This is a genomic window from Stenotrophomonas sp. LMG 10879 (assembly GCF_002750935.1).
GTDB classification, from domain to species: Bacteria; Pseudomonadota; Gammaproteobacteria; order Xanthomonadales; family Xanthomonadaceae; genus Stenotrophomonas; species Stenotrophomonas lactitubi_B.
In genome coordinates this window covers 1-56206 of sequence record NZ_PEJT01000016.1, presented here as the reverse complement: position 1 = coordinate 56206, position 56206 = coordinate 1, and the positions used below count along the sequence as shown (strand labels likewise).

Sequence of the window (56206 nt, the reverse complement as noted above, 5' to 3'; positions counted from 1 at the left end):
GCAGACGCGGCTCGTGCCGTCATTGCGTGTGTTCCGCCCGCCACGGATCGTAACTGCCGAACCACCACAGGTAGCCTTCCGGGTCGGCGCAGGCATAGCCACGTCCACCGTAGGCCTGGTCGGCAATGTCGATGACGATGCGTGCACCGGCGGCCTTGGCCCGCGCGTAGTGGGCGTCGGCGTCGGTGACGATCACGCAGGCGCTCTGGGTCTGCCGGCCACCGACGTCATCGGGCATCACTGCCAGCTTGGCCCATTCGCCGCTGTTGCTGGCAGATCCGAGCATGATCATGCCCTGGCCGAACACCAGCTGTGCGTGGTGCACCGTATCGCCGTCGGCGTACACGGCCTGCGCGTGGAAGCCGAACGCGCGCTGCAGCCAGTCGATGGCGGCCAGCGCGTCGCGGTAGCGCAGGCACGGAATGATGGTGGAGCCGTTGCTGCTCTGGCCGTTCGCACCCATGACACCCCTCCTATGGCACAGGGCAGGCTGCACCCGGGACCGTTACCATCGCGCGAAACCCCGGTGACGGCCTGCACATGGCCGCTACCCCTGTTCGGAGATGGTGCTGGATGAAAACCTGGATCGGAGGAGCCGTGCTGCTTGCGTGCACGACCATGGCCAATGCGGCGACGCCGCAGCAGCTGCAGGAGCTGGATGCGACCGTCGAGCGCGTGCGCGCGCAGTTCGACGTGCCCGGTATCGCCGTGGCCGTGGTCAAGGACGGGCAGGTGGTACTGGAACGTGGCTGGGGCGTGCGTGAACTGGGCAAGCCGGCGCCGGTCGAGGCCGACACCCTGTTCGCCATCGCCTCCAACACCAAGGCCTTTACTGCCACCTCGCTGAATCTGCTGGCCGAGGACGGCAAGCTGAAGATGGACGACAAGGTGATCGATCACCTGCCATCGTTCCGCATGTCCGATCCGTTCGTGACCGGGCAGATGACGATCCGCGACCTGCTGTCGCACCGCAGTGGCCTGAGTCTGGGCGCGGGCGACCTGCTGTTCTGGCCGACCACCTCCTACAGCAATGCCGAAGTCGTGCAGCGCCTTGGCCAGGTGCCGCTGAAAGGTGGTTTCCGCGAGCGCTATGCCTACGACAACATCCTGTATGCGGTCGCCCAGCAGGTGGTCGAGCACGTGTCGGGCATGAGCTACCAGCAGTTCCTGCAGACGCGCATCTTCGACAAGGTCGGCATGGCCGGCACGCGCTACAACGCCGATCACCTCAAGGCCGGCGACAAGGCTGCGACCGGTCACGCCAAGTACGATTTCAAGGACCTGCGTACCGTTGCACCGTTGACCTGGTCGAACAACGCCGGTGCCGGTGGCATCTATTCCAGTGCCCACGACATGGCGCGCTGGATGCAGGTGCAGCTGGCTGAAGGCAAGCTGGCCGATGGCACGCCGCTGTTCACAGCCAAGAGCCAGCAGCAGATGTGGCAGATGATCACGCCGCAGACGATTCCGGCGCCGAGCGTACCGGAGCTGGCGCCGGCGCGGGCCAACTTTGCCGGCTATGGCGAGGGCTGGAGCCTGAGCGACTATCGCGGCAAGAAGCTGGTCTGGCACACCGGTGGCTGGCCGGGCATGGTTTCGCGGCTGACGCTGGTGCCGGGCGAGAAGCTGGGCGTGGTGGTGCTGACCAACCAGGAAGTGGGTGCGGCATTCAATGCGATCACGCTGAGCGTGCTTGATGCCTACCTGGGCGGTGAAAAGCACGACTGGGTGGATGCCTATGCCAAGGGCGTGGCCAAGGGCCAGGACAAGGCCGACGAAGCGTGGGCCAAGCACCAGGCGGAGCGTGACAAGGGCAGCAGGCCGTCATTGCCGCTGGCCGGGTATGCGGCCACCTACCGCGACCGCTGGTATGGCGACATGGTCATCCGTGCGGAAGGCAAGGACCTGCGGCTGCGCTTCGCAAAGACGGCACAGCTCAGCGGCCGCCTGGAACACTGGCAGCACGACACCTTCATCGTGCGCTGGGATGATCGCTCGCTCAATGCCGATGCGTTCGTGAATTTCAGCCTGGACCCGGATGGAAACGTGCGCGAGGTGCGCATGCAGCCGATCTCCGACCTGACCGATTTCAGCTTCGACTTCCAGGATCTGCTGTTCACCCCGGTGAAATAACACCGCCGGGCATTGCGCGGCGCTACCGTTTGGCGGAGCGGATTGGTAGCGCCGGACCACGTCCGGCGAGCGCGTAGCGCGGTTGCAGGGGAGCCGCCGGGTATGGCCCGGCGCTACCCGGAACCGGTGGTGTTCGTCGGCCGGCGTACACACGCGGCGTGGGATACTCCGCCGGCTATCGATGGCGAGGGAATGCGATGTTCCGTTGGTTTGAATCCCTGATTCCGGTGTTTCCGCCCATTGACGGGCGCATGCCGCCGCGCACGGTGGTGCCGTTCTACCTGCACTACCTGCGACCGGTGTGGCCGGTGCTGCTGGCCACCCTGATCGCCGGCCTGCTGCTGGCGCTGGTGGAAGTGGCGATGTTCGATTTCCTCGGCCGCATCGTCGACATGGTTGCCGAGCAGCCGGGCGCGGGTTTCTTCCAGCGCCACGCCGATACCTTGGGCTGGATGCTGTTCATCACGGTCATCGCGCGCCCGATCCTGGTCGGCCTGCACAACCTGCTGGTCAACCAGGCCATCGTGCCGGGCCTGAGCAATCGCTCGCGCTGGCTGATGCACAACTACGTGGTGCGGCAGAGCCTGAGTTTCTTCCAGAACGACTTCGCCGGCAGCATGGCCAACCGGGTGATGCAGACCGGTACCTCGCTGCGCGAGTCGGCGGTGCAGATGGTCGATTCGCTGTGGTACATCGTGGTCTACACCGGCACCGCGCTGTACCTGTTCGCACAGGCCGACTGGCGGCTGATGGTGCCGCTGATCCTGTGGCTGCTGGCCTACGTGGTGATCATGATCTACTTCGTGCCGCGCGCGAAGGAACGCGCCTGGATCGCATCGGAGGCGCGCTCCAAGGCGATGGGACGCATCGTCGACGGCTACACCAACATTCCCACGCTGAAGCTGTTCGCCCATGGCGGCCGCGAGCAGGCCTATGTCGCCGATTCGATCCAGGAACTGGCGGTCAAGCACCGCGCGCAGACCCGGATCACCACTGGCATGGACCTGACCATCGCCATCGTCAACGGGTTCCTCATCGCCGGAACCTGTGGTCTTGCGCTGTGGCTGTGGAACGGCGGACACATCACTGTCGGCGCGATCACCCTGGCGACCGGCCTGGTGATCCGCATCCACAACATGTCCGGTTGGATCATGTGGACCATCAACGGCATCTTCGAGGACATCGGCACCGTGCAGGATGGCATCACCACCATCGCCCAGCCGCTGACCGTGCAGGACCGCGAGGATGCTGTACCGCTGCGGGTGACCCGTGGCGGCGTGCACTTCCAGGATGTCCATTTCCACTACGGCAAGAAGGGTGGCGTGATCGCTGGCCTTGAGCTGGTGGTGAAGCCGGGCGAGAAGATCGGCCTGGTCGGCCCGTCCGGTGCCGGCAAGTCGACGCTGGTCAACGTGCTGCTGCGGCTGTACGACCTGGAAAGCGGGCGCATCCTGATCGACGACCAGGACATCGCCTACGTCACCCAGGAAAGCCTGCGCCAGCAGATCGGTGTGGTGACGCAGGACACCTCGCTGCTGCACCGCTCGATCCGCGACAACCTGCTGTACGGCCGCCCGGATGCCAGCGACGAGCAGCTGCGCGCGGCGGTGGCCAAGGCGCGCGCAGAGGCCTTCATCGATACGCTGGTCGACGGCGAAGGGCGTCGTGGCTACGACGCGCACGTCGGCGAGCGCGGGGTGAAGCTGTCCGGTGGCCAACGCCAGCGCATCGCCATTGCCCGTGTGCTGCTGAAGGACGCGCCGATCCTGGTGCTGGACGAGGCCACCTCGGCGCTGGACTCGGAAGTGGAAGCGGCGATCCAGGACAACCTGGACGAACTGATGGGTGGCAAGACGGTGATCGCGATCGCCCACCGCCTGTCGACCATCGCGCGGATGGACCGGCTGGTGGTGATGGACCAGGGCCGTATCGTCGAGACCGGTACCCATGCCGAGCTGATCGAGGCCGGTGGACTGTACGCGCGCTTGTGGGCGCGGCAGACCGGTGGGTTTGTCGCCGCCGGGGAGTAGATCCACGCCATGCGTGGATGCACCGCTCGGAAGGCAATGCTCCACAGGGTTGGTTGAAAGGAAGCTGGGCTGATTTCTTGCTGCCAAGACCATGAAAAGGTGCGCCTTGAACATTACCGACTTTCTGCTGATGGACTATGAGGGTGCTGAAATCGAAGCGGATGCGCATGGCAGCAACATCGCATTCCTCTGCTTCGACTGCGGGCATCCAGTCCTGGCCAGCGCGTTGGATGAGCAGCGGGGCAGCGACGAGGAGCATCCGTCCAAATGCCGTGGCTGCGGTGCAGAGTATTTTCTCGATGTCCGGCCACACGCGGAAAAACTCTACATCCACATGCTTTGAACCGACGAGCATCCACGCATGGCGTGGATCTACTGCAGGATCCGGGTGGATGGGATGCGCCTGCACACATGGAAATGAAAACGGCCCGGGTCTCCCCGGGCCGTTTTCATTCAACTCACACCTGACCGATCACTCGATCGGCTGGTCCAGCATCAACTGGCGCGCGAAGCGCACCGGCGGTGCGCCGTAGGACAGCATCTGGTCGTGGTAGGCCTTCAGGTTGAACTTGTCACCCAGCTTGTCCTGCATCGCCTTGCGGGTGTCGAAGTGTTCCTGCGCACCGACGAAGTAGGTCGGCAGCTGTGCCGAGGTCAGCTGCGCACGCACCCACTTGCCCGAGGCTTCGCTTTCCTGCTGGAAGGCGTCGTGGGTCATCAGGTGCATCGCCTTCTCGCGATCCCAGTTGTCCACGTGCACGCCCTGGTCGAGGATCGCGTTGGAGATCGTGCGCAGGTAGAACTTCAGCTGCACCAGGTGGAACAGCGGGTCGTTGTTGAGATAACCCTGCTCCTGCATCATGCGCTCGGTGTAGACCGCCCAGCCTTCGGCGAACAGGCCCGAACGCAGCACGGCACGCAGGGTGGAGGGGAACTTGGCCGAGTGCCAGCCTTCCAGGTAGTGGCCCGGGGTGCCTTCGTGGATGCTCAGCAGGTGGATCATGCGCGAGTTGTACTCACGCAGGAACGAGTCAACCTGCTTGTCGTTCCAGTCGTCGGGAATCGGCGAGACGGCGTAGAAGGTCTTCAGGTTCTTGTCCAGCGGGCCCGGCGAATCGCAGTAGGCCACGGCCACGCCACGCTGGAATTCCGGCATCAGGATGATGTCCACCGGCGCGTCGGGCAGGGTCATCAGGTCGTGCTCGCGGACGAACGCGGTGGACTGCTCCAGTGCGGCCTTGGCATCGTCGACCACCTTGTCGCGCGCCGGCTTGTCAGCGTAGGCCAGCTCCAGCGCGGCCTCGATCGCCTTCTGCTGCTGCTCGTCGCTCGGCTGCGCCGGCATGTCCGGTGCGCCCGGCTTGTCCTTCAGCACCGTCTGCGCGATGCCGTACATGTCCTCGCGTACGCGCTTCAGTTCGGCGCGTGCACGCTCACCGATCTCCTGCCGCGACAGCGAGGAATTCAGCGCGAACTTCAGCTTCTGGTCGTACTTTTCCGCACCGATGCGGAAGTCACCCTTGGCGTTCGGCACCAGGGTCTTGTCCAGCCAGGTCTGCTGCTCGTCCACGGCCTTCTTCAGGCCATCGATGGCGGCCTGCAGGCGCTGCTGGTCGGCCTGCGGCAACTCGCCGATGTGCGGGGTGATGAAGGTATCGACGATGCTGAGGATGCCCTTGTTCTGCTTGGCCACGGTCTCGGCATGGATCTTCGGCACGCGTGCCGGATCCAGGTTCTCGCGGGCCTGGGCGAAGATCGCCGGCAGCTTTTCCATGCGCGCGGTGGCCGACTTCAGGCGCTCCGGCAGCGGCGCGAACTCGCGCGCCATCAGGCCGTAGATCGCGCTGCCGGCAATGCCGTTGTACAACTGCGGGTCCCACTTGCCGGACTGCATCACCTCGGCATTCCAGATTTCCGACTGCAGCTGGTTGCGCAGGATCGCGGCATCCACCTGGTTCTCGCGGCCCAGCTTGGCCACCTCGATCTTGTCCAGTTCGCCCAGCAGGCCCTTGTAGGCGTCCACGGTCTTCTGCTGGCCGGCCGCGCTCAGGTCGTCGATCTCGCCGTCATAGCGGTGGTCGCCGATCTGGGTGGCGCTGACCGGGGACAGCTGCATCCAGGTGTCCAGGGCACGCTTGGACAGGTCGGCGAAGGCGGCATCGACCGCTGCATCACCGGCCTGCTGGCTGGCGGCCGGGGTGGAACCGTTGGTCGGGGCGTCGGCGGGCTGGCAACCGGCGAGGGCGGCGACGAGGGCGAGGGCAAGAAGATGCGGGCGCATCGGCATTCCTGTACGGGGTCAATCCCCGAGCATAGGCCCCCGGGGCTGCTTTGTCCCCGTGCCATAGGATTACCATGGGCGCACACAAGGACCCTCCAGCGGAGCGCAGGACATGGAATACCAGGGAAGCTGCCATTGCGGCAGGATCGCATTCACCGTGCAGGCTGATGCACCCATCAGGGACGTCATCGACTGCAACTGCTCGATGTGTCGCCGCCGCGGCAGCCTGCTCTGGTTCGCCCCGCGCGAGGCGTTCCAGCTGGGCACCGATGTCGCCGACGTGGCGACCTACCAGTTCAACACCCACAACATCGATCACCATCACTGCCGCGCGTGCGGCACCGCGCCGTACAGCGAGGCAGTGGACCCGCGTAGTGGCCTGCCGATGGTGGCGATCAACGTGCGCTGCCTGCCGCAGGTCGAGCTGGGTGGATTGTCGATCACCTCGTTCGACGGAGCCTCGCGATGACGGCGCCTCGCGTGTGGACGCGCGTGGTTATCGTGCCGGCATTGCTGCTGGCGCTGGCGGCCTGTGCCAAGAACGGTGAGCGAGCGCAGGAGGCCGGTGCTGTCGCTGCCGATGCCGCTGTCGCTTCGCCGGAAGGCGCCTTCCTGGCCTATGAGCACGATGTGCAGGTGCAGCTGGAAGCGGCGCAGATCGCGCCGCGCATCCAGCGGGTCGCGGAGGCGTGCCAGAACGCGAAGTTCGGTGAGTGCGCGGTGCTGCAGGTGGATCAACGCAGCGGCGAACAGCCCAGTGGCGAGGTCAAGGTACGCATCGCGCCGAAGGGCGTGGAATCGCTGATCGGCCTGGCCGGCGAAGGCGGCACGCTGCAGGCGCGCAACACGCGTGCCGAGGACCTGGCCCAGCAGGTGGCCGACACCGCGCTGACCAAGGCACGCCTGGAGAAGGAGCACGCGCGGCTGCTGTCCTACCAGGACCGTGGCGACCTGAAGATCGAAGATCTGATGGCGATCACCACCCGCCTGTCGGAGATCGAGGCGGGTGTGGAGCAGGCCAGCAAGGACGCCGCCCAGCAGCGCAGGCGCATCGATACCCAGCTGGTGACGATGCATTTCGACACCACCTCGGGCCAGCGCAGCCGCAGCGAGATCGGCGAAGCCCTGAGCGAGTCGGGCAGCATCCTCAGCACCAGCGTGGCATTCCTGATCCGTGCTGCGGCGGCATTGCTGCCGGTGGGTCTGGTGGCGCTGGTGATGGCCTGGATCGTCCGTGCGCTGATCCGTCGTCGCCGCCGCAAAGCCTGATCGACACCGCACGATGCGCTCGCCGGGCAGGGCCCGGCGCTACCGGAATGTGCAGAAGGTAGCGCCGGGCCATGCCCGGCGGACGCTCAGCCTTCGTCGGTCTCGTATTCGACGAACACATCCAGTTCCATCGCCAGTTCCTGCACCGCATCGCGCACCTTCTGCGCGGTGCTTTCGTTGCCCACTTCCACTTCCAGTTCGTGGGTACCCGGGCCGATGTCGTCGGACAGCCCGGCCGAGCTGGAATCATCGTCATCCATGTGCGGCATCAGGTCGTCGGTCTCTTCGACGTGTTCGATGCCTTCCAGGCCGAGCAGCAGGTCGCTGATCGCACGGGCATCGTCTTCGGTTCCGGTAATTCGCAGTCGCAGCAGGGCCATGGCAGAAGCACGTTGTGGGGTTCGCCTGCAGCCTAGCCAGCGCCGGGCAAAGATCGGGTGAGGGCGCAGTCAGCCGGGTGTGCTCGGGCGCCCCAGCAGGCTGTCGGGCAACGCGGGAACCGGCGTGCGTTCGTCCTGCGCCTGGCCCAGCAACCAGTCGATGAACAGCCGCGCGGCAGGGCTGGGCGGCCGCCCTTCGGCATGCACCACGTAGTACGCGTAGCGTGCCTTCAGTGCAGGGCCTGGCAGGCGCACCAGCTCATAGCGCTGCAGATAGGGCTGGGCGACGTGGGTGCGCGCCAGCACCGCGCCCATGCCATACACCGCCGCGCGCATCGCGTCGGTACTGTCGGCGAAGGTGTGCATCGCCGGCAACGGCGACGGCGGGCGCACGCCGGCGTGGCGGAACCAGTCACGCCAGCCCTGTGGTGACAGATCACTGAGCAGCGGCAACTCGGCGATGCGTGCCGGATCTTCCAGGGCTTCGACACCGGGCAGCGCCGGGGACGCCACGGGAAAGAGGTTGTCGTCCATCAGGTGCTGCGCGTGCAGTCCGGGCCACTGGCCCAGTCCATAACGGATGCCCACCTCCGGGCCGTTTTCGTCGTAGCGGTCCAGGCCACTGCCGGTGTGCAGCTCGATGCGGATGTGTGGATGGGCCTGGGTGAAACGCGGCAGCCGTGGCAACAGCCAGCAATACGACAATGAGCGCAGCGTAGCGATCCGCAGCGGCACGCTGTCCGCGTCCGGCTGCAGATGGTGGGCGACGGCGGCGACATCGGTGAACGCGGCGCTGGCGGCGTCGGCCAACTGCCGGCCCTCGGCCGTCAGGCGTACCCCACGCGCATGGCGCAGGAACAGGCGCGTGGCCAGCACCTCTTCCAGACGACGCACATGGTGGCTGACCGCGCTCGCGGTCAGATGCAGTTCCTGCGCCGCCTGGGCGAAGTTCTGATGGCGCGCGGCGACCGCGAACACGGCCAGTGCAGGGAGCAGGGAAGGGCGTAGCAGCATGTCCAGCCTCAAGCCATATTTGTGGCTGGCAGCGATACTACGCGCTTGTGCAGCGGGCGTCTGCGGCCGATCCTGTGTGGCCAGACCAGCGCCACGTTGACGGACGGACACAGAAGATGAATGCGATATCCCAGGCGACCGAGCGTGATTGGCGCACACCGCTGGAATTGACCCTGCTCGGCGCGATCTGGGGCTGCTCGTTCCTGTTCATGCGCGTGGCGGTGCCCTCGTTCGGTCCGTTCGCCTTGGTCGAGGTGCGGCTGGTGCTGGGCGCACTGGTGCTGCTGCCGTTCCTGTGGCGCGCCCGCGCGCAGTTCCCGCCGCGCCGCTGGCTGTGGCTGGCGCCGATCGGTCTGGTCAATTCGGCGTTGCCGTTCGTACTGTTCGCTTACGCCGCAGAGCGTGCGCCGGCTGCCATCGGTGCGATCTGCAATGCAATGACCGTGCTGTTCGCCGCGTTGATTGCGTTCCTGTTCTTCGGCGAAAAGATCGGTATGCGCCGTGCGGGTGCGCTGCTGGTTGGCTTTGCCGGTGTGGTGGTGCTGGCCACGGCCAAGATCTCGGGCCTGAGCATTGGTACCGCTGTGCTGGCCGGTGCGGCGGCGTCCCTGCTGTACGGCCTGGGCGTGAACCTGGTGAAGCGGCACATGACCGGTCTGCCTTCGGCTGCGGCCGCCGCTGCCACGTTGTCGTGCGCCTCATTGTGGTTGTTGCCGATGGCGCTCACGCATCTGCCGCAGGGCCCGATTCCGGGCAAGGCATGGGGTGCGGCGATCGCACTGGGCGTGGTCTGCACCGGATTCGCCTTCCTGATGTTCTATCGCCTGATCGGCCGCATCGGCCCGTCGCGTGCGTCAACGGTGACCTACCTGGTGCCGTTGTTCGGTGCTGCGTTCGCCTGGTTGTTCCTGGGCGAAGCGGTGACGGTGCAGATGTTGATTGCCGGTGCGTTGATTCTGGGCAGCGTCGCGGTCAGCCAGAAGGGCTGAGGCTCATTGGCGCCCACGCATCGGTAGCGCCGGGCCATGCCCGGCGAGCCCTTTTCCGCGGCTACGGGGAGGTGTCACTTTCTTTGCTCGTGCAAAGAAAGTAACCAAAGAAACACGCCGCCACACCGCGAGCCGGCGGAACGTTTCTTTTGGTTACTTTTCTTTGCGTACAAAGAAAAGTAACGCCCATGAACAGTGAAGCACCTTCAGCACGCGCCACGCGCAGAACCCGCGACGGTCTTACTTCACCGGCACCGGGATATTGCACAGGTCGATATGCCCGGCCGGGCGCTTGTAGAAATCATCCACGCGGTTGCGCCGCGCTTCGACCGTATCGGCGAAGGTCTTCGAGTCGGTGCGCAGCACCTGGATCGGCGTGCGTTCGGCCACAGGTACATCACTGACGCGACGGATCGACACGATCGGCGTGCGCAGCTTCGGGTCAGCATAGAAGCCCATCGGTGCCGGTCCACGCGGGATCGCGCTGAGCAGTTCCATGCCCTTCAGCACGCGGCCGACCAGGGTGATGTTGCGGTCCAGCTGGCGCGGCGATTGGCCGGTCACCACGTAGAGTTCTGCACCGATGCTGCTGTCCTCTTCGTTGCTGCGGCCTGCACCCAGCATGCCGTAGCAGTGCGCCAGCCAGGCCTTGCCGGCCTGCGGGTCCTGACCGACCGGGAAGCCGTCGACGAAGCCGGTCTGCGCTGCCCAGCCATCGCGATCCGGCAGCACGCTCACCTTCAAACCGGTATTGGCACGCTCGAACTCGGCTGGCAGCTTGCGCGCGGCATTGCCGAACGGCTTGGCCTTGGCTGCATCGTCGGCTGCATCGTCGGCGTCGGCATCGCCGAACTGCACCACGAAGTTGTCCTGCGAGCGGTAGATGCTGGTGCCGTCCCAGAAGTGCTCGTGGGCGAAGGTCTGGATGTTGGCGACATGGCGCGGGGCGAACTGCGGCGCCAGCTCGATGATCACCCGCCCGGCTGGCAGGTCCATGTACAGCAGGTTGGCCGGGTCCGGCGTGCGCCAGTCGCTGGCCGCCGACGTGTCGAGGATCTGCTGCGGGCTGCGGTAGGGCGTGGCCGCGCTGGCCAGCGAAGGCAGCAGGCAGGCCAGGGCGAGGGCGGTCAGGGCAGGACGGCGACGGTGCGGCATGGGAACCCCGGAACATGAACGAGGCTTCGATTCTGCGCGAGAGTGCGCGCCTGCGCTACGCTGACGTGCTGGCCCCATCCATGCGCGTGCGGCACGATGGTCGTTCTCTCGATGGAGGCACGGGATAGTGATGCCGCACCTTGAAGCGCCCGAAGCCGCACTGCGCGCGATGATCGACCGGATCCTTGTGGGGATCGTCGATGAAGATGTGGACCGTCTGCGCTGGTTGCAGACGTTGTCGCCGCGAGGGCTGTTCAATCTGGATGAGCGGCGACGCAGTTGGTGGGCCCCCAACGATGATGGCCTGCTCGCCCGCCTGCAGGCCTGTCCGGATGCGCCGGTTGAAGTGCAGACGGTGGCGCTGTTCCTGGCAGGCTCGGATGGCAACGGTCACACGCGCGAAGCCGCGTTGCGGATGATGCCCTCGGTGCCCAGCCATCTCACCTTGTCCTGTGCCTTGCTCCGCTGCAATGACTGGGTAGCCGAAGTGCGTGTGGTAGCGCAGGAAGTGGTGATGCCCCTGCTCGGGCAATGCCCGGTGCATGACGTGCTGACTGCCTGGCCGATTGCCGTCCGCTTGCGGGACACACAGCGCGTGCAACGCGATTGGCTCGAGGGCAGCCTGTATGCTTGGCTGTCATTGCCCTCCGCTCAGGCCGTGCTGGAAGGGCTGCTGGGTCATCCAGATGCACGAACCCGGCTGGCAGCCTACGCCATCGCCCTTCAGATCCATCCGGACCTGGCGGAACTGCGCGCACACGCGCTGTTGGACGGTGATCCACATGTCTCGCACCTGGCGCTTGACCACCTTCTGGAACACGGCGAGCCGGCACAGGTCGAAGCGCAGTGCGCGCTAGCATTGTCCGCTCCCTCCAGCAGGGTGCGTGGCGCGGCACTGCGTGCGCTGGTCGAACGCGAAGTACCTGGACTCGATGCGTACATCGAAGCTGCCGCGTTTGACCGTTCGCGCAGCGTGCGCAGGTTGGCGGCGTGGCTGCTTCAACAGCGTCAGGCTACCCCTGCAATCACATTGTGGCGCGATGAGCTCAGGCACCGTACGCGCGGGCGTTGGCGCCAGGCGTTGGAGGCACTGGGCGATTACGCCGAGGCCGGGGATGCGCCTGCATTGCGCAGCCTGTTGCCCCAGGTATCGGCGCGCCATCGACGCAACTGCCTGCGCGGCTGGCTGCGGGCCGAGGACGGTGCCAGCCTGGACTGGCTGCGAGCCGCACTGGAGGAGCAAGGGCGGACCGTGAGCACGCTGCGGGCCCGCGCGACAGCACTGTGGGCCGCGGAGCTGGATCCGGTCCGGCTGATGGCGTTCTGCCACGATGGTCCTTCTGCCGTGGCACAGGCAGGCCTGCTGAGTCAGTTGATCAGGTTGCCCCTTTGGCAGCACCTCGATCTACTGCTGGACGCGGTGCCGCAGCGCACCGATGAGCAAGCCTGGCACCTGCGGTTGGTGGAGAACTGGCTTCGGGTGAGTCAGCACTACTCACCGTTGGGGGCTCCCCGCCGGCAGGCATTGACCAGCCGGCTTGAAGAGGGCAGGCACACCCTGTCGGAATCAGTCGCCGCGCAGGTGCTCGCGTCGGTACGTCGGGCCTGAATGCGCCTCGCCAACCGGCAGAGTGACTAACGACACATTCGCTATACCGAACTTCGCACTACTGTGGACTTCAACGTAGTGGAGGGCCGGTCATGTCCGAAGACGATGTCCACCTGAAGAAGTTCCAGAAGGAGCTCAGTGCTGGCACGGTCTCGTTGGCCCTGCTGGCGGTGCTGGCCCGCGCCGGGGAGCCGCTGTACGGCTACCTGATCGCCAAGGAGCTGGAACGTGTGGGCGAGGGCGTGCTCAGTGGCAAGCAGAGCGCGCTGTACCCGGTGCTGCGCAACCTGGAGGGCGCCGGCCTGCTGGAGAGCCATGTGGAGCCGTCCAGCAGCGGGCCGCCGCGCCGCTACTACCGCATCAACGCGCGTGGCCGGGAGGTGCTGGAGCAATGGCGCCAGGCTTGGCGCGACACCCGTGATTCCGTCGATTCCGTGTTGGAGGGGGTACCGCAATGAACGACCTGAACCTGGCAGGCAACAGCCTGCCCAGCACCATTCCGCAGTACCTGGCGCAGTTGCGTGCGGCGCTGGACGGTGCCGATCCGGCGATGGTGCAGGACGCCCTGTACGACGCCGAGGAATACCTGCGCTCTGAACTGGCAGCGCAACCCGGCCGCAGCGAAGCCGAGGTCATCGCCGATGTCGCCGGCAGCTACGGTGCACCGGACGAGGTGGCGGAGATCTATCGCGAAACCGAGCTCACGGTGAACCGCGCGCTGCGCACGCCGCGGGCCGACACGGGCCCGGTGCTGCGTGCAGCGGCCGAGGCCAGCGGTGCTGCACCGGCGGCGCAGCCGGCAGCCCCCGTGCAACGCTCGCTGCTGGCGCGCTTCTTCGGCGTGGTGACCGACCCGCACACCTACGGCGCGCTGTTCTACATGCTGTTGTCGCTGGCCACCGGCATCTTCTTCTTCACCTGGGTGGTCACCGGCCTGTCGCTGTCGCTGGGCCTGCTGATCCTGATCATCGGCGTGCCGCTGACGGTGCTGTTCTTCGGCTCGGTGCGTGGACTGGCGTTGCTGGAGGGGCGGCTGGTGGAAGCGCTGCTGGGCGAGCGCATGCCGCGCCGGCCGCAGTGCACCGACCGCAGCCGCAGCTGGCTGCAGCGTATCGGCGACATTTTCACCGATGGCCGCACCTGGCTGACCCTGCTGTACTTCGTGCTGATGCTGCCGTTGGGCATCATCTACTTCACCATCGCGGTGACCCTGCTGTCGCTGTCGCTGGGTTTGATCTGGGCACCGGTGGCGGCGATCTTCAGTGGCGACATCCCCGGCATCTACATCAACGACGTGAACGTGCTGCTGATGGCGGCCTCACCGCTGGTGGCCATCGTGGTTGCAGGGGTGGGCGTGTTGCTGCTGCTGCTGACGATGCACCTGGCACGCGGCATCGGTAAGCTGCACGGCATGCTGGCCAAGAACCTGCTGGTGCGGTTGTAACGGGCCCGGGGTCGGATCCCTGTTCTGCGAACAGGGCTCTGACCCCGCATCCCATCATGCTGGGGTCAGAGCCCTTTCCGTTGGAAAGGGATCCGACCCCAAGGCGGGGGGTTACCCCGCCTTGCGGCGCAGCGGGGTGACGTTGCTCTTCTTCTTCGTGGCCTTCGCCGCCGGTGCTTCGGCATGCGCGGCGAAGAAGTCACGCACCTTCGGGTAGACCACTTCGCGCCAGCGGCGGCCGCTGAAGATGCCGTAGTGGCCGGCACCATCGACGATGAAGTGTTCACGGCGTTCTGGCGGAATGCCGCTGCACAGGGCCTGCGCCGCTTCGGTCTGGCCGAGGCCGGCGATATCGTCCAGTTCGCCTTCGATGCTCAGCAACGCGGTATCGCGGATCGCCGACGGATCGACCTTCTCGCCGTTGACCACCCACTCGCCACGCGGCAGCAGGAAGTCCTGGAACACCACGGAAATGGTGTCCAGGTAGTACTTGGCCGGCATGTCCAGCACGGCGTTGTACTCGTCGTAGAAATTGCGATGCGCGTCGGCATCCTCCAGGTCGCCCTTCACCAGGTCGGTGTAGAAATCCCAGTGCGAACTGAAGTGGCGGCTCGGGTTCATCGACAGGAAGCCGGCGTGCTGCAGGAAGCCGGGATACACGCGGCGACCGGCACCGGGATAGCTGGCCGGTACGGTGTGGATGACATTGTTCTCGAACCACGACAGCGGGTTCTGCGTGGCCAGGTTGTTGACCGCGGTCGGGCTGCAGCGCGCATCGATCGGGCCGCCCATCATCACCAGCGTGCGCGGCGTCGGTTCACCGCGGCTGGCCATCAATGACACCGCAGCCAGCACCGGTACGGTCGGCTGGCAGACACTGACCACGTGCAGGCGCTCGACGCCGAGATGGCGGATGAACTCCTGGATGTAGGCGATGTAGTCGTCCAGCCCGAACTCGCCTTCACTGCCGGGCACCATGCGCGCGTCGACCCAGTCGGTCACATACACGCGGTGGTCGCGCAGCAGCGTGCGCACGGTGTCGCGCAGCAGCGTGGCGTGATGGCCCGACAACGGCGCCACCACCAGCACGAACGGCTGGTTGAGCATGGTGTGCAGCTGGTCGGCTTCATTGCTGTGGCGCTTGAAGCGCAGCAGCTTGCAGAACGGCTTGCTGAGTTCCTCGTGCACCACGATCGGCACGCGCTCGCCCTCGACCTCGATTTCGTTGATGCCCCACTCGGGCTTCTCGTAATCCTTGCCGATGCGGTGGAACAGCTCATTGACCGCCGCCAGGCGATCAGCGCCGGGCATCTGCGACCACCAGTGTCCCTGGTTGGCGAAGAACTTGGCGTTGGCCTGGGCCTGGTGCACCCAGGGGGCGAGCAGGTTGCGGGTCAGTTCGTGCAGTTGATAGAGCATGCCGACCGAATATGTATGGTCTTATGTTGCCGCGCAGCATAGCGCATCCGACTGTCCCGGACGTTAAGCAGACTCACAGGCCGTATTCAGCGGGCTGCCTGCTCCAGTGCGGCCGCTTCACTGGCCAGTGTTGGTCCCAGCCAGAGATGGGACCCGACCGCCTGCAGGCCTTGGCGCATCAGCTCGCGCCGGTACCAGCGGGCCGGACGCGACTGGAAGCCGTCATGGTCGCCCTCGAATTCATCTTCGGCGGCGAAGGTCTCCAGGAACGCCACGCCTGCGGTCAGCTCGGCGACACCGGCCAGGCCCGCGCGCAGTTCGCGGTTGGGCACGTAGTGCATCACGTCCGAACAGACCAGCAGGTCGACCGGGGCGCAGGGCCGCAGCCAGGCGAAATCGCCGAAGCTGGCCAGGTGCAGGTTGCGGGTCCGGCCATAGCGGCGCACAGCGTACTCGCTGCTGTCGAAGCCGAGGTAGTCGACCTTCGGACGCAGTTTCAGCAGCGGCGCGCGCCAGGCGCCTTCGCCGCAGCCGATGTCCAGCACGCTGCGGATCGGCCGTTCCAGGTAGTACTCGGCCGTGGCCACGGCGAGCGCGACCTTGCGCGCCAGGCGCGCGCTGCCACCGATGTCGGCGCGGCGGTACCAGCGCTGGAAGTAGGCGGCGTCGTAGGTCTTGTCCATGGCGATCGGGTGCAGTGGTGAAATCGGCGCCTATCGTACGGCGTTGCAGCACACCATGCGTCGATGTGTCGCGGCGGTTGCACGTGGGGTGGCCTTGCCACGGCATGCGAGAATGGCGGACATCCACGCCAGCCGCCGGAGCGAGCGCATGCAGAGCTACTACTGGGTCAAGACCTTCCACATCGTGTTCGTGGTGGCGTGGATGGCCACGGTGTTCTACCTGCCGCGCATCCTGGTGAACCTGTCCGAGACGGCGGGGCAGCCGGCGGTGGTCGAGCGCCTGCAGCTGATGGGCATGCGCCTGTACCGCTTCGGCCATTCGATGTTCGGCCTGGCGTTCGTGCTCGGCCTTGTGTTGTGGCTGGGCTACAAGGTGATTCCGGACTTCCCGACCATGGTCGCCCCGGGCGGCGCGGGTTGGCTGCATGCCAAGCTGGGCCTGGTGGTGGTGCTGCTGGCGTACTTCATCTGGATCGGGCGCCTGCTCAAGGGTGTGGCCAAGGGCAGGGCGCTGCCGTCCTCGCGCGCGCTGCGCTGGATCAACGAGATTCCGCTGTTGGCGTTCATTCCGATCGTGTGGCTGGTGCTGGCCAAGCCGTTCTGAGGGGCGTCACTTGGATCCAGTAGATCCACGCCATGCGTGGATGCTGTGCGAGGTACAAACAAGAAGAGCCGGGCGTCTGCCCGGCTCTTTGCGTATCCGACGTCAGGAAACGATCACGCCGCTTCGTAGGTACCGTAGCTGCGCAGGCGCTTGTAGCGCTGGTCCAGCAGCTCCTGGGTGGACAGTGCATCCAGCGCTTCCAGTTCGTTCAGCAACACGGCCTTCAGGCGCTTGGCCATCTGCGTCGGGTTGCGGTGGGCGCCGCCGGTCGGCTCGCGCACGACCTTGTCGACCAGGCCCAGGCCCTTCAGGCGGGGCGCGGTCAGGCCCAGCTGCTCGGCGGCGTCCTTGGCCTTGCCGGCGTCCTTCCACAGGATCGAGGCGCAGCCTTCGGGGGTGATGGTCGAGTACACCGCGTATTCCAGCATCACGGTGCGGTCGCCCACGCCCAGCGCCAGCGCGCCGCCGGAGCCGCCTTCACCGATCACGGTGCAGATGATCGGCACCTTCAGTTCGGCCATCTCGATCAGGTTGCGTGCGATCGCTTCGGACTGGCCACGCGACTCGGCATCGATGCCCGGCCAGGCGCCGGCGGTGTCGATCAGGGTCAACACCGGCAGGCCGAAACGCTCGGCCATCTTCATCAGGCGCAGGGCCTTGCGGTAGCCCTCGGGCTTGGGCATGCCGAAGTTGCGCTTGATCTTTTCCTTGGTGTCGCGGCCCTTCTGGTGGCCGATGACCATCACCGAGCGACCATTGATGCGGGCCAGGCCGCCCATGATCGCCTTGTCGTCGGCAAAGGCACGGTCGCCGGCCAGTTCCTGGAACTCATCGCAGATGATGCGGATGTAGTCGGCGGTGTACGGGCGCGACGGATGGCGGGCCAGCTGCAGCACCTGCCACGAGGTCAGGTTGCGGAAGATCTGTGCGGTACGCACGCGCAGCTTGTCCTGCAGCGCATGCACTTCGGCCTCGACATTGACCGCCGGCCCGGCACTGGCGTTGCGCAGCTCCTGGATCTTGGCTTCCAGGTCGGCGATGGGTTGCTCGAAGTCGAGGTAGTTCGGATTCATCGGAAGCCGTCGTGTAAAGAAGAGGGGAATTCTAGCCGAATGCGCAGGAACGGCCCGTACGCCTTCGTCTGGAAACCGACGGTAGCGCAGTGGGGGCCAGCGGCGCCAGTCGGGCCGCCGGCCGCCGGTTCAGGGCAGGACCAGCGCGCTGCGGGCCATTTCGGTGCTGCGGATCGTCACGAAGTCGTTGTAGGCCTGGTTGGCCGCCACCGGCAGCTTCGCGCCCAGTGTCATGGTGGCGTGGGTGAAGGCCATCTGCGCCTGGAAGTCTTCCTTGCGCAGGGCCTTCTGCTCGCTGGCCGTCGTGGCCTTCAGCCAGCGCGCATAGATGTCGCGCACGGGACCGGCATGGGCCTCGAAGGCCGGGTCCAGCGCGGGCAGCGCGGGCGCCGGTTGCAGCGTGTAGGTGGGCGCCACGTAACCGGCGGGCTGCTCGCGCTTGTAGGCACCGGGCTCGCCCATGCCGGCCTCGACATACGCGATGAAGTCCGGCGCGGTGAAGATCTTGGTGCTGATCCTGCCGCCGGTCGAATCGACGTGGGCAACCACCTGCTCGTCGGGGAACGGCTCGCGCACGCCGAAGTTCCAGGTCTTGTCGATGAACAGGCCGTGGTGCTTTTCGTACGGTCCCTTGAACTCGACCCCACCCAGCTCGATGCCCAGGCCGCTGACGCCGAAGTTCTTCAGCTTGTCCTCGCCGGTCACATAGATCTCGCGCGCGGTCACGTACTCGCTGAGGCTCGGGTTGATCAGGCCGCCGCGGCCGTCGGCGTAGACGATGAAGCGCACCTCGCCCAGGCGGTCGGTGTGCAGCTGATGCTCACCGGCAGCCAGGCTGATCGGCCGCGATGCGTGCGCGGCCACCGGCAGGTCCTTGCCATCGATGCTGATCGCCAGCGGCGCATCGGTCGGGTTGTCGATCTCGAAATCGACCTTGGAGGAACAGCCGGCCAGCGCAAGCGCGGCCATCATCGGCAACAACAGGTTCTTCATTGCGGGCAATCGTCCTTGACGTATGCAGCGGGAAAACAACAACGGATTCGGGGCCAGCCTCAGCTGGCCCAGGGCGGGCTGTAGCGCACCTTCAGCGTGCGCACCGCCGGTTCGGCGCGCAGCGCCTCCATCAGCTTGGAATCGACACGCACCGCGCTCTGTCCGGAGACATCGAGCATGCCGGCGATGCCGCCATCGGGGCCCTTCAGCAGCAGGTCCAGGCGCAGGGGCGTGCGGCCGGGGCGATGGCGGTCGAGCAGGGCGTCGATGCGCTCCCACACTGGTCGCTGCTGGCGCAGGTCCAGCCGCAGTGACAGGCGCGTGGCGTAGTTCGCGCAGACCTCGTCGAAGTCCCAGCACTGGCGGATGCGCAACGCGAAGCCACCATTGAATTCGTCTTCGCGCAGGCCGCCCTTGACCACCAGGATGCGGTCCTTGGTCATCAGGTGGCCGAACTCGGCCATGGCATCGGAGAACGCGCTGCATTCGACGCGGCCACGGCCATCTTCCAGCTGGATGAAGATCTGGCTCTCGCCCTTGCGGCGCACGCCGACCACCTGGCCGGCAAGCACGGTCTGCACTTCCGGGCGCCAGCGCTTCTCGCCGCCACCACTGTTGCTGTTGGCGCTCCAGATCTTTTCCACCGAGCCGAGGTCGGTGCCGACCAGATCGCGCACGTCATCGCGCCAGGGATCGAACGGGTGCCCGCTGAGGTAGAAGCCCAGCGTGTCGCGCTCGCCGTTGAGGCGCTGTAGCAATGGCCACTCCTCGGCTTGCGGCAGGTCGAGCTGGATCGTCGTCGCGCCGGGATCCGGACCGCCGAACAGCGAGTTCTGGCCGGACGCGCGCTCGCGCGCCATCTGTTCGGTGGCCTTGATCACTTCCGGCAGCTGCAGCATCAGCGAGGCACGGTTGTGGCCGAGCTCATCCAGCGCGCCGCAGTTGATCATCGCTTCCAGCGTGCGCCGGTTGAGCTTGGCCGAACCGATGCGGGTGCAGAAATCGAGCAGATCGGTGTAGTCGCCGCCGCGCAGGCGTTCGTCCACCACCGCTTCACAGGCACCCTGGCCGACGCCCTTGATCGCGCCCAGGCCGTACTGGATGGTGTCCGGCGTGGCCGCTTCAAACATGAAGGCGGACTGGTTCACCTTCGGCGGCAGCACGGTCAGGCCGAGGTTGCGCACCTCGTCCAGGAAGCCGACCACCTTTTCGGTGTTGTCCATGTCCGAAGACAGCGTCGCGGCCATGAACTCGGCCGGGTAATGGCGCTTGAGCCAGGCCGTCTGGTAACTCACCAGCGCGTAGGCGGCGGCGTGCGACTTGTTGAAGCCGTAGCCGGCGAACTTCTCCATCAGGTCGAAGATCGCATCGGCCTTGGCTTCGCCGACGCCGTCCTTGGCCGCACCTTCGCGGAAGATCTCGCGGTGCTTGGCCATTTCCGCCGGCACCTTCTTGCCCATCGCACGGCGTAGCAGATCGGCGCCGCCCAGCGAGTAGCCGCCGACGATCTGCGCCATCTGCATCACCTGCTCCTGGTACACCATGATGCCGTAGGTGTCGCGCAGGATGCGCTCGGTGCGCGGATCGGGATACTCCACGTCTTCGCGCCCGTGCTTGCGGTCGACGAAGGAGGGAATCAGGTCCATCGGGCCGGGCCGGTACAGCGACACCAGCGCGATCAGGTCCTCGAAACGGTCGGGCTTGGCGTCCTTCAGCAGGCGGCGCATGCCCGAGGATTCGAACTGGAACACCGCACCGGTATTGCCCGAGGCGAAGATGTCCTTGTAGGTGGGCGCATCGTCCAGCGGCAGCTGGGTGATGTCCACCGGCGGAATGCCGGCGCGCTCGTGGCGCTTGTTGATCGCCTTCACCGCCCAGTCGATGATCGTCAGCGTGCGCAGGCCGAGGAAGTCGAACTTCACCAGGCCGACTTCTTCAACGTCGTTCTTGTCGAACTGGGTGACCGGATTCTTGCCGCGGCCCTCTTCATCGTGTTCGGCGAACAGCGGGCAGAACTCGCTCAGCGGTTCGGGCGCGATCACCACGCCGCCGGCGTGCTTGCCGGCGTTGCGGGTGAGGTCTTCCAGCTGCCGCGCAAGGTCGATCAGGTCGCGGACATCGTCCTCGCTCTGGTAGCGCTGGATCAGCTCGGGCGAGGCCATCTCGCTGTCCTTGCCCTCACCCATCGCGTCCTTCAGTGAGATGCCGAGGATGTTCGGGATCAGCTTGGCGACGCCGTCGACCAGGCCATAGGGGAAGCCGAGCACGCGGCCGGAGTCGCGCACCACCGCCTTGGCCGCCATGGTGCCGTAGGTGATGATCTGGCTGACCCGCTCGCGGCCATACTTGCGCGCGACGTAGTCGATGACTTCGTCGCGGCGGTCCATGCAGAAGTCGATGTCGAAGTCGGGCATCGACACGCGTTCGGGGTTGAGGAAGCGCTCGAACAGCAGGTTGTACGGCAGCGGGTCCAGATCGGTGATCTGCAGCGCCCACGCCACCAGCGAGCCGGCACCGGAACCACGGCCCGGGCCGATCGGGATGCCCTGCGCCTTGCCCCACTGGATGAAGTCGGCCACGATCAGGAAGTAGCCGGGGAAGCCCATCTTGATGATGGTGTCCAGCTCGAACTCGAGGCGGTCGCTGTAATCCTGCGCGGTCATGCCGGGCGCGATGGGATTCTTTTCCAGGCGCGCGGCCAGGCCCTTGCGCGATTCACTGCGGATCCAGCTGTCCAGCGTCTCGTCGTCGGGCACCGGATAGTCGGGCAGGAAGTAGGTGCCCAGGCGCATCTCGATGTTGCAGCGCTCGGCCAGCGCCAGCGTGTTGTCGATCGCATCGGGGATGTCGGCAAACAGCGCGCACATCTCCTCGGCGGACTTCAGGTACTGCTGGTCGCTGTACTCGCGTGGTCGCTTGGGGTCATCCAGGACGCGGCCGGTGGAGATGCACACGCGTGCTTCGTGCGCGCTGAAATCGGACGGCGACAGGAAGCGCACGTCGTTGCTGGCGATCACTGGCAGGCCGCGCTGGCCGGCGGCCATCAGCGCGAACTGGTTGAAGCTCTCTTCGCCATCACGGCCGGTGCGGGTCAGCTCCAGGTGCAGGCCGTCGCCGAACACGCGCTGCCAGTCGGCCAGCTGCTGTTCGGCCAGATCGTGCTTGCCATCCAGCGCCAGCCGCCCGGCCAGGCTGTCACGGCCGGCCAGGGCGAACAGGTTGGCGTTGCCGGCCTTCAGCCAGTCCGGATGCACGGCCACGCCGCCCTCGGGGCGATGGCCTTCCATCCACGCCCGGGTCAGCAGCCGCGACAGGCTCAGGTAGCCCTCGCGGTCGCGGCACAGCAGCGTCATCCGCCACGGGTCCTGGCCTTCCTCGGCGATCATCACGTCGGCGCCGGCGATGGGCTTGATGCCCACGCCTTCGGCGGCCTTGTAGAACTTGACCAGGGCGAACAGGTTGTTGAGGTCGGTTACCGCCAGCGCAGGCAGGCCCAGTTCGACCGAGCGCGACAGCAGGTTGGCCTGCTTGGCTTTTTTCGGGTCAGCCTGGTCCGGCTTGGCCGGCACGCGGATGGTTGAGTCCGCCAGCGAGAACTCGGTGTGGACGTGGAGATGTACGAAGCGGGAGTTGGACATGCCGGACCAGGTTGGAGCGCGCAGGCCCCGGGTGCAGACGCGGGAATCGTCGCCGGGGTCGGGAAGCGCTGGAGTGCCCGGTCAGGGTAGCGAGGGCAGGGGGTTGCCACAAGGCTTGACAGGGGCACGGCGTGGCGCCGGATTCAGGCGTGCGGGAGGCCGCCTTCTGTAGAGCCGAGCCCATGCTCGGCTGCTGTGGACAGCCGAGCATGGGCTCGGCTCTACAACTCCAGCAGGCTCAGGCGATGGCCGCGACAGCCGGCGCTTCCAAGCACTCGCGCACCGGGGCGAAACTGCGCCGGTGCTCCGCGCACGGGCCGTGTTCACGCAGGGCGGCCAGATGCGCCGGGGTGCCGTAGCCCTTGTGCTGGTCGAAGCCGTACTGCGGGTGGCGTGCGTGCAGGTCCAGCATGTAGCGGTCGCGCGAGACCTTGGCCAAGATCGAGGCCGCCATGATCGCCCGGTCGATGCCATCGCCGCCGACCAGCGCCTGCGCCGGCAGCACCAACCCCTTGGGCACCACGTTGCCATCAATGCGGGCGAAGCCGGCCACGTGGGCCACCGCCGCGACGACATCGCGCATGCCCTGCAGCGTGGCTTGATAGATGTTCAGGCGATCAATGGCTTCCACGTCCACCAGCACCACGTGCCAGGCCAGAGCGCGGTCGAGGATGCGGTCATGCAGCTGCTCGCGGCGGGCCGCGGTCAGCTGCTTGGAATCATCCAGGCCGTTCAGTCGTGGCCGCTGCGGATCGAACACCACCGCTGCCACCGCCACTGGGCCAGCCAGTGGTCCCCGACCGGCTTCGTCGACACCGGCGATGCGGTGGCCGGGGTCGATCACCGCAGCACCGTCAAACAGGGCCAGGCTGGCGGCCGCGGCATGGCGACGGCTCATGCTTTTTCCTGGCCGCGGACCAGTAGTTCGCCGACAGCATCGGCTGCACGCGCCGATGCGTTGCGGCGCAGGCGTTCATGCAGGCGTGTGTAGGTGCCCTGCAGGTCGGCGATCCGCTGCGGGTGGTCGAACCACTGCTGGACAGCGGCGGCCAGTTTCTCCGGCGTGCAGTCGTGCTGCATCAGTTCTGGCGCCAGGTCCTGACCGGCAAGGATGTTGGGCAGGGCGAAGCGGTCGACCTTGATCAACCCCAGCGCCTTCACCAGGCGGTAGGTCAGTTCGTTGACCCGGTAGCCGACGACCATCGGCCGCTTCACCAGCATCGCTTCCAGGGTGGCGGTGCCGGAGGCCAGCACCACCACGTCGGCGGCGATCATCGCGTTGCGCGCCTGGCCGTCCAGTACATGCGAGTAGGCCACCGGCAGTGCCGAGCGTGACAGCTGCTCTTCGATCAGGCGACGGCAGGCTGCGTTGGCCGCCGGGACCACCACGTGCAGGCCGGGAATGCGCTCGGACACCTGCCAGGCAGCCTCGAAAAAGGCTTCGCCGAGCTTGGAGATCTCGCCCAGGCGGCTGCCGGGAAGTACGGCCAGCACCTTGGCCGAGGCGGGCAGGCCAAGTTCGATCCGGGCCGCTTCACGGTCGACGTGCAGCGGGATGTCATCGGCCATCGGATGGCCGACGAAGCGCGCGTCGATGCCGTGCTTGGCGTAGATCGGCGGTTCCATCGGAAACAGGCACAGCACCAGGTCGGCGCTGCTGCCGATCTTCTCGGCGCGCTTCTCGCGCCATGCCCATACCGAAGGGCTGACGTAGTGCACGGTGCGCACGCCACGCTGTTTCAGCCAGCGTTCGATGCCCAGATTGAAATCGGGCGCGTCGATGCCGACGAACACGTCCGGTTGCCACTCCAGCGCACGCTGGCGGAACGCCGAACGCAGCTTGAGCAGGCGTGGCAGATGGCGCAGGACTTCGGTCAGGCCCATCACCGCCAGTTCGCTGGCATCGTGCCAGGTCTGGCAGCCGGCGCTGCGCATCGCATCGCCGCCGATGCCGGCGAATTCGGCATGCGGGAAGCGGGCCTTCAGTTCGCGTATCAGGCCCGCACCGAGCAGGTCGCCGGAGGCTTCACCGGCGACCAGCGCGATCCGCAACGGGCGATCACTCAGCACCCGGTGTGCAGGCACGCTGCCGGCCATCGAGGCCAGCGAAATCACCTCGGCGCCGGCCGGCGCCTGGCCGGTCGCGCTGCTCATCGCAGCAGGTGCCTCTCGGTGTGTTCGATGAAGTCCAGCATCGACTTGACGTCGTCGCTGTCCTGCGCCTGCTCGGCCAGCTGCGCCTTGGCTTCGGCCAGCGGCAGGCCCGCCACGTACAGCGTGCGGTAGGCACGCTTGATGGCGGTGATGCGCTCGGGGTCGAAACCGCGTCGCTTCAGGCCCTCGCTGTTGATGCCGCGCGGGCGGCCCAGCGAGTCGGTGCCGACCATGGTGAACGGGGGCACGTCGCCATTGGTCAGCGCGCCCATGCCGAGGAAGGCATGCGCACCGATGCGGCAGAACTGATGGGCGCCGGCGAAGCCGCTGATGATCACGTAGTCACCCACGGTCACGTGTCCGGCCAGCGTGGTGTTGTTGGAGAACACGCAGAAGTTGCCGACGTGGCAATCGTGGGCCACGTGCGTGTAGGCCAGCATCCAGTTGTCATCGCCGATGGTGGTGATGCCGCCGCCGCCACCAGTGCCACGGTTGAGGGTGACGAACTCGCGGAACACGTTGCGGTCGCCGATCACCAGTTCGGTGCGTTCACCGGCATACTTCTTGTCCTGCGGTTCGCCGCCGACCGCGACGTGGCCGATGAAGCGATTGTCGCGGCCGATCCGGGTCGGACCATGGATGCTGCAGTGCGGACCGACCTGGGTGCCGGCGCCGATCTCGACGTCCGGGCCGATGATCGTGAACGCGCCCACGCGGACATCGTCGGCCAGGCGCGCCGACGGATCGATCACGGCAGTGGGATGGATCAGGGGGGCGTTGTCGCTCATCTCGGGCCTCCAGCCAGGGTCATTCGCGGGTGCCGGCGCACAGCACCTCGGCGCAGGCGACGACTTCGCCGTCGACCTTGGCCACGCAGTCGTACACGGCCATGTTGCGGATCACGCGCTTGATCTCCACGTGCATCTCCAGCACGTCACCCGGCACCACCTGCTTGGTGAAGCGGGCCTTGTCGACCTTGACCATGTAGAACAGCTTGGACTGCGCATCGCGGCCCAGGGTGAGCTGGGTCAGCACGCCACCGGCCTGGGCCATGGCTTCGATGATCAGCACGCCGGGCATGATCGGCTGGCCCGGGAAGTGGCCCTGGAAGAACGGCTCGTTGATGCTGACGTTCTTGGTCGCGACGATCGTGCGCTTCTCGTAGTCGATCGACACCACCTTGTCCACCAGCAGGAACGGGTAGCGGTGCGGAAGCAGCGTCTGGATCTGCGCCATGTCCGGCAGGGTCTGGGGCTGGCTCATTCTTTCTCCTTGCTCACAGACAGGATGCGACGGGCCAGTGCATCAAGCTGCTTGAAGCGCGCGGCGTTTTTGCGCCACGTGCGGTTGTCGGTCAGGGGCGTGCCGGAGGAATACTCGCCCGGCTCGGTGATGGAGTTGCGGACCACCGATTTGCCGGTGATCACGACCTTGTCGCAGATTTCGAGATGACCGACGACGCCAACGGCGCCGCCGAGCAGGCAGTAACGGCCGATCTTGGCGCTGCCGGCAATGCCGGTGCAGCCCGCGATGGCCGAGTGGGCGCCGATCTGCACGTTGTGCGCGATCTGCACCAGGTTGTCCAGGCGAACGTCCTCGGCCAGCACGGTGTCTTCCAGCGCGCCACGGTCGACACAGGTGTTGGCGCCGATCTCGCAGTCGTCGCCGATGCGCACGCCGCCAAGCTGCGGCACCTTGATCCATTTGCCAGCGTCCATGGCCAGGCCGAAGCCATCGGCGCCCAGCACGGCGCCGGGATGGATGCGCACGCGCTTGCCCAGCTTGACGCGGGTGACCAGGGTGACGCGGGCGATCAGCTCGCAGCCGCTGTCGAGGGTGCAGTCTTCGCCGATGATGCTGCCGGCGCCGATGATGCAGTTGTCGCCGATGACGCTGCGTGCGCCGATGGTGACGAACGGGCCGATGTGGGCGCTGGCGGCGACCTGCGCCTGCGGATCGATCACTGCGCTGGGGTGGATGCCGGGCGGGCGGGTCGGGGCGATGTCGAACAGCGCGCCGATCTTGGCAAAGGTGGTGTAAGGGTCCTTGGCAACCAGCGCGGTGCCGGGAGCCGCGTCGGCATCCTCGGCGCGCAGCACGACGATGCCGGCCTGGCTGTCGGCCAGCTGGGCGCGGTAGCGCGGGTTGGCGAGGAAGGTCAGCTGGCCGGCACCGGCATGGGCGAGGGTGGCCACGCCATGGATGGCGGTGCTCGGGTCGCCATGGACCTGCAGGCCGAACTGATCGGCGAGTTGCTGGGCGGTGTAGGTAGGAGTATTCACGGCGGGAGTTTAACGTGTGACGCCATTGCGGTCATGCGGGGCGGTTCTGCGGCCAACGGCGGGGCCCCTCGTGGCTGGCAGAGTCAGGCCCGTGGGCTGGGTCGGACGGGTGGGGCCCGCGAGGGACGGCGCAAGTACGTCCATGTAGCCTTGGTCGCCGCATCCATGCGGCTCACACCCTCGCAGGCCCCACCCATCCGCCCTCCGACGGCGTGGCGCGAGTGCCAGCCACGGAAAAACAGGAAAGATCAAAAGCGGAGCGCTCGCTTCCGCCAGCCCTTCCAAACGAAAACGCCGGGCAATGCCCGGCGATTCGAGACCCGTCTGGTGGAGAGCCCCCCTTCTGTTAAGGGGGGCGCGCCAGCGGCGCGGGGGATAGGTGAAATGCGCGGGCAATTCACCGGAGGTGGATCAGTTCTGAGGAACGTCGTTCCTCAGAACTGGCCACCGAACGTGAATTGCAGGCGTTCGATTTCGTCGCCGTCCTTCTTCTTCAGCGGGAACGCATAGCTGATCGAGATCGGGCCGACCGGGGCGCGCCACAGCAGAGCCACACCGGTGGACACGCGCAGCTCGTTGGCCTTGAAGTTGTCGGTACCGTTGTAGACGTTGCCGAAGTCCACGAAGGCCGACACACGGGCCGACGGGCTGTCGAACAGGCGCGGGAAGTAGGCTTCGACCGAACCGACGGTCTTCAGCGAACCACCCAGCGGCTGGCCGTTCGGGTAACCGCTGGTGACTTCACGCGGGCCGAGGGTGTTGTCCTCGAAACCACGCACCGAGTTGGTACCACCGGCGTAGAAGTTCTCGTAGAACGGCAGGCCGGAGGCGGTCACCGAGCGCAGGTTGCCGTCCTTGTCCGGCACCATCGCGGTCTTGTCGTTGCCGTAGCTGTCGCCGTAGCCGACTTCCGCGCGGGTGTTGATCACCAGCGAGGGGATGATCGGCCAGTACTTGCTGATCTGGTAATTCAGCTTGTAGTACTCGACGGTCGAGCCGGGCAGGGTGGTTTCCAGGCCCACACGCTGGTAGGTACCACGGGTCGGCATGAAGTAGTCGTTGCGCGAGTCGCGCGCCCAACCCAGCTCCGTGCGCCACGCGTGGAAGGTCTTGCTGCCCAGCACATTGATGTAGTCGATGATCGACTGCGGGGTCGAGCCCGGGTAGGTGGTGATCTGGTTGCTGTCGATGCCGAACATCAGCGAGACGGTGTCGGTCTCGGTGATCGGCACGCCGAACACCACCTGCGCCGAACCATTGGTGCTGTTGTACTGCGCGGTGTTGAAGTCGGAGTAGTCCAGTTCGCGCCAGGACAGGTTGTAGCCCAGCGAGACGCCGTCATCGGTGAAGTACGGGTTGGTGTAGCTGAAGCCGTAGCGCTGCAGGTAGCTGCTGCGCGAGGCTTCGACCGACACGCGGTTGCCGCCGCCGAGGAAGTTGTTCTGCGACAGCTGCACCGAGGTGGTCATGCCGTAGGACTGCGAATAGCCCAGGCCGAACACGAAGCTGCCCGAGGTGGTTTCCTTGACGTTGTAGACGACGTCGACCTGGTCGTTGCTGCCGCTGACGGGCGGGGTTTCCACTTCCACCGCTTCGAAGTAGCCCAGGCGCTGCAGGCGGATCTTGGAACGGTCGATCGCGGCCTGCGAGTACCAGCTGTTCTCGAACTGGCGCATTTCGCGACGCATCACCTCGTCGGAGGTGCGGGTATTGCCCTTGAAGATGATGCGGCGGACGGTCACGCGCGGGCCGGGCACGACCTGCATGTTGACCGCCACGGTCTGCTCGGCGCGGTTGGTGGTCGGAATCGGGTTCACCTTGGCGAAGGCGTAACCGATGTTGGACAGCGAGTTGGTGATCGAGTCGGAGCTGAATTCCAGCAGCGCACGCGAGAACGTGTCGCCGGACTTCTGCACGACCATGCGCTCGACGTCTTCCTGCGGCAGGATCGTATCGCCGCTGACCTTGATCTCGGAGATCTTGTACTGGTCACCTTCGGTCACGCCGGCGGTGATGAACATGTCGCGCTTGTCGGGGCTGATCGACACCTGCGTCGAGTCGATGCTGAAGTCGACATAGCCGCGGTCCAGGTACCAGGAATTCAGCTTCTCCAGGTCGCCGGACAGCTTTTCCTTGGAGTACTGGTCGTCACGGCGGTACCACGACGCCCAGTTGTGCTCCTTGGACTCCCAGTATTCCAGGATGTCCTTGCTGTCGTACTTCTCGGTGCCGACGATGTTGACGTGGCGGATCTTGGCCGCCTTGCCTTCCTTGATCGCGATGGCGATGTCGACACGGTTGCGGTCCAGCGGACTCACCGTCGGGGTGATGTCCACGGTGTATTTGCCACGGTCGTTGTACTGACGGCGAAGTTCCTGGGTCACGCGGTCCAGGCTCAGGCGATCGAAGGTGCCGCCTTCGGTCAGGCCGATGTCGGACAGGCCCTTGAGCAGCTGGTCGGACTTGATGTCCTTGTTGCCGGTGACGGTCAGCTTGTTGATCGCCGGACGTTCCTTGACGGTCACCACCAGGATGCTGCCCTGGCGATCCAGCTGCACGTCTTCGAAGAAGCCGGTCTTGTACAGGGCGCGGATGGTCTCGCCGACCTTGCTGTCGGTGACGGTTTCGCCACGCTCGACCGGCAGGTAGGTGAACACCGTACCGGAGCTGATGCGCTGCAGGCCGTCGACGCGGATGTCGCTGACAGTGAAGGGCTCGGCTGCCTGGGCCAGGGCGGGAGCGCCGGTGACGGCGGCGAGGGCGAGGGCCAGCAGGCGGCGATTGGGGAGTCGCGTCATGTCACGTCCGGTAGGAAGGTCGATTTCATTGGTAAGGGATGCCGACGCTGTAGACGGCAAAAACATGGAAAAGTTCATCGCGGGACCAGGCCGAGGATGTCGTTGTAGAACGCCAATCCCATCAGCCCGGCCAGCAACGCCAGGCCGATGTATTGGCCGGCGGCGACGGCACGCTCGCTCAGCGGGCTGCCCTTGACCAACTCGATAAGGTAATACAGCAGGTGGCCGCCGTCCAAGATGGGGATCGGCAGCAGGTTGATGATGCACAGGCTCAGCGACAGCAGGGCGAGGAACTGGATGAACCAATCCACGCCACGCTTGGCCGAAATATTGGCGACCCGGGCAATGGTGACCGGGCCGGAAACGTTCTGCAGCGAGGCTTTGCCGGTGACGATCCGGCCCATCATGGCCAGCGAATCGGCGGCCATCCTGCCGGTTTCACGCACCGCCACCGTCACCGACTGTAGCGGGCCGAACTTGAGCAGGGTGTCATAGGCGGGGCTGTAGCTCTGGGCAAAGCCCGCGCCGATCTGCCAGGTGGGCTGGCCCTTGCCGTCCTTGCCCTGGCGCGGGGTGATCTCCAGCGCCAGGCGCTCGCCACCACGCAGTACCTCGATCATCGCCGGGCCACCGCGGCGGCCGAGGCTGCCCACTTCGCTGATGGCCTGCTCGACGCTGTCGATGCGCTGGCCGTCGATCGCCACGATCAGATCGCCGGGTTGCAGGTGACCCTCCGCAGCCGAACCCTTCACGATGCTGTCCACCAGCGGCGGCTGCAGCCATGCACGCCAGTACACGCCGGCCAGGATGGGGACCCGGCGTTCATCGAAACCAGCCGGCAGCTGCGACAGCGGCAGGGTGCGCGAGCGCAGCTGGTCTGCGGGGTCGAGAACCTCCAGCGTCACGTCGCGGCGGTCCATCGCCGCCGCGGTCAGGGCCATGCTGGCCTCACCCAGGGTGATCACATCGCGGCCGTCCACGCTCAGCAGGCGATCGCCACTGCCGAGCCCGGCCGTGGCGGCCATGCCGGTAGCGCGGCCGACGGTGGCGGAATAGTCCTGCTTGCCGATCACGAACATCGCCCACAGCAGCAGGATGCACAGCAGCAGGTTGGCGATCGGGCCCGCCGCCACGATGGCGATGCGCTGCCACACGGTCTTGTGGTTGAAGGCCTGGCCGCGCTCGTGCGGATGCACCTCGACTTCGCGTTCGTCGAGGAATTTCACGTAGCCGCCCAGCGGGATGGCGGCGATGGCGAACTCGGTGCCGTGGCGGTCGCGGCGCGACCACAGCGGGCGGCCGAAGCCGACCGAGAAGCGCAGCACCTTGACCCCGCACAGGCGGCCGACCCAGTAATGCCCGAATTCGTGGAAGGTGACCAGCAGCCCAAGGCTGACGATCATCCACCAGACCGATCCGATGAAGTCAGTCATGCAGGTTCACATTGGCGGACACGGGCGGCGGCGTCATACGGGATGGGTGCGCTGTTCAGGTGGCGGCGATGGCGTTCAGGGTCAGCTGGCGGGCCCGCTGGTCGGCGGACAACAGGACCTCAAGTGTATCGGCTGGTTCGGTCGGCAGTGTTGAAAGAGCGTTAGCAACCAGCGTCGGAATGGTCAGGAAGCCTATGCGGCCCTGAAGAAACGCTGAAACAGCCTCTTCGTTGGCGGCGTTCAGCACGGCCGGGGCGGTACCGCCGGCGCGCATCGCCTGCCATGCAAGGGCCAGGCAGGGGAACGCGTCGGTGTCGGGGGCCTCGAAATCCAGCCGGCCCTGGCTCAGCAGATCCAGCCCCGACACGCCCGATTCGATCCGTTGCGGCCAGCCCAGGCCCACCGCCAGGGTGGTGCGCATGTCCGGCAGGCCCATCTGCGCCAGCGTGGAGCCGTCAACGAACTCCACCAGCGAATGCACCAGGCTCTGCGGGTGCACCAGCACCTCGATGCGCTCGCCGGGGATGCCGAACAGATGGTGGGCCTCGATCACTTCCAGGCCTTTGTTCATCAACGTCGCCGAATCGACCGAGATCTTCGGCCCCATCGACCACTTCGGGTGCGCCACGGCCTGGGCCGGGGTGACCTGCTGCAGTTCGGCGCGGCTGCGCCCGCGGAACGGTCCACCCGAGGCGGTCAGCAGGATGCGGCGCACGCCGGCACCGTCGAGGCTGGCATCACGTGAACGCAGGCACTGGAAGATCGCACTGTGCTCGCTGTCGATCGGGATGATCTCGGCGCCGGCACGCTCGGCGGTACGGGTCAGCAGTTCGCCGGCCAGTACCAGTGATTCCTTGTTGGCCAGCAGGATGCGTTTGCCGGACGCGGCGGCGGCCAGGGTCGAGGACAGGCCGGCGGCGCCGACGATCGCGGCAACCACGGTGTCGCAGGCGTCGCTGGCGGCCAGCTGGTCCAGCGCGGCATGGCCGGCGTGGGCCAGGGTGGCCAGGCCGGCATCGCGCAGGCCGTCCCGCAGTTCGGCATACAGGGTTTCATCGGCGATCACCGCATGCGCGGGCCGATGCTGCCGGCACAGGGCCAGCAGCGCCTGTACCTGGCGGCCGGCGGCGAGCACGGTGGCCTGGTAACGCAGCGGATGGCGGGCGATCACGTCAAGCGTGGAGGCACCAATCGAACCGGTGGCGCCGAACACGGCGACCCGGCGCAGGTCTGCAGCAGCATCCATGGTCAGAACCCGAAGATTTCCTTGCCCAGTGCGAACACCGGGATGGCCGCCAGCACGCCGTCGACGCGGTCGAGCACGCCGCCGTGGCCGGGGATCAGGTGGCCTGAATCCTTGGCGCCGGCATGGCGCTTGATCAGGCTTTCAAACAGGTCGCCCAGTACCGAGGCGAACACGGCCACCACTGAAGTGACCAGCAGGCCCGGCAGGTGCGCGGCATCGATGCCGGCCAGCCAGCCCAGGCCGACGGCCACCGCAACACCGGCGATCAGTCCACCGACGAGGCCTTCCCAGGTCTTGTTCGGGCTGATCCGCGGTGCCAGCTTGTGCTTGCCGAAGTGACGGCCAGCGAAGTAAGCGCCCGAATCAGCGGCCCAGACCAGCGCCAGCGCGGCCAGCAGCCACAGGTGGCCCTGATGGCCCGGCGGGTCGCCGCCGGCATGGATCAGTACCAGCGCCGCCCACGCCGGCACGATCGCCAGGGTGCCGGCCAGCAGCTTGAGGATGCGCGCCGGACTGCCGGGTTGCGCGCCGAAGTTGAAGAAGCGCAGCCACACCAGCGCGCCCAGCCACCAGGCCACGCCCACCAGGGTCGCGATCTGGAACAGCACCAGGGTGCCGGCATCAGCCCACACCAGCAGCACCATCAGCAGCAGGTTGAGGACCAGCAGCACGGTGCGGGCGAGGGTGTCTTCGACATCGGCCAGTTTCAGCCATTCCCACAGGCCTATCAGCAGCACGGCAGCGGCGGCGGCGGCCAGCCACTGCGTGGGCAGCAACAGGATCGCAGCAATGGCGACCGGCGCCATGATCAGCGCGGCGAGGACTCGGGTCTTGGTCATGGGCTGGACGTCTCGGTGGCCAGGGCTGCGATCTGGGCGCTGGTCAGGCCGAAGCGGCGCTCGCGGCTGGCGTAGGCATCCAGCGCCAACTGCAGCTGCGCGGCGTCGAAATCCGGCCACAGCGCTTCGGTGAACCACAGCTCGGTATACGCCAGCTGCCACAGCAGGAAATTGCTGATGCGGGTATCGCCGCCGGTGCGGATGAACAGGTCCGGTGGCGGCAGGTCGGCCAGAGCCACCTGTCGCCCCAGCAGGGATTCGTCGATCTGCTCGGGAAGCAGGCGGCCGGCGGCCACTTCAACGGCCAGTGCGCGTGCGGCACGGGCGATGTCCTGACGGCCACCATAGCTGGCGGCGATCGACAGGGTCAGGGCGCGGTTGTCGGCGGTGCGCTGTTCGGCCAGCTGCATGCGGCTGACCAGGGCAGCACCGAAGCGCTCGCGTTCGCCGATGAAACGCACGCGCACGCCGCGCCGATGCAGCTCGTCCACTTCGCGGTCGAGCGCGCCGAGGAACAGCTTCATCAACGCATCGACTTCTTCCTGCGGCCGGCCCCAGTTCTCGCTGGAAAACGCGAACAGGGTCAGCGCCGGAATGCCCAGTTCCAGGCAGCGCTCGATGGTGCGGTTGACCGCGCGCGCGCCGGCACGATGGCCGATCACGCGGGGGCGACGGCGCTGCTGTGCCCAACGCCCGTTGCCATCCATGATGATGGCGACGTGGCGCGGCAGGGCGGCCGGCAGGGGGGGCGGGACTGAAGGCATCGACTTCAGACCGACATCAGTTCCTTTTCCTTGTCGGCGACGACCTTGTCGATATCCTTGATGTTGGCATCGGTCAACTTCTGGATATCGTCTTCGCCGCGCTTCTTCTCGTCTTCGCTGATGACCTTGTCCTTCAGCAGCTTGGCGACTTCCTTGTTCGCATCCTGACGGATGTTGCGCACGGCGATCTTGGCGCCTTCGCCTTCCTTCTGTACCTGCTTGGCCAGTTCCTTGCGGCGCTCTTCAGTCGGCGGCGGCAGGTTGACGCGGATCGAGGTGCCGATGGTGTTCGGGGTCAGCTCGATGTTGTACAGGCCCTTCTCGATCTCCTTGATCATGCTCTTGTCGAAGGGCGTGACCAGCAGGGAGTGGGCGTCGGGGTTGGAAATGGACGCAACCTGATTCAGCGGCGTGCTGGCGTTGCCGTAAGCATTGACCGTGACGCGGTCCAGCAGGGCCGGCGTTGCGCGGCCGGTGCGGATCGAGGTGAGGGTGTGCTTAAGAGCGTCGATGCTCTTGGCCATGCGCGTCTGCGCGTTGTTCTTGATGTCGTTGAGCATCGCCAGGGTCCTGGATGTAACTGGAATCGGGCGATTATAGGCGAATACGGGACGCCGCCGGGCCTGAATCGGCCCGGAGGTCGCCTTGCGCTCAGCCTCAGGCCGGGTCGCGGCCCTGGACGAGGGTGCCGATGTTCTCGCCGTGCAGGATCTTCAGCAGTTCGCCCGGCTGGCCCATGTCGAACACGCGCATCGGCAGGTCGCTGTCGCGGGCCAGGGCGAAGGCGGCGGTATCCATCACTTCCAGCCCACGGCGGATCACTTCGTCGTAGCTCAGGCTGTCGAAGCGGACGGCGTCGCTGTACTTGTTCGGATCCTTGTCGTACACGCCGTCGACCTTGGTGGCCTTCAGCAGCAGGTCGGCGCCGATCTCGATCGCGCGCAGGGCAGCGCCCGAGTCGGTGGTGAAGAACGGGCTGCCGACGCCCGCGGCGAAGATCACCAGGCGGCCCTTTTCCAGATGGCGGATGGCGCGGCGGCGGATGTAGTCCTCGCACACGTCGTTGATCTTGATCGCGCTCATCACGCGGGCCTTGGCGCCCACTTTTTCCAGCGCATCCTGCATGGCCAGAGCATTGATGACCGTGGCCAGCATGCCCATCTGGTCGCCGGTGACGCGGTCCATGCCGCCAGCGGCCAGGCCTGCACCGCGGAAGATGTTGCCACCGCCGATGACCAGGGCGACTTCGGCGCCGGCCTGCTGGGCCTCGACGACTTCACGGGCCAGGCGATTGATGATCTTGGGGTCGATGCCGTAGTCCTCATCTCCCATCAGCGCCTCCCCGGAAAGTTTCAACAGGATGCGGCGATAGGCGAGCTTGGACATAGGGACCTCGGGTGCGTGGAAATCGCGGGCGATTCTACGCGCAAGCGGCGCGCGGCCAAAGCGTTTTGTGCACTGCGGCGCAAAATACCGGTGTGCCCCGTACATCCGGAGCGCACCATTCAGCCAAGCTCGGCGCCCGCAGTGGCGGACAGCTCATCATGCCCCAGTTCGCCGGGAGAGCGCGCGATGACCCGGTTGCGGCCCAGGTTCTTGGAGCGGTAGAGCACGTCATCGGCGGCGCGCAGCAGGTCCTGCACGCCGGCAAAACGCTCGTAGCCGCCCTGCGTGGCGACGCCGGCCGAGAAGGTGATGAACAGCGGGCCGCCTTCCAGTTCCGCCATCGGGGTGGCGACGATGTTGGCCAGCACCCGGCGGATCACGTCAAGGGCCACCGATTCACTGGTATTGGGCAGCAGCGCGACGAACTCCTCACCGCCGAAGCGGGCCACGGTGTCGCTGTTGCGCAGCTGCCCCTGCAGCTTGCCGGCAAAGGCGCGCAGCACCTCGTCACCGGTCAGGTGGCCGTGGGCGTCGTTGATCTTCTTGAAATCGTCCAGGTCGATGAAGGCCACCGACAACGGCCAGCCATGGCGGCCGGCGCGCAGGAACTCCTGCTCAAGCACGGCTTCGAGCTGGCGGCGGTTGAGGACGCCGGTCAGGGCGTCGCGATGGGCCTGGTCGGCCAGGCGCTTGGCCCTGGCCTCGAATTCATCGGCGCGGCGTCGGGCCTGGTCGGCATCCTGCAGTTCGCGCAGGTTGCGCAGGGTGGCCAGCTCCTGCGCGTGGTCGATCAGCTCGCGCACGCGGGCCGGCGAATTCAGGCCGTTCTCGAACAGGCTGGCGATGTCCGGCAGCGCTTCGCTGATCCGGGCCAGGACCTGGTCGAAGCGTGCACTGTCCAACTCCAGCCTGTCGTGGACCTGCTGCAGGGCGCGCTCACGGGCGGCATCGGCGTCTTCATCCAGCCAGATGTCGGCAACGGCGCCAGACAGCTGTACGCAGGCCTGGAACGGATTCTCGGCGGTAGCTTCGTCTTCGCTGTGGCGGATGCTGTCGACCAGGTAGCGCGGCAGGCCCCACTCCTCGGCTACCCAGGCGCCGACGTCGGCGTGGCTGCAGCCGAGTTCCTGGCGCTCGCGCGCGATCAGGTCGGGGTTGTCGCGCGCTTCGCGCAGCAGCGGCAGGTAGCGTTCGGATTCGGCCTGGGCCAGGCACAGCACGCCCATGTCCTGCAGCAGTCCGGCCAGCATCAGCTCCTCCAGCCGGCGCAGGCCGCGCGCCTGGCCGAGCTGGCTGGCCGCCAGCGCACTGAGGATGCTGCGCTTCCAGGCGCGTTGGCGCAGGTCGTGGTCGGCGCCGCCTTTGCCGGTCAGGCCCTGGGTGACAGTGAAGCCCAGGGCGAGGCTGATCGTAGCGTTCAGCCCGAGCATGGTCAGCGCCTGGCCGAGGTTCTCGATCCGGCGCCGGCTGGCGTACAGCGGCGAATTGGCGATACGCAGCATGCGGGCACTCAACGCCATGTCGATGGCGATGATGTCCGCAGCGGTTGCGATGTCCGCTTCCGGGTCCTGGGCCAGTTCGATGATGCGCAGGGCAATACCGGGCGGCGAGGGGAGGTTGCGGCAAAGCGCCAGTGCAGCTGTCAGCTCGGGAGGCATGTCGGGTCGTTCAATTCCATTAGGACAAGAATACCTAGGAATGCATCACAGTCCGCGACTTTCGTTCCTGTTATGTGACTGCAGGTTCCCTATGCCGAGTATCGGCTTGATTCGCACGCAACGCAAAGACCCTTGGTTCCGGTGTGCGCACCCACGGAATGGGCACCCACATGCAGCGCACCAACGGTGCGCATCCGCAGAAAGGGCGCCCACAGGTGGGCAGGCACAAAAAAAGAGCCGCGGTTTCCCGCGGCTCCTTCTGGTTTCATCACAGCCGTGAGGCTGGAATCAGACCTGCATCGCCTTGGCAACTTCGGCGGCGTAGTCTTCCACCACCTTCTCGATGCCTTCGCCAACGACCAGCAGCTGGAAGCCAGCCACGTCGGCGCCGGCAGCCTTGACCACCTGCTCGACGGTCTTGTCGCCGTCCAGCACGTAGCTCTGGCCGTACAGGGTCACTTCGCTGACGATCTTGTTGATCTTGCCGCTGATGATCTTTTCCAGGATGTCGGCCGGCTTGGACTTGTCCTTCTCGGACATCTTGGCCAGTTCGATTTCCTTTTCCTTTTCCACGAACTCGGCCGGCACATCGGCAGCCTTGTTGTGCGGCGGCTTCAGCGCAGCCACGTGCATGGCCAGGCCGCGAGCCAGTTCGGCGTCGCCACCGATCAGGTCGACCAGCACGCCGACCTTGCCGTTGGTGTGGACGTAGGAACCCACGTTGCCGGCGGTGTCCAGCTTGACCAGGCGACGGATGAGGATGTTCTCGCCCAGCTTCTGGATGGCGGTGGCGCGGGCTTCTTCGACGGTTTCGCCGGTGGCCAGCTTGGCGCTCTTCAGCACTTCCACGTCGGTGGCGCCCGATGCCAGGGCAGCGGCAGCGACGGAATCAACGAAGTTCTTGAAGTTGATGTCGTTGGCGACGAAGTCGGTTTCCGAGTTGATCTCGACCAGCACGGCCTTGCCGCCGTCCTGGGCCAGGCCCAGACGACCTTCGGCGGCCACGCGGTCAGCCTTCTTGTCGGCCTTGGCAGCGCCGGACTTGCGCAGCGCTTCAGCAGCGGCGTCGATGTTGCCGCCGGCCTCGGTGAGCGCCTTCTTGCATTCCATCATGCCGGCGCCGGTGCGCTCGCGCAGTTCCTTGACCAGGGAAGCAGTGATTTCCACGGGATTACCTCACGAAAGAAAGGGGTTGGGCCGGCATGGTGGCCGGCCCGTGTGACAGTTTCCTGTCGTCGCGCCATCGGCTGCGGACAGGAAAGGTGGGCGCAATGCGCCCACCGGGGCCTGGATCAGGCCTGGGCTTCGCCCTTGTCGGCAGCAGCCTTCTTGGCCGGAGCGCGGCGAGCCGGCTTGCCTTCTTCGGCAGCAGCGTCGGCGAACTCTTCTTCACGGACGGTGGCAGCGTGCGGTGCAGCAGCCTTGCCTTCCAGCACGGCGTCAGCAGCAGCGCGTGCGTACAGCTGCACGGCACGGATGGCGTCGTCGTTGCCCGGGATCGCGTAATCCACCAGCTCCGGGTTGTAGTTGGTATCGACGACGGCGATCACCGGGATGCCGAGCTTCTTGGCTTCCTTGATGGCGATGTCTTCGTGGCCGATATCGATGACGAAGATCGCGTCCGGCAGACGGTTCATGTCCTTGATGCCGCCCAGCGAGGCTTCCAGCTTGTCGCGCTCGCGACGCAGGCCCAGCACTTCGTGCTTGACCAGCTTCTCGAAGGTGCCGTCGGACTCACCGGCTTCCAGTTCCTTCAGGCGGGCAACCGACTGCTTGACGGTACGGAAGTTGGTCAGGGTGCCGCCCAGCCAACGCTGGTTCATGAACGGCATGCCGCAACGCTCGGCTTCTTCGCGGATCGACTCACGGGCGCTGCGCTTGGTGCCCAGGAACAGGATGGTGCCGCGCTTCTGGGCAACCGACGAGATGAAGTTCATCGCATCGTTGAACAGCGGGACGGTCTTTTCCAGGTTGATGATGTGGATCTTGCCGCGGGCGCCGAAGATGTACGGAGCCATTTTCGGGTTCCAGTAGCGGGTCTGGTGGCCGAAGTGGACGCCGGCTTCCAGCATCTGACGCATGGTGACCTGGGGCATTGCAATACTCCTGATGGGGAACCGGCGAATCCGCCCGCGGGATAGGTATGCGGGACGCGTGGAAACGCTGATGGTTCCGGGGTTGGGCTTCCCTGTTGCCTCCGTGGCCGAACTCCTTGCGGAGCACCCCGGCACGGATGGGGGCAGCAGGTGTGGATTCACCGGTGACGTCCGGCGTGGACGGCGTCCCGCGCACAGGGCGGCAGGACATCCCGGGAATTATAGCCCGCTTGGCTGGTGCGCTGCAATTGCAGGTGCCGGCGCGGCCAGGATCACCGCTGTGCCGTCCTGCAGGCGGGCGTGGAACCGGCCGCCAGCATAGCCATCGGCGCGCGGTGGCAGCTGCCACTGGCGCTGGCGCGCGGCCAGTACGTAGCCGGCAAGACCGGGCAGCAGCAGGCTGCGGTGGCCGTCGGCGCCCTCGTAGGCAAGGTCGCTCAGGCGCGCGTGCCCGTTGCCACTGTTCAGCAGTCGCAGCATGAACTGCGACCCGTTGACCACCACCTCTGCCTGCAGGGCCGGGGCCGCCGTGGGGACCGGTTCGCCGCGGAACAGGGGCAGTGAATAGCGTGGCATGGCCGGTTCTGCCGGTGCCAGGATGATACGGAATGCCTGTTCGACGGCCACCGGCGCCGACGACGCCGGCAGCAGCCAGACGCGCTGGCGCGCACCGGCAGGAAGATCCAGCAGGGTCGGACTGGCCAGCACCTGCGCGCTGCGTTGCAGCTGTTCGGCCCCCGGTTGCTGGTCCCACGCCCAGACCTGCACCTGGCCGCGCCAATGCGCAGGGCCGGGGTTGTGCAGCCACAGCTCGGACCGCCCCTGTGCGGCCGCCAGGCGCAGGGTGGTCGGCATCAGATCCAGCGCCTGCACGGGCATGGGCAGCAGGGCCAGCAACAGGGGCAGCAGCCGGTGCATCAATAGTAGGTGGTGGGCGGTTCGGAGGTCGCACGCCCTTGCTCGTCCTGTGCTGGCGGGGCCAGTTCACGGACCTGTGGCGGCAGGTGCAGGGTGTCGCTGTGCTGCTGCGGTACCGGGCAACGCGGGCCGCCCTCCGTGCCGGTGCAGCCTTCAACCACGGTCAGGCGGATCTGCAACGGGGCGGGCGCCGGCTCGGCCCAGGCTGTCGTGCTGGCGATGGACATCGCTGCGATCAGTACTGCCCGAACCACCTGCCATCCACCCTGTTGTCGATCTGATGCGCGGTATCGGCCGACATGGGCGATTCTGTAGTGCGGGGCGCCCCTCAGTAGGTGATCGTCACCTGTACCAGGTCGTTGTAGGTGCCGGCCGGCGGTTGGCCGCTCACCGGCGGTACCCGGCCGTAGATCGTCAACGGTTGCGCGCTGCCAGTGCCGACGCCGCTGAAGGTGTCCACGTTGAGCGTATTGCCCCAGCGCTGGCTGCGTGCAGCATCCCGATACAGCTCATAGGTCAGGTAATAGTTGTTGCTGCCGATGGTGGTGCGCATGCGCCGGGTACTGCTCAGTGCAGGGTTGTTCTGGCCGTTGTCGAGGCTGATCTGGAACGCGGTGCGCTTGAGGCAGGTCAGGGTGAGGGTGGCGGTCTGGTCGATGTTGGCGGGAATGCCGCCGGTGACGTTGCCGAAATTCATGGTGGTGGTGAGGTAGCTGCCGCATTGTGGCAGCACGTTGGCAGTGGCATTGAAGGTGAAGGCATTGCTGGCGGTGTTGGTGCCGGTAGCGCCGCCATTGCAGGTGGCCGGAACGGTGGCGTTGCCCAGCAGCACCTCGTTCCAGGCCCAGGTGAGCACCACGCTGGCGCCGCTGAAGGTGCTGCTGTAACTGCCCGATGCCAGCACCTGGTTGGCCGGGATCTGCGCGAACAACTGCACGCTCTGCGCGCCGCTGCCGCCGGTCAGCAGGGGCACGTTGTAGGTCATGGTCAGCTCCTGCGCCGGCGGTACGCCGCGCGGGGTGAGGCCGGTCACCTGGCTGTAGTTGGAGGTGTTGTAGAGCTGGAAATTGAGTGTATCGCCGCTCCCGTTGACCATCGTTCGCCACGGCGTGGTGGTGCTGCCGCCCGTGCCGTTGCCGATGCCCACGCAGACGCGCACGCCGGTGGTGGCGAGCAGGCTCAGCGCGGCGGTGGTGCAGGTCACGGTGATGTTCAGCGTGCCCGAGGTCGGGCCGGCGGCGCCGCTGTTGACGTTGCCGAACGGCAGCAGGGCGTCTGCGGTTGCGGTGCATACGGCCGCGGCGCGGGCCGGCAGGCTGGGCACCAGGCATGCAAGCAGCAGCAGGCCAAGCAGCAGGCGCAGGCTCATGGCGCCACCTCCGGCACGCATTGCAGCGGCGCCGGGCGCGGCCGTGCTCCCGTAGCGACCACCTGTGGCGACGCCGGTACCCGCGCACGGCACTGCCCCCTGCTGGTGGTGATGTACAGCACGGTGCCAGCGGCCACTTCTTCCAGATACAGCAGTCCGTCGTAACCGACCGAGGCCTGGCGGCCATCCGCCAGCTGCACCTCGCTGCCCGCTTCCAGCGGCTGCCCCGCCATGTCCTGCACGGTGAGGGTCAGCGAAGGCCGCGAGCGCAGGTTGAAGGTCAGCCCGGTGCCGGCACGCTGGCGCGGTGTTACCCAGTCCTCGATGCGATCAGCGCGCATGTCCGCCGGCAGGTCCAGGGTATCGATGGAGACGCGGTTGCGCTGCCAGGACAGCAGCGGGCTGATCAACAGCAGGCCACGATCGTCGGTGACACCGATCAGGCGGTTCTCAAGCCGCACCGGTACACCGCCCACGCCATTGGTGCTGACCACGGCGAAGGCATCGGCGACTTCGCGCGCGGCGAAGGCGTGCCCGGCCATCCACACCAGGCTGCCGCTGGCGCTGCCATAGGCGTAGTTGAGGCCGGACTGGCGCGAGGCACCCAAGGCATAGCGGCCGACATCGTTGAGGATGCCGACTTCGGCCAGGCCGCCGCTGCCGTCGTCGCCGTGGCGCACCTGTGCGCGCCAACCGATACCGCCGGCGCTGCCGTCGCCCGGTACCGGCTGGGTGACATCGGCGACCCAGCTCTGGCTGTCGCCGTTGCGCTGGCTGGACAGGCTGGCCTGGCGGTTGTTGCCCAGGCTTGCGGTCAGCGACAGGTAGACACTGCGGTCATCGCTGTTGTCCAGGTTCTGGTTGACCGACAGGTAGGCCGACCAGCGCTGGCTCCAGCTGCGTGACCAGAACAGGCTGGCATAGCGGTTGTCCTCGCCATCGGGATAGCGCAGGCGCAGGTAGCTGGCGCTCAGGGTGCCCAGCCGCAGCAGGTCCAGGCCGACCGTGGCCTGCTCGCTGATGCTCGGCGGCAGGTTGGCCTGCAGCGCGCCCAGGTCGCGGTAGTCGCCGTGGCTGCGCACGCTGCGCAGATTGACGTTGAAACGACGGTTGTTCCAGCTGTACCCCAGCGCCCACTGGCCGCCCTGCAGGCCCTGGTAGCGGCTGTGGGCATAGGCGGCATTGAACACGCCCGCACCGCCCAGCAGCCACCATCCGCCCACGCCGGCCTGTGCCAGGCCGCCGCCACCTTCGGCGCGTGCTTCGCCGGTGAACGTGTCGCTGACGCCGCCGCGCCAGCTGGCGCTTGCCACGGTACGGTCGTCGTAGGCGAAGGAGCGCTCGCCGAACTGCTCGCGCAGCTGGCCGACGCCGAGCGACCAGTCCGACAGGCCCTTGGCCAGCAGCTGCTGGGTGCCGTAGAAGCTGAAATCCAGGGTCTGCATGCGGCCGAACGCATCGGTGACCACGACCTGCGCGCTGCCGTTGCCGCTGATGCCCGGTTGCGCCGCCAGCTGGAATGGTCCGACCGGCACCTGGCCGCTGTACTGGCGCAGGCCATCGACATACAGCTCGACCGTGGATGGCACCACCGCCTGGCCGAGGAAGGCCGGCGTCGGGGTAAGCACACGGTACGGCTGCAATCCGTAATTGCGGCCGATCTGCAGGCCGCCCAGGCGTACCGGCCGGCTCCAGTCGACGAAGCCGCTGTAGAAGTCGCCCACCTCCAGGGTCAGCGCCCTGTCCGGGAAATCCAGGGTCCAGCGCGTGTCCAGGCGTACGCTGTCGCTGCGCCAGTGGCGGTCTCCGGTCTGGTAGCGACGGCTGACCGCGGTGTTCTCGAAGGTGCCGGCACCCACGCCGAACACCCGCAGTTCAGAGCTCAGGGTCAGATTGCCGAGGCGGTCGACGCGGCTGCCATACAGGTCGTAATTGAGCAGGACGCCGGGCGAGGCGCTGCCGCGCGGGGTGCGCACCTGCGGGCGGCTGAGCACGGTCGTGGGCAGGGTCAACTGGTCCAGGGGCACGTCCAGCGCGAGGGTCTGCAGGTGCGCGTCATAACGCACCACCGCGCCGCTGATCTGGTCCAGATACACGGGAGCATCGCCACTGGCATTGAAACCGAGCTGGCGCAGGATCTCGGGGCTGGCCTGCAGGCGGCCGCGATTGTCGGTGAAGGGCAGCAGGCCGCGTGGCGTGCTGTTGAGGGTCACGTCCAGGTACAGCGTCTGGTTGGCCGTGAGTGGGGTCGGTGGTGGCAGCAGGGCATCGGCGGAGACCCCGGAGACATCGGCTGCATGGGCCGCCGGGGACAGGGCCGCACCGAGCGCTGCGCTCATCAGCGCCTCAGCGAGCCGGTGGTGGCGGCAGCGACGTCTGTTCCGACTCGCCATTGAGCTTGGCCGTGATCTGGTCGTTGTCGCGGTCGATCGCCGTGCGCTCCAGCGGCCAGCGCATGACCTGGCCGGGCAGCACGTAGCCCAGCAGGCCGGGATGGACGATGCGCGGCCGCTCCGGGCTGCCCAGGGCGAGGTCGGCGATCTGCGCGTAGCTGTTGCCGGTATTGCCTACTTCCACGCCGTTGCGACCGTCGTCCAGCCGGACCAGGCGGGCGTGCAGCTGCGGTGCCAGCCGGCCGCCGGCGCCGGGTTGCACGAACACCGGGATGGAATAGCGCAGTACGAACTGCATGCCTTCGCTGCGCGTGGCCAGATCGGGCACCTCATCGACGATCAGCCGGTAGTACTGCTGCGCAGCCGGTGCGTCGGCAACGGCGCGCATGACCCGCACCAGCTGCTGCTGGCCCGCTGCCAGTTCCTGCATTGGTGGCGTAGCCAGCAGATCCTCGGTGGGCAGCAGTTGCTCCTTCCCGTCCTGCTGTACCCAACGAAACACTCTTACCTGCAGCTTCACCGGCGAGGTGCCGCTGTTGGTCAACCACAGTTCGCCAGCGCGCTGGCGTGCTTCCAGCTGCAGGCTGGTGGGGGCGACCTGCAGGCTGGTCGCCGAGGCCTCGTTGCCCCCAAGCAGGCTGAAGACGAGCAGCGCCACGCCGGTGGCGCGCCACGGGCGGGATCCGGCCATGCGGGCGTGCTCCATCAATAGGTGATCGTGGCGGTAACGGTATCCAGATAGTTGCCGGTAGCAGCGTTGGCCGTGCTCAGGTTGAGGATCTGGCCGTAGACGATGTAGGGCACCGCCAGCCCGGTGCCGATGCCGGCCTGGGTGTTGGTGCCGGTGGTGGCGCCCCAGACCAGGGTGTGTGCGGCATCCTGGTAGAGCTGGTAGCCCACGTAGTTGTTCGCGGTCACTGCGGCGTTGGTGTTCTTCATCCGCCGCGTGGTGACGTCATTGGCCGTGCCGGCATTGGCACCGGCATTCAGCGCGATGGTGTACGGGGTCAGCGCCGAGCACTGCGCGGTCACAGTGCCCTGGCCCAGGGTGGGGGTGGCGGTGGTGGAGGCGGCGGTACCGAAATCGACGTTGGTGGCTGCGGCCGCAGTAATCGTGCAGGCCTTGGTGACCACCAGGGTGACGTTGAACGTGGTGGTGTCGGCGGCGGCCGCCGGGCCGGCCAGCAGCAGGGCCAGGGCCCAGGCCAAAGGGGAACGAGCTGCGGATCGCATGGACAACCTCCCTGACCCGAAGGTCCGTTGAACAGGGCGAAAACGGCACGTTCGGCGCCGTTTTGACGACAGTGGGGCCAGCGTAGGCACCGCAAGTGTCTGTATTCCGTGAGAATCAGGGATTCGAAAGGGTGTGGGCCATCACGCTTTCACATTGCTTGCCGGATCCGTGCATGGCCCGTATCGCCAGTTGGGTGGCGTTCGTTCAGATTGCGGCCGGATCGGCGATAATGGGTGCCATGAGCGTGAATATCAAAACCCCGCAGGAAATCGAGATGATGCGCATCGCCGGCCGCCTGGCCAGCGAAGTGCTCGACATCGTCACCCCCCACGTCAAGCCCGGTGTCACGACCGAGGAACTGGACCGCATCTGCCACGACCACATCGTGAACGTGCAGGGCGCCATTCCGGCCAACGTCGGCTACCGCGGCTTCCCCAAGACCGTGTGCACCTCGGTCAACAATGTCATCTGCCACGGCATTCCCAGCGAAGGGAAGGTCCTCAAGGATGGCGACATCATCAATATCGACGTCACCGTCATCAAGGACGGCTGGCATGGCGACACCAGCCGCATGTACTTCGTCGGCACCCCGTCGGTGATGGCCAAGCGCCTGGTCGACGCCACCTATGAAGCCATGTGGCGCGGCATCCGCGCGGTGCGTCCGGGCGCAACCCTGGGCGACATCGGCCATGCGATCCAGAGCTATGCCGAAGGCGAGCGTTTCAGCGTGGTGCGCGAGTATTGCGGCCACGGCATCGGCAAGGTCTACCACGATGAACCGCAGGTGGTGCATTACGGTCGCCCGGGCCAGGGCCTGGTGCTGCAGCCGGGCATGACCTTCACCATCGAGCCGATGATCAACGAGGGCACCCGCTACAACAAGGTGCTGCCCGATGGCTGGACCGTGGTGACCAAGGACCGCAAGCTGTCGGCGCAGTGGGAGCACATGATCGCGGTCACCGAGACCGGGGTGGACGTGCTGACCCTGTCGCCGGGCGAGTCGCAGGTCTCCTGAGGATGCTGCCGGCGAGTTCGCTGCTGGACACGCCGGCCGCGTCGCTCAACGACCCGGACTGGGCTGCTGCCGCGCGCGATGCGCTGCAGCAGGCCGACACGCGCCTGTACCGCCGCTTCGACCAGGGCGACAACATCGAGCGCCTGCTGGCGTTGCGCGCGCGCGCGGCCGATCACCTGATCCGCCATGCCTGGCAGCGCTGCCTGCCGGCCGACAGTGGCCTGTCGCTGTTCGCCGTGGGCGGCTATGGGCGCGGTGAACTGTTTCCGCGCTCGGACATCGACCTGCTGGTGTTCGGCGATTCGCAGGCGCAGCTGGCCCACGAGGAGGCGCTCGCGCGCCTGTTCGCGTTGCTGTGGGATTGCGGCCTGGCAGTCAGTCACGCAGTGCGTTCGGCCGCGCAATGCAGCGAGGCCGCTGCCGACCAGACCGTGCTGACGGCGTTGATCGAAGCGCGCCCGCTGATGGCCGATGAGGCAGCACGGCGCGCGCTGCGTGCGGCGGTGGATGACCGCGAACTGTGGCCACCGCGTGCGTTTTTCCTGGCCAAGCTCGAGGAACTGCGCAACCGCCACCAGCGCTTCGGTGATACCGCCGACAACCTGGAGCCGGACCTGAAGGATGGTCCCGGCGGCCTGCGCGATCTCAACACGCTGGGCTGGATGGCGCTGCGTGCGTTTGGCGTGCGCGATCTGGAAGCGCTGGTCGGCCTGGGCCACCTGGGCGCTGACGAGGCCGCCGCGCTGAAGCGCGAACGCGCGGTGCTGGCGCGACTGCGCTTCGGCCTGCACCTGGTGGCGCGCAGGCCCGAAGAGCGCCTGCGCTTCGATTACCAGAAGACCCTGGCCGCGCGCCTGGGCTTTGAAGACGACGCCGAAAGCCTGGGCGTCGAGAAGATGATGCAGGGCTTCTACCGCGCCGCTTCGGTGGTGCGGCGGATCAGCGATCGTCTGCTGCAGCGTTTCGAGGAACAGTTCGATGGCGAGGCACAGCCCGAACCGCTGACCGTGGGGTTCGCCCTGCGCCGTGGCTATCTGGCGGCCAACGATGCCGACTGGCCGAACGCGGACATCGGCCAGGTCTTCGCGCTGTTCGCCAGCTGGGCCAATAATCCGCAGATCCGTGGCCTGCATTCGTTGACCGCGCGCGCGCTGGCCGAGTCGCTGCCGCTGCTGCCTGCCTATGACCAGGCAGATGCCGACGCGCGCGAACAGTTCATGGCCCTGCTGCGCGGCCAGCGCCCGGTCGACACGCTTTCGCGCATGGCCCGGCTGGGCGTGCTGGGGCAGTGGATTCCGGCGTTCGCCCAGGTCAGCGGGCGCATGCAGTTCGACCTGTTCCATGTCTACACCGTCGACCAGCACACGCTGATGGTCCTGCGCAACATGGGGCTGTTCGCCAGCAGTCGCGCCGACGAACGTTTCTCGATCGCCCATGAAGTCTGGCCGCGCCTGCGCAAGCCCGAACTGCTGCTGCTGGCCGGCCTGTTCCACGACATCGCCAAGGGCCGGGGCGGCGATCATTCCGAACTGGGCGCGGTCGATGCACGGGCGTTCTGCCACGCGCAGGGGCTGAGTGGTTCGGATACCGAACTGGTGGCCTGGCTGGTCGAACAGCACCTGCGGATGTCGGTGACCGCGCAGAAGCAGGACATCGCCGATGCGGACGTGATCCATCGTTTCGCGACCCTGGTCGGCAGCCGCGACCGTCTGGATTACCTCTATCTGCTGACCTGCGCCGACATCGCCGGCACCAGCCCGAAGCTGTGGAACGCGTGGAAGGACCGGCTGCTGGCCGATCTGTACTTCGCGACCCGGCGCGCGCTGCGCGAGGGCCTGGAGCACCCGGTGCCGGCCGCCGAGCGCGTGGCCGAAGCGCGCGACAGCGTGCGTGCGCTGGTGCGCGAGCAGGGCTACGACGATGCCACCATCGACCGCCAGTTCGCGGTGATGCCCGACGAAGGTTTCATCCGCCTGCGCCCGGAACAGCTGGCCTGGCAGGCCGCCGCGCTGGTACCGATCAAGCAGGGCCAGACGCTGGTGAAGGTGCGCCGGATCAGCGTCGATGACCCGGCATTGGAAGTGTTCGTGCACTCGCCGGACCGTGATGGCCTGTTCGCCGCGATCGTGATGACGTTGGACCGCAAGGGCTACGGCATCCACCGCGCGCGCGTTCTGGATGGACCGGCCGACACGATTTTCGATAATTTTGAAGTGAGCCCGGCCGATACGTTTGCCGATGGCAGCAGCGCCAACCTGGAAGCAGCATTGCGTGAGGCGCTCAGTGGCGATCTGACGCGGCTGCGTCCCTCGCGCCGGGTGGTGCCACGCCAGCTGCGCCATTTCCGTTTCGCCCCGCGCATCGAGTTCCGCGATGAACCCGGCGCAACCCGTTTTGCCCTGGTCGCACCCGACCGTCCCGGCCTGCTGGCCGACGTGGCGTTCGTGCTGCGCAACCAGGGACTGCGCGTGCAGGACGCGCGCATTGCCACATTCGGCGAACGCGCCGAAGACACCTTCGTGATCAGTGACGAACACGACCTCCCCCTGACTGAATCCGCCCGGCAGCAGCTGCATGACGCAATGCTGGCCTGCCTGGACCCTGATCGAAACGCCGGAGACCCCGCCTGATGGCCACCAAGCCTGCAAAGAAGACTGCCGCGACCGCCAAGAGCGCAGCAGCCAGAAAGACCACTGCCGCTGAGCCGGTTGCGAAGAAGATTGCCGCGCCGAAGAAGGCTGCGGTGAAGAAGGCGCCGGCGAAGAAGGCCCCGGCCAAGACCGCCGAAGCCGCACGCGCCGAGAACATCGCACGCAAGTCGCTGCGCAAGCCGGCCGGCCCGGGCGTGGAAGAACTGAAGTTCGGCATCGAAAGCGCCTTCGAGCGCCGCGCCACGCTGACCCTGCACGAACTGGAAGGCTCGACCCGTCCGCTGGTCAACCGTGTGATCGATGGCCTGGAAAGCGGCGAATTCCGCGTCGCCGAGCCGGACGGCCATGGTGGCTGGAAGGTCAACGAATGGCTGAAGAAGGCGGTGCTGCTGTATTTCCGCGTCAACGACATGGCCGTGGTCGATGCACGCCCGGCACCGTTCTGGGACAAGGTCGAATCGCGCTTTGCCGGCTATGACGAGGCCAAGTTCCGCCGTGGTGGCGTGCGCGTGGTGCCGGGCGCGATCGCCCGTCGCGGCACCTATTTCGGCAAGGACGTGGTGCTGATGCCGAGCTTCACCAACATCGGTGCGTACGTCGGCGAAGGCACCATGGTCGACACCTGGGCCACCGTCGGTTCCTGCGCGCAGATCGGCCAGCATTGCCACCTGTCCGGTGGTGCCGGCATCGGCGGCGTGCTCGAGCCGCTGCAGGCCAGCCCGACCATCATCGAAGACCATTGCTTCATCGGTGCGCGTTCGGAAGTGGTGGAAGGCGTGGTCGTCGGCCATCACAGCGTGATCGGCATGGGCGTGTTCCTCAGCCAGAGCACCCGCATCTACAACCGCGCCACCGGCGAAATCAGCTACGGCTACATCCCGCCGTACAGCGTGGTGGTGTCCGGCTCGCTGCCGAGCAAGGACGGTACCCACTCGCTGTACTGCGCGGTGATCGTCAAGCAGGTCGATGCCCGTACCCGCAGCAAGACCAGCGTCAACGACCTGCTGCGCGGCCTGGCCGACTGACGGAGCCGCACGCATGAGCACCACCGTCTACGGTCTGAAGAACTGCGATACCTGCAAGAAGGCGAGCAAGTGGCTGGACCGCTTCGGCGTGCCGTACACCTTCGTCGACTACCGCGACAACAAGCCCAGCCCGGAAACGCTGCTGGAATGGGCCGCCCAGCTGGGTGGCCTGGCGGCGATGGTCAACCGGTCCTCCACCACCTGGCGGCAGTTGCCGGACAACCGCAAGGCCGCCGATTCGGAGGCGGAGTTGAAACTGCTGCTGCGCGAGTACCCGCAGCTGATCAAGCGCCCGCTGGTGGTGACCGCCGACGGCAAGGTCAGCCAGGGTTTCAGTGACAACGGCTTCAAGGCGCGCTTCGGCGTGGGCGGCGCGTGAGCGCCGTCCTCGACCTGGCCTGCGATCTGATTGCACGGCCGTCGGTGACCCCGGACGATGCCGGTTGCCAGGCGCTGATCGGTCAACGTCTGCAGGCAGCCGGTTTCACCTGCGAGCACCTGCGGCTGGGCGAGGTCGACAACCTGTGGGCCACCCACGGCAGCGGCGCACCAGTGCTGGTCCTGCTGGGCCACACCGACGTGGTGCCGCCGGGCCCGCGCGAGGCATGGCAGAGCGATCCGTTCGCGCCGCAGATCCGCGATGGCGTGCTGTACGGTCGTGGCACCGCCGACATGAAGGGCAGCGTGGCTGCGTTCGTGGTCGCTGCCGAACAGTTCGTTGCCGCCCATCCGCAGCACACGGGCACGCTGGCGGTGCTGCTGACCAGTGATGAAGAGGGCGATGCCATCGATGGAGTGCGCCATGTCGCGCGGCTGTTCGCCGAGCGCGGCCAGCGCATCGACTGGTGCATCACCGGCGAGCCGTCGTCCACCTCCACGCTGGGCGACCTGCTGCGCGTGGGACGGCGTGGCAGCCTGTCGGCCAAGCTGCGCGTGCAGGGTGTGCAGGGGCATGTGGCCTATCCGGACAAGGCGCGCAATCCGATCCATCTTGCCGCGCCGATGCTGGCCGAACTGAGCGCACGGCGCTGGGACGAGGGCTACGAGAGCTTCCCGTCGACCAGCCTGCAGATCTCCAACATCCATGCCGGTACCGGCGCCAACAACGTGATTCCCGGTGAGCTGGAGGTGGATTTCAACATCCGCTACAACCCGCATTGGGATGCACCGAAGCTGGAGGCGGAGATCACTGCGTTGCTGGACCGTCATGGCCTGCAGTACACGCTGAAGTGGCACCGCAGCGGCGAGCCGTTCTACACGCCCGAAGGTACGTTGCGTGCAGCGGCGCGTGCGGTCCTTGCCGAGCACACCGGACGCGCGCCGGAAGAGAGCACCGGGGGTGGCACCTCCGATGCGCGCTTCATCGCGCCACTGGGTGCGCAGTGCATCGAAGTCGGCCCGGTCAACGCCAGCATCCACCAGGTGGATGAGAACGTGCGCGTGGACGAGCTGGAAGCGCTGCCGGGGCTGTACCAGCGACTGGTTGAACGCCTGCTGGTGTGAGGACGGTGGGTGCCGACCGTTGGTCGGCACGCCTTCCTGTAGAGCCGAGCCATGCTCGGCTGATTTTCCCTGGTAGATGCAGCCGAGCATGGCTCGGCTCTACTATTCCGAAAAAATGAAGAATGGCGGTTCGACCGCTTTCTTCCAGTAGCTCGGCGCGGCCATGTAGAAGCGCTGCGCCTCGGCCTTGGCGAACCAACGCGCCGCCGCATCGCTGTCCCTCTCCACGCCCGGCGCACTCCGGCCCAGCAGCAGCCCGGCGAAGTACTGGCCGAACACATTGCCCTGTTCCGCGGCACGCTGATACATCTGCAGCGCGCGTGCCGGATCGCGCGGCAGGCCCACGCCTTTTTCAAGCAGTGCGCCCAGATCCACCTGCGCTTCGGCATCGCCACGCTCGGCGCGACGCTGGATCTGCGCAACCAGCGGATGCACGGTGTCACCCTGCGCAGCCACCGCATCCGGCAGTCGCGATGATGAACTCGCGTAGCGCTGGTAGATCATTCCGCGCAGGTCCCAGCGCAGCGCCTGTTGTGCGTCACCACGCTGGCGATAGGCCGTGGCGAGCCCGTAGAACGCATAGGGATTGCCGTGGTTGGCCGCCGCCAGGTAGGCGCGTTCGCCACGTCGCCAGGACGCGCGCAGCACTGGTGCCGGGTTGATGTGGGGGCTGTCGGCATGGCGCAGCGTGCCGGAGATCCAGATCCGGCCCAGTGCTTCTTCCGCCTTGGTGTTGTGGAAGGTCCAGGGGGTGACTGCCGCCGCACGCTCGTAATAGGCAATGGCGCGCGGATCGTTGAAGCGTTCAAAGGTTTCCGCGGTATCAAAGGCACCGTCGAAGCTGCCGTCGGTTCCGCGTTGTTCCAGTGCCTGTTGCTGGGCCGGCGGCAGGGCCGAGGGAGGAGGCAGGGTCTGGCAAGCGGCCAGGCCCAGGCAGAGCAGGGCGGCCAGCGCTGCGGTGCGTCCATTGCAGTGTTGCATTCCCGTTACACGATTCAGGGCGGGCCATTATGCGCTTCAGGACGTGGTTGCCGACGCAACTGTTGCGCGGCGGCGGAAACCGGGGTAGGGTCGATGCCATGTCGATCCGCCTGGCCACCGCCGTCAACAACAACAACCGCAATAATCTGCGCGCGAATAATCGTGCGCGGCCGATGCGGGACTGCGCCCTGGGTAGATAGACAGCAACATACGCCCGGACACCAGAAAACCCGCATCGGTCGATGCGGGTTTTTTTGTGCCCGGGCGCAGCGCCACCCGGGCCTGGATGGCCGGTCGAACACCTTCCCCCCGTGTACTTCCCCACAACAGGAGTTCCACCCATGTGTTCGATCTTCGGTATTTTCGGCCTGCAGGCCGGTGACGATCTTCCTTCCCTGCGCCGCCATGCGCTGGAGCTGTCGCAGCGCCAGCGCCATCGTGGCCCGGACTGGAGCGGCGTGTACCTGGATGAAGGCGCGCTGCTGGTCCACGAGCGCCTGGCCATCGTCGATCCGGCCGGCGGCTCGCAGCCGCTGCTGTCCGCAGACGGGCAGCTGGCGCTGGCGGTCAACGGCGAGATCTACAACCACCAGCAGCTCAAGGCCGGCCTCGCCGAAGCCTATGCCTTCCAGACCGGTTCGGACTGCGAGGTGATCAACGCGCTGTACCGCCAGGGCGGATCGCCGGCGCAATGGCTGGAACAGTTGAACGGCATCTTCGCTTTTGCCCTGTGGGACCGTGCAGCCGGCCGTGTGCTGGTGGCGCGCGATCCGGTCGGCGTGGTGCCGCTGTACTGGGGCCATGATGCGCAGGGGCGGCTGCGCGTAGCGTCTGAAATGAAGGCGCTGGTCGATACCTGTGCCGACGTTGCCCAGTTCCCGCCGGGCCATTACTACGACAGTGCCAGCGGCGAACTGGTGCGCTACTACCAGCAGCCGTGGCGCGAGTACGACGACGTGCAGGGCCGCCAGGCCGATCTCGCCGAGCTGCGCCAGGCCTTCGAACATGCGGTCGAACGCCAGCTGATGAGTGACGTGCCGTATGGCGTGCTGTTGTCGGGCGGGCTGGATTCATCGCTGGTCGCCGCCGTGGCAGCACGTTATGCGCGGCGTCGCATCGAAGATGGCGGCCAGAGCGAAGCCTGGTGGCCGCGCCTGCATTCGTTCGCCATCGGCCTGAAGGGTTCGCCGGATCTGGCCGCTGCTGCGGTTGCCGCCGAAGCGCTGGGCACCGTGCACCACGGCTTCGAATACACCTTCGAGGAAGGACTGGATGTGTTGCCGGAGGTGATCCGCCACATTGAAACCTACGACGTCACCACCATCCGCGCCTCCACGCCGATGTTCCTGCTGGCGCGCCGGATCAAGGCGATGGGCGTGAAAATGGTGCTGTCCGGCGAAGGCAGCGATGAGATCTTCGGCGGCTATCTGTACTTCCACAAGGCACCGGACGCGCGCGAATTCCACCAGGAACTGGTGCGCAAGCTCGACGCCCTGCACAACTACGATTGCCTGCGCGCCAACAAGTCGATGATGGCCTGGGGCGTGGAGCCGCGCGTGCCGTTCCTGGACCGCGAGTTCCTCGACGTGGCGATGCGTTTCGATGCCGCGCACAAGATGGTCGGTGCCGGCTTCGGTGGTCGCCGCATCGAGAAGGCAGTGCTGCGCGAGGCCTTCGAGGGCTACCTGCCGGACAGCATCCTGTGGCGGCAGAAGGAGCAGTTCAGCGACGGCGTCGGCTACGGTTGGATCGACGGCCTGAAGGCGCATGCCGAAGCGCAGGTCAGCGACCGCGTACTGGCCGCCGCCGACAAGCGTTTCCCGCACAATCCGCCGCAGACCAAGGAGGCGTACTACTACCGCCACCTGTTCGAGCAGTTCTTCCCCAGCCACGCGGCGGCTGAAACCGTGCCGGGCGGCAAGTCGATCGCCTGTTCCTCGCCGGCAGCCATTGCCTGGGATGCCAGCTTTGCCGCCGCCGCCGATCCGTCGGGCCGCGCCATCGCCGGGGTGCACGAGCAGGCGTTGGCCTGACCGGCAGTGCCCGGTCGCCTGACAACGGTAGCGCCGGACCATGCCCGGCGAGCGCGCAGCGCCGGAGCAGGCAAGGACGTATCATCGGCGCCCTGCACATTGGGGAATGTTCATGGACGTACAGACCGGAGGTTCCGCGCGACCGACGAAGTGGGCGTGGCGGTACCTGGTATGGGCTGGCGTGCCGTTGCTGGTCGGCCTGCTGCTGGCCCGCTATGCCGGGCCCGGGCTGCCGACGGTGGCCAGCAAGGCCGAGGCCGTGGTCGGCAGTGATTGGGCGCATCACCTGGCCTCGCCGCTCGGCCTGTTCCTGCTGCAGCTGCTGGTGCTGTTGCTGGTCGCCAAAGGCGCGGGCGCACTATTGAAGCGTTTCGGACAGCCGGCCGTGATCGGCGAGATGGCCGCTGGCCTAATGATGGGGCCGCTGTTACTGGGGAGTCTGCTGCCACAGGTGCACGGCGCGCTGTTCCCGGCCGCTTCGTTGGGGCCGCTGGGCATGCTCAGCCAGCTGGGCGTGCTGATGTTCCTGCTGGTGGCCGGCGCCGAGCTGGATCTGGGCGCGCTGCGTGGGCGTCGCCGATTCGCCTTCACTGTCAGCCACGCCGGCATCGCGGTGCCGTTCGTGCTCGGCGTGGTCCTGGCGATCTGGCTGTATCCGCAGCACGGTCCGCAGGGCGTGGGTTTCACCGCGTTCGCGCTGTTCGTCGGCATCTCGATGAGCATCACCGCTTTCCCGGTGCTGCTGCGCATCCTCGCTGATCGCGGCATCACCCACACATCGCTGGGGCAGACCGCCATCGCCTGCGCGGCGCTGGGCGATGCGACCGCGTGGTGCCTGCTGGCGCTGATCGTGGCGGCAGCGCAGGCTACCGGCTGGCTGCCGGCCAGCCTCAACCTGCTGTGCGTGGTGGCGTTCATCGCGCTGATGCTGGGGCTGGTGAAGCCGTGGTTTGCCCGGCAGACGATCGCGCCGGGTCGCGAAGGGCGCTGGCTGCTGGGCATCCTGCTGCTGTCATTGGCCAGTGCGCTGGTTACCGAAGTGCTCGGCATCCATGCGTTGTTCGGTGCGTTCGCTGCGGGTGTGGCGGTGTCGTCCAACGCGCAGCTGCGGCAGCTGCTGGTGGCCAGGGTCGAACCGTTCGCGGTGACCCTGCTGCTGCCGCTGTTCTTCGCCATGACCGGCCTGCGCATGCGTGCCGACGCGCTGCAGGGCAGCGACATCCTGTTGTGCGTGGTGGTGATCGCCGTGGCCACGGTGGGCAAGCTGCTGGGCACCTGGAGTGCGGCGCGCAGTACCGGCATGGCCTCGCGCGAGGCGTGGCGGCTGGGTGCGCTGATGAACACCCGCGGGTTGATGGAACTGATCGTGCTCAACCTGGGCTACGAACTGGGCCTGCTCGGCGACCGCCTGTTCGCGGTGCTGGTGATCATGGCGCTGGTGACCACTGCGATGACCGGGCCGCTGTTGAACCTGATCGAGCGCCGCAAGGCCTGAGCCGGTCGCGCGGGCGGACATCTTGTAGAGCCGAGATCCTATGTTTGTGGTCAAGCCTGCTGGAAGCAGGCTTGACCCACTTTCAGCATGGCTGGATCAAAGTCCCGACCGCTCTTGAAGACGCCCCAGGCGATCTTGGCCAGCTTTCTGGCCAGGATGTTGAAGCTGGCGGTACTGCTGTGGCCGCGTTCGCGGATGGCCGTGTAAAGGGGTTTGCCG

Annotated in this window: 50 protein-coding genes (1 of these 50 cut by a window edge); 17 read left to right on the top strand and 33 right to left on the bottom strand. The window is 66.6% G+C overall.

What is annotated here, in order from left to right; translation table 11 throughout:
* A protein-coding gene (locus CR919_RS19650; protein ID WP_099821456.1) for a DUF72 domain-containing protein crosses the window boundary here: on the bottom strand, positions 1–23 show its start. It extends 856 nt beyond the left edge of the window; 23 of the gene's 879 nt are visible here — the first part of the coding sequence; its start codon is at positions 21–23; its stop codon lies beyond the left edge, outside the window.
* Entirely contained in the window at positions 20–463 is a 444-nt protein-coding gene (locus tag CR919_RS19645; RefSeq protein ID WP_099821455.1) for a VOC family protein, read from the bottom strand. Before CR919_RS19645 ends, CR919_RS19650 begins: the two co-directional genes overlap by 4 nt.
* Positions 464–573: 110 nt before the next feature.
* Between CR919_RS19645 and CR919_RS19640 the strand changes: the two genes are divergently transcribed.
* From CR919_RS19640 to CR919_RS19630, 3 genes are all read left to right on the top strand, one after another.
* The gene (locus CR919_RS19640; RefSeq protein WP_099821454.1) at positions 574–2133 is read left to right on the top strand and encodes a serine hydrolase; all 1560 of its coding nucleotides are present in this window, start codon (positions 574–576) and stop codon (positions 2131–2133) included.
* Between the two features lie 197 nt (positions 2134–2330).
* Complete coding sequence (gene smrA / locus CR919_RS19635) at positions 2331–4163, top strand: multidrug efflux ABC transporter SmrA (RefSeq protein ID WP_099821453.1); 1833 nt, start codon at positions 2331–2333, stop codon at positions 4161–4163.
* Between the two features lie 106 nt (positions 4164–4269).
* Entirely contained in the window at positions 4270–4506 is a 237-nt protein-coding gene (locus CR919_RS19630) for a hypothetical protein (RefSeq protein WP_243380346.1), read from the top strand.
* 129 nt (positions 4507–4635) lie between these two features.
* On the opposite strand, the gene CR919_RS19625 is transcribed toward CR919_RS19630, so the two are convergent.
* Positions 4636–6444, bottom strand: coding sequence for a DUF885 domain-containing protein (locus CR919_RS19625; protein WP_099821451.1), 1809 nt, complete (start codon positions 6442–6444; stop codon positions 4636–4638).
* Between the two features lie 112 nt (positions 6445–6556).
* Here CR919_RS19625 and CR919_RS19620 point away from each other — a divergent pair, with 112 nt between their 5' ends.
* On the top strand, positions 6557–6913 hold the full coding sequence (locus tag CR919_RS19620) for a GFA family protein (protein ID WP_099821450.1): 357 nt from the start codon (positions 6557–6559) through the stop codon (positions 6911–6913).
* A complete protein-coding gene (locus CR919_RS19615) occupies positions 6910–7713 on the top strand; it encodes a DUF4349 domain-containing protein (protein WP_099821449.1) in 804 nt (267 codons plus the stop codon). The genes CR919_RS19620 and CR919_RS19615 overlap by 4 nt, the downstream gene beginning before the upstream one ends.
* Positions 7714–7799: 86 nt before the next feature.
* Here CR919_RS19615 and CR919_RS19610 read toward each other — a convergent pair whose 3' ends face one another.
* On the bottom strand, positions 7800–8093 hold the full coding sequence (locus CR919_RS19610) for a hypothetical protein (RefSeq protein WP_099821448.1): 294 nt from the start codon (positions 8091–8093) through the stop codon (positions 7800–7802).
* 69 nt (positions 8094–8162) lie between these two features.
* A complete protein-coding gene (locus CR919_RS19605) occupies positions 8163–9107 on the bottom strand; it encodes a LysR substrate-binding domain-containing protein (protein ID WP_099821447.1) in 945 nt (314 codons plus the stop codon).
* A gap of 116 nt (positions 9108–9223) precedes the next feature.
* On the opposite strand from CR919_RS19605, the gene CR919_RS19600 reads away from it, so the two are divergent.
* On the top strand, positions 9224–10096 hold the full coding sequence (locus tag CR919_RS19600; protein WP_099821446.1) for a DMT family transporter: 873 nt from the start codon (positions 9224–9226) through the stop codon (positions 10094–10096).
* A gap of 240 nt (positions 10097–10336) precedes the next feature.
* On the opposite strand, the gene CR919_RS19595 is transcribed toward CR919_RS19600, so the two are convergent.
* Positions 10337–11251 carry a peptidylprolyl isomerase gene (locus CR919_RS19595; protein WP_099821445.1) on the bottom strand — a complete coding sequence of 305 codons (915 nt, stop codon included), beginning with the start codon at positions 11249–11251 and terminating at the stop codon, positions 10337–10339.
* A 130-nt stretch (positions 11252–11381) separates the two neighbouring features.
* On the opposite strand from CR919_RS19595, the gene CR919_RS19590 reads away from it, so the two are divergent.
* From CR919_RS19590 to CR919_RS19580, 3 genes are all read left to right on the top strand, one after another.
* Positions 11382–12860, top strand: a complete 1479-nt coding sequence (locus tag CR919_RS19590; protein ID WP_099821444.1) for a HEAT repeat domain-containing protein — start codon at positions 11382–11384, stop codon at positions 12858–12860.
* 92 nt (positions 12861–12952) lie between these two features.
* Positions 12953–13318 carry a PadR family transcriptional regulator gene (locus CR919_RS19585; RefSeq protein ID WP_099821443.1) on the top strand — a complete coding sequence of 122 codons (366 nt, stop codon included), beginning with the start codon at positions 12953–12955 and terminating at the stop codon, positions 13316–13318.
* Positions 13315–14304, top strand: coding sequence for a sensor domain-containing protein (locus CR919_RS19580; protein ID WP_099821442.1), 990 nt, complete (start codon positions 13315–13317; stop codon positions 14302–14304). Before CR919_RS19585 ends, CR919_RS19580 begins: the two co-directional genes overlap by 4 nt.
* A 111-nt stretch (positions 14305–14415) precedes the next feature.
* On the opposite strand, the gene phaZ is transcribed toward CR919_RS19580, so the two are convergent.
* Complete coding sequence (gene phaZ, locus CR919_RS19575; protein ID WP_099821441.1) at positions 14416–15723, bottom strand: polyhydroxyalkanoate depolymerase; 1308 nt, start codon at positions 15721–15723, stop codon at positions 14416–14418.
* 86 nt (positions 15724–15809) lie between these two features.
* Entirely contained in the window at positions 15810–16406 is a 597-nt protein-coding gene (locus CR919_RS19570; protein ID WP_099821440.1) for a class I SAM-dependent methyltransferase, read from the bottom strand.
* 148 nt (positions 16407–16554) lie between these two features.
* Between CR919_RS19570 and CR919_RS19565 the strand changes: the two genes are divergently transcribed.
* Entirely contained in the window at positions 16555–17010 is a 456-nt protein-coding gene (locus CR919_RS19565) for a CopD family protein (protein WP_025877688.1), read from the top strand.
* Between the two features lie 113 nt (positions 17011–17123).
* Here the strand turns inward: CR919_RS19565 and CR919_RS19560 are convergent, their stop codons facing one another.
* The 24 genes from CR919_RS19560 to CR919_RS19445 all read right to left on the bottom strand — a co-directional run bounded on the left by CR919_RS19560 (position 17124) and on the right by CR919_RS19445 (position 45283).
* Positions 17124–18083: an acetyl-CoA carboxylase carboxyltransferase subunit alpha gene (locus tag CR919_RS19560; RefSeq protein ID WP_049465344.1), complete on the bottom strand. Its 960-nt coding sequence runs from the start codon at positions 18081–18083 to the stop codon at positions 17124–17126.
* A 129-nt stretch (positions 18084–18212) separates the two neighbouring features.
* A complete protein-coding gene (locus CR919_RS19555; protein WP_099821439.1) occupies positions 18213–19076 on the bottom strand; it encodes a hypothetical protein in 864 nt (287 codons plus the stop codon).
* A gap of 59 nt (positions 19077–19135) precedes the next feature.
* On the bottom strand, positions 19136–22714 hold the full coding sequence (dnaE, locus tag CR919_RS19550; protein ID WP_099821438.1) for a DNA polymerase III subunit alpha: 3579 nt from the start codon (positions 22712–22714) through the stop codon (positions 19136–19138).
* Between the two features lie 238 nt (positions 22715–22952).
* A complete protein-coding gene (locus CR919_RS19545) occupies positions 22953–23612 on the bottom strand; it encodes a ribonuclease HII (RefSeq protein ID WP_089239827.1) in 660 nt (219 codons plus the stop codon).
* Positions 23609–24811, bottom strand: a complete 1203-nt coding sequence (gene lpxB / locus CR919_RS19540; RefSeq protein ID WP_243380350.1) for a lipid-A-disaccharide synthase — start codon at positions 24809–24811, stop codon at positions 23609–23611. The genes CR919_RS19545 and lpxB overlap by 4 nt, the downstream gene beginning before the upstream one ends.
* Positions 24812–24864: 53 nt before the next feature.
* Positions 24865–25656, bottom strand: a complete 792-nt coding sequence (gene lpxA / locus CR919_RS19535) for an acyl-ACP--UDP-N-acetylglucosamine O-acyltransferase (RefSeq protein ID WP_099821436.1) — start codon at positions 25654–25656, stop codon at positions 24865–24867.
* Positions 25657–25675: 19 nt separating this feature from the next.
* A complete protein-coding gene (gene fabZ, locus CR919_RS19530; protein ID WP_089239833.1) occupies positions 25676–26131 on the bottom strand; it encodes a 3-hydroxyacyl-ACP dehydratase FabZ in 456 nt (151 codons plus the stop codon).
* Positions 26128–27150, bottom strand: a complete 1023-nt coding sequence (gene lpxD / locus CR919_RS19525) for a UDP-3-O-(3-hydroxymyristoyl)glucosamine N-acyltransferase (protein WP_099821435.1) — start codon at positions 27148–27150, stop codon at positions 26128–26130. Before lpxD ends, fabZ begins: the two co-directional genes overlap by 4 nt.
* A gap of 434 nt (positions 27151–27584) precedes the next feature.
* Positions 27585–29948, bottom strand: a complete 2364-nt coding sequence (gene bamA, locus CR919_RS19520) for an outer membrane protein assembly factor BamA (RefSeq protein ID WP_099821434.1) — start codon at positions 29946–29948, stop codon at positions 27585–27587.
* 74 nt (positions 29949–30022) lie between these two features.
* The gene (rseP, locus tag CR919_RS19515; RefSeq protein WP_099821433.1) at positions 30023–31381 is read right to left on the bottom strand and encodes an RIP metalloprotease RseP; all 1359 of its coding nucleotides are present in this window, start codon (positions 31379–31381) and stop codon (positions 30023–30025) included.
* 55 nt (positions 31382–31436) lie between these two features.
* Positions 31437–32627 (bottom strand): 1-deoxy-D-xylulose-5-phosphate reductoisomerase, encoded by a 1191-nt coding sequence (gene dxr / locus CR919_RS19510; RefSeq protein WP_099821432.1) that lies wholly within the window; start codon positions 32625–32627, stop codon positions 31437–31439.
* Positions 32628–32629: 2 nt separating this feature from the next.
* Positions 32630–33466 carry a phosphatidate cytidylyltransferase gene (locus CR919_RS19505; protein ID WP_099821431.1) on the bottom strand — a complete coding sequence of 279 codons (837 nt, stop codon included), beginning with the start codon at positions 33464–33466 and terminating at the stop codon, positions 32630–32632.
* A complete protein-coding gene (uppS, locus tag CR919_RS19500; protein WP_089239843.1) occupies positions 33463–34230 on the bottom strand; it encodes a polyprenyl diphosphate synthase in 768 nt (255 codons plus the stop codon). Before uppS ends, CR919_RS19505 begins: the two co-directional genes overlap by 4 nt.
* Positions 34231–34235: 5 nt before the next feature.
* A complete protein-coding gene (gene frr, locus CR919_RS19495) occupies positions 34236–34790 on the bottom strand; it encodes a ribosome recycling factor (RefSeq protein ID WP_099821430.1) in 555 nt (184 codons plus the stop codon).
* Between the two features lie 97 nt (positions 34791–34887).
* Complete coding sequence (pyrH, locus tag CR919_RS19490; RefSeq protein WP_025877663.1) at positions 34888–35616, bottom strand: UMP kinase; 729 nt, start codon at positions 35614–35616, stop codon at positions 34888–34890.
* A 119-nt stretch (positions 35617–35735) separates the two neighbouring features.
* The gene (locus CR919_RS19485) at positions 35736–37274 is read right to left on the bottom strand and encodes a GGDEF domain-containing protein (RefSeq protein ID WP_099821429.1); all 1539 of its coding nucleotides are present in this window, start codon (positions 37272–37274) and stop codon (positions 35736–35738) included.
* Positions 37275–37562: 288 nt separating this feature from the next.
* Entirely contained in the window at positions 37563–38441 is an 879-nt protein-coding gene (gene tsf, locus CR919_RS19480; RefSeq protein WP_099821428.1) for a translation elongation factor Ts, read from the bottom strand.
* Positions 38442–38566: 125 nt separating this feature from the next.
* Positions 38567–39370, bottom strand: coding sequence for a 30S ribosomal protein S2 (rpsB, locus tag CR919_RS19475; RefSeq protein WP_099821427.1), 804 nt, complete (start codon positions 39368–39370; stop codon positions 38567–38569).
* A gap of 219 nt (positions 39371–39589) precedes the next feature.
* A complete protein-coding gene (locus CR919_RS19470; RefSeq protein ID WP_099821426.1) occupies positions 39590–40288 on the bottom strand; it encodes a fimbria/pilus periplasmic chaperone in 699 nt (232 codons plus the stop codon).
* A complete protein-coding gene (locus CR919_RS19465; protein ID WP_099821425.1) occupies positions 40288–40515 on the bottom strand; it encodes a hypothetical protein in 228 nt (75 codons plus the stop codon). Before CR919_RS19465 ends, CR919_RS19470 begins: the two co-directional genes overlap by 1 nt.
* A 101-nt stretch (positions 40516–40616) precedes the next feature.
* Positions 40617–41651: a spore coat protein U domain-containing protein gene (locus tag CR919_RS19460; protein WP_099821474.1), complete on the bottom strand. Its 1035-nt coding sequence runs from the start codon at positions 41649–41651 to the stop codon at positions 40617–40619.
* 2 nt (positions 41652–41653) lie between these two features.
* The gene (locus tag CR919_RS19455; RefSeq protein WP_099821424.1) at positions 41654–43996 is read right to left on the bottom strand and encodes a fimbria/pilus outer membrane usher protein; all 2343 of its coding nucleotides are present in this window, start codon (positions 43994–43996) and stop codon (positions 41654–41656) included.
* A 7-nt stretch (positions 43997–44003) separates the two neighbouring features.
* A complete protein-coding gene (locus CR919_RS19450) occupies positions 44004–44756 on the bottom strand; it encodes a molecular chaperone (protein ID WP_099821423.1) in 753 nt (250 codons plus the stop codon).
* Positions 44756–45283, bottom strand: a complete 528-nt coding sequence (locus tag CR919_RS19445) for a spore coat U domain-containing protein (protein WP_099821422.1) — start codon at positions 45281–45283, stop codon at positions 44756–44758. The genes CR919_RS19450 and CR919_RS19445 overlap by 1 nt, the downstream gene beginning before the upstream one ends.
* A 173-nt stretch (positions 45284–45456) precedes the next feature.
* On the opposite strand from CR919_RS19445, the gene map reads away from it, so the two are divergent.
* From map to dapE, 5 genes are read left to right on the top strand one after another with little or no spacing between them, the layout of a single operon-like run.
* On the top strand, positions 45457–46299 hold the full coding sequence (gene map, locus CR919_RS19440; protein WP_099821421.1) for a type I methionyl aminopeptidase: 843 nt from the start codon (positions 45457–45459) through the stop codon (positions 46297–46299).
* 2 nt (positions 46300–46301) lie between these two features.
* Positions 46302–48929, top strand: a complete 2628-nt coding sequence (locus tag CR919_RS19435; protein WP_099821420.1) for a [protein-PII] uridylyltransferase — start codon at positions 46302–46304, stop codon at positions 48927–48929.
* Positions 48929–49975, top strand: coding sequence for a 2,3,4,5-tetrahydropyridine-2,6-dicarboxylate N-succinyltransferase (dapD, locus tag CR919_RS19430; RefSeq protein WP_099821419.1), 1047 nt, complete (start codon positions 48929–48931; stop codon positions 49973–49975). Before CR919_RS19435 ends, dapD begins: the two co-directional genes overlap by 1 nt.
* 13 nt (positions 49976–49988) lie before the next feature.
* Complete coding sequence (locus CR919_RS19425) at positions 49989–50354, top strand: arsenate reductase (protein ID WP_099821418.1); 366 nt, start codon at positions 49989–49991, stop codon at positions 50352–50354.
* Complete coding sequence (dapE, locus tag CR919_RS19420) at positions 50351–51478, top strand: succinyl-diaminopimelate desuccinylase (RefSeq protein WP_099821417.1); 1128 nt, start codon at positions 50351–50353, stop codon at positions 51476–51478. Before CR919_RS19425 ends, dapE begins: the two co-directional genes overlap by 4 nt.
* A 102-nt stretch (positions 51479–51580) precedes the next feature.
* Here the strand turns inward: dapE and CR919_RS19415 are convergent, their stop codons facing one another.
* Entirely contained in the window at positions 51581–52459 is an 879-nt protein-coding gene (locus tag CR919_RS19415) for a tetratricopeptide repeat protein (RefSeq protein ID WP_099821416.1), read from the bottom strand.
* Positions 52460–52800: 341 nt separating this feature from the next.
* Between CR919_RS19415 and asnB the strand changes: the two genes are divergently transcribed.
* Entirely contained in the window at positions 52801–54492 is a 1692-nt protein-coding gene (gene asnB, locus CR919_RS19410; protein WP_099821415.1) for an asparagine synthase B, read from the top strand.
* A 106-nt stretch (positions 54493–54598) separates the two neighbouring features.
* Entirely contained in the window at positions 54599–55987 is a 1389-nt protein-coding gene (locus CR919_RS19405; RefSeq protein ID WP_099821414.1) for a cation:proton antiporter, read from the top strand.
* Positions 55988–56206 lie beyond the last annotated feature (219 nt).

Excerpts from the sequence above, each read along its gene's own strand:
- CR919_RS19505 (WP_099821431.1), bottom strand. The coding sequence starts at position 33,466 with ATGACCAAGACCCGAGTCCTCGCCGCGCTGATCATGGCGCCGGTCGCC.
- CR919_RS19560 (WP_049465344.1), bottom strand. The coding sequence starts at position 18,083 with ATGAATCCGAACTACCTCGACTTCGAGCAACCCATCGCCGACCTGGAA.
- CR919_RS19600 (WP_099821446.1), top strand. The coding sequence starts at position 9,224 with ATGAATGCGATATCCCAGGCGACCGAGCGTGATTGGCGCACACCGCTG.
- pyrH (WP_025877663.1), bottom strand. The coding sequence starts at position 35,616 with ATGTCCAAGCTCGCCTATCGCCGCATCCTGTTGAAACTTTCCGGGGAG.
- lpxB (WP_243380350.1), bottom strand. The coding sequence starts at position 24,811 with ATGGCCGGCAGCGTGCCTGCACACCGGGTGCTGAGTGATCGCCCGTTG.
- CR919_RS19545 (WP_089239827.1), bottom strand. The coding sequence starts at position 23,612 with ATGAGCCGTCGCCATGCCGCGGCCGCCAGCCTGGCCCTGTTTGACGGT.
- lpxA (WP_099821436.1), bottom strand. The coding sequence starts at position 25,656 with ATGAGCGACAACGCCCCCCTGATCCATCCCACTGCCGTGATCGATCCG.
- CR919_RS19585 (WP_099821443.1), top strand. The coding sequence starts at position 12,953 with ATGTCCGAAGACGATGTCCACCTGAAGAAGTTCCAGAAGGAGCTCAGT.
- dxr (WP_099821432.1), bottom strand. The coding sequence starts at position 32,627 with ATGGATGCTGCTGCAGACCTGCGCCGGGTCGCCGTGTTCGGCGCCACC.
- CR919_RS19405 (WP_099821414.1), top strand. The coding sequence starts at position 54,599 with ATGTTCATGGACGTACAGACCGGAGGTTCCGCGCGACCGACGAAGTGG.
- CR919_RS19485 (WP_099821429.1), bottom strand. The coding sequence starts at position 37,274 with ATGCCTCCCGAGCTGACAGCTGCACTGGCGCTTTGCCGCAACCTCCCC.
- CR919_RS19425 (WP_099821418.1), top strand. The coding sequence starts at position 49,989 with ATGAGCACCACCGTCTACGGTCTGAAGAACTGCGATACCTGCAAGAAG.
- CR919_RS19450 (WP_099821423.1), bottom strand. The coding sequence starts at position 44,756 with ATGGAGCACGCCCGCATGGCCGGATCCCGCCCGTGGCGCGCCACCGGC.
- CR919_RS19465 (WP_099821425.1), bottom strand. The coding sequence starts at position 40,515 with ATGTCCATCGCCAGCACGACAGCCTGGGCCGAGCCGGCGCCCGCCCCG.
- CR919_RS19445 (WP_099821422.1), bottom strand. The coding sequence starts at position 45,283 with ATGCGATCCGCAGCTCGTTCCCCTTTGGCCTGGGCCCTGGCCCTGCTG.
- CR919_RS19645 (WP_099821455.1), bottom strand. The coding sequence starts at position 463 with ATGGGTGCGAACGGCCAGAGCAGCAACGGCTCCACCATCATTCCGTGC.
- CR919_RS19640 (WP_099821454.1), top strand. The coding sequence starts at position 574 with ATGAAAACCTGGATCGGAGGAGCCGTGCTGCTTGCGTGCACGACCATG.
- rpsB (WP_099821427.1), bottom strand. The coding sequence starts at position 39,370 with ATGCCCCAGGTCACCATGCGTCAGATGCTGGAAGCCGGCGTCCACTTC.
- asnB (WP_099821415.1), top strand. The coding sequence starts at position 52,801 with ATGTGTTCGATCTTCGGTATTTTCGGCCTGCAGGCCGGTGACGATCTT.
- CR919_RS19570 (WP_099821440.1), bottom strand. The coding sequence starts at position 16,406 with ATGGACAAGACCTACGACGCCGCCTACTTCCAGCGCTGGTACCGCCGC.
- map (WP_099821421.1), top strand. The coding sequence starts at position 45,457 with ATGGCCCGTATCGCCAGTTGGGTGGCGTTCGTTCAGATTGCGGCCGGA.
- CR919_RS19580 (WP_099821442.1), top strand. The coding sequence starts at position 13,315 with ATGAACGACCTGAACCTGGCAGGCAACAGCCTGCCCAGCACCATTCCG.
- CR919_RS19555 (WP_099821439.1), bottom strand. The coding sequence starts at position 19,076 with ATGAAGAACCTGTTGTTGCCGATGATGGCCGCGCTTGCGCTGGCCGGC.
- dnaE (WP_099821438.1), bottom strand. The coding sequence starts at position 22,714 with ATGTCCAACTCCCGCTTCGTACATCTCCACGTCCACACCGAGTTCTCG.
- CR919_RS19565 (WP_025877688.1), top strand. The coding sequence starts at position 16,555 with ATGCAGAGCTACTACTGGGTCAAGACCTTCCACATCGTGTTCGTGGTG.
- CR919_RS19435 (WP_099821420.1), top strand. The coding sequence starts at position 46,302 with ATGCTGCCGGCGAGTTCGCTGCTGGACACGCCGGCCGCGTCGCTCAAC.
- bamA (WP_099821434.1), bottom strand. The coding sequence starts at position 29,948 with ATGACGCGACTCCCCAATCGCCGCCTGCTGGCCCTCGCCCTCGCCGCC.
- fabZ (WP_089239833.1), bottom strand. The coding sequence starts at position 26,131 with ATGAGCCAGCCCCAGACCCTGCCGGACATGGCGCAGATCCAGACGCTG.
- CR919_RS19470 (WP_099821426.1), bottom strand. The coding sequence starts at position 40,288 with ATGCACCGGCTGCTGCCCCTGTTGCTGGCCCTGCTGCCCATGCCCGTG.
- rseP (WP_099821433.1), bottom strand. The coding sequence starts at position 31,381 with ATGACTGACTTCATCGGATCGGTCTGGTGGATGATCGTCAGCCTTGGG.
- CR919_RS19415 (WP_099821416.1), bottom strand. The coding sequence starts at position 52,459 with ATGCAACACTGCAATGGACGCACCGCAGCGCTGGCCGCCCTGCTCTGC.
- frr (WP_099821430.1), bottom strand. The coding sequence starts at position 34,790 with ATGCTCAACGACATCAAGAACAACGCGCAGACGCGCATGGCCAAGAGC.
- CR919_RS19615 (WP_099821449.1), top strand. The coding sequence starts at position 6,910 with ATGACGGCGCCTCGCGTGTGGACGCGCGTGGTTATCGTGCCGGCATTG.
- uppS (WP_089239843.1), bottom strand. The coding sequence starts at position 34,230 with ATGCCTTCAGTCCCGCCCCCCCTGCCGGCCGCCCTGCCGCGCCACGTC.
- CR919_RS19605 (WP_099821447.1), bottom strand. The coding sequence starts at position 9,107 with ATGCTGCTACGCCCTTCCCTGCTCCCTGCACTGGCCGTGTTCGCGGTC.
- phaZ (WP_099821441.1), bottom strand. The coding sequence starts at position 15,723 with ATGCTCTATCAACTGCACGAACTGACCCGCAACCTGCTCGCCCCCTGG.
- CR919_RS19620 (WP_099821450.1), top strand. The coding sequence starts at position 6,557 with ATGGAATACCAGGGAAGCTGCCATTGCGGCAGGATCGCATTCACCGTG.
- CR919_RS19590 (WP_099821444.1), top strand. The coding sequence starts at position 11,382 with ATGCCGCACCTTGAAGCGCCCGAAGCCGCACTGCGCGCGATGATCGAC.
- CR919_RS19625 (WP_099821451.1), bottom strand. The coding sequence starts at position 6,444 with ATGCGCCCGCATCTTCTTGCCCTCGCCCTCGTCGCCGCCCTCGCCGGT.
- dapD (WP_099821419.1), top strand. The coding sequence starts at position 48,929 with ATGGCCACCAAGCCTGCAAAGAAGACTGCCGCGACCGCCAAGAGCGCA.
- CR919_RS19595 (WP_099821445.1), bottom strand. The coding sequence starts at position 11,251 with ATGCCGCACCGTCGCCGTCCTGCCCTGACCGCCCTCGCCCTGGCCTGC.
- CR919_RS19455 (WP_099821424.1), bottom strand. The coding sequence starts at position 43,996 with ATGAGCGCAGCGCTCGGTGCGGCCCTGTCCCCGGCGGCCCATGCAGCC.
- smrA (WP_099821453.1), top strand. The coding sequence starts at position 2,331 with ATGTTCCGTTGGTTTGAATCCCTGATTCCGGTGTTTCCGCCCATTGAC.
- CR919_RS19610 (WP_099821448.1), bottom strand. The coding sequence starts at position 8,093 with ATGGCCCTGCTGCGACTGCGAATTACCGGAACCGAAGACGATGCCCGT.